Genomic DNA, 57,441 nt, shown 5'->3' on the forward strand with positions numbered 1-57,441 from the left:
TAAAGTTAGAAGATTTGCTTTTACTACATCTTTAACATAAACATAATCTCGCGTTTGTTCACCGCTGCCATTGATAATTGGTTGATCGCCAGCCAATATTTTATCAAGGAAAATACAAACTACACCTGCTTCTCCGAGCGGATTTTGTCTTGGTCCATAAATATTTGCATATCTCAGAATAGTATATTTTAATCCATGAACTTCTTTATAGAAATAAAGATATTTTTCTACGCTGAGTTTAGAAATTCCATAAGGTGAAAGTGGCTGTTGCTTGTGGTTTTCATCAGCGGGGAAGTAATCCTGTTCGCCATAAACTGCACCACCTGTAGATGCGAACATAAATTTTTTAACTCCAAATTTGATAGAGTTTTGTAGAAGATTCAAAGTACCGATGATATTGACTCCAGCATCATAAATTGGATCAGTAACAGAACGGCGAACATCGATTTGTGCTGCGTGATGATTTACGACATCAAATTTCCCTTCATCAAATATTTTTGTTAAATCATCACGAATATCTATTTCATAAAATTTTGCTCTGGGATTTATATTTTCTTTGCGACCTGTGGTTAGATTATCTATGATGGTTACATTGTGACCGTTTTCAATGAATGCATCAACAATATGAGAGGCGATGAAGCCAGCTCCGCCAGTTACCAGAATGTTCAATTTATCCTCCGTAGTTTTTATATAATTTGTGTTTAGTTATATACTTTTCAACTTTTTCAGGTACAAGATATTTAATGCTCTTATTAGAACGAATATTATTTCTAATCATTGTGCTTGAGATTTCAATATCTGGAATTTGACAGACGAAGATTTTTTTACCTCTTAGTTTTGCGGGTAATTTTTGATTAACTCCACCGCGATTTGTTACAATCAATTTTGCAAGTTGTAAAATTGTGTCTGGCTCTTTCCAGCGATGAAAATCTTTAATGTTATCTGCACCAATTACAAAATACAAATCATCAAACTTTTTCTTAAAATATTTTAAAGTATCAACGGTGTAGGATTTTCCTTTTCTTTTGATTTCAATATCTGATAATTCAAATTTTGGATTATCTTGAATTGCAAGTTTAATCATCTCAAGTCTTGATTCAGGTGGAGCAAAATCTTTGTCTGATTTAAGAGGCTGAATGTAACAGGGTACAAAAATTATTCTGTCGAGATTGAGCTCATCACAAACAGTATTTGCAAGAATCAAGTGTCCGATATGAATTGGATTGAATGAACCGCCAAGAATTGCAATTTTCTCTGTTGATTTCTGTTTCAAGTTAGTTTCCATATTTATTCAGAATAAAGTAATCCTTCCGATTCAAGTTCGAGTTGCTGTAATTTTTCTCGAAGTTGTTTTATTTCACTTTCGTAAGAACTTCTCAACTTGTCCGAAGAAATATTTCTAAGTTGATTTTTCCGAAATGCAAGAGTTGTTGCAAAATTAATGTAATCTTTCCTGAGGTCTTCTTTAATCCAACCTTTTGTATTTCTTAATTTATACTCTGAAATAATTGAGGCAAAATCTGGTTTTAATCTACCGTTTATAATCTCATCATTCATTTCATAAGCAATGATATTTTTTTCAAAAGATAGAGATAATTGTAATAAGGAGTAAATTAAAGTCAGAGATACAAGAACAAATATTAATCCAAAGATAAAAGTCCAGCTAAAAGTGGCGGTAAAATTCCAGAAAGCATGAATGAAAACTGATATTAAATAACCTGCGATCATATAAAAAATTTTTTTCTTAATCGGTTTGAATTTGCTTAAAGCAAGAAAACATCCAAATGTTGATGTGCTTATAAAATGAACAGAAACGGAAAAAATATTTCTTATAAAAGCCAGATGAATTAGATCATCAAAATTTGAAGTTGAGTAGAGGAAATAAAGAAAATTTTCAGTTAATCCGAATCCAAGTCCAATTGCACCACCGTAAACAATACCATCAGTTAAGTTATCAAATTTCCTTTTGCTTACAGTTAGAATTAAGAAAAATCCTTTTGCAGCTTCTTCAATAACTGGTGCTGTAAAAACAGTTGCTGCTAATTCTATCAAAAATTTATCGTATATAACCGCATTAAATAGCTTATTAATTTGTAAACTGAAAAATATACTGATTAAGACTGCACCAATCATTCCCCATAAAAAATGAAGCAAAAGTAATTTAATTGGTTCGCGATCGTATTTATCAAGCCGCCATAAAATTACAAGGTAGGCAACAACTGGAAGTACAGCGAAAAAAATAGATGAAATTAACATCACTAACTTTTCAACCACTTAATGATTTCTTGTAGATTGGGAATTTTACCATAACTTAAAATTGCAACTCTAAAAATTTTACCTGAAAACCAGATCACAAAATAAATTGATAGTAATAAAATTATAAGGCTTGCAATCTTTTCTAATAAACTAATCTCGAAAAGACTTACTCTCATTATCATCATTGGTGCAGTAGTCAGTGGGAAATATGAAAAATAAACTGCAAGGTTTGATGAAGGATTTTCAATAATTATTGACGATATAATTATTGGAAAAACGATCAGAATACTTAAGATACTCATTATAGATTGTAAATCCTGTTCGGTGCTTCCAATTGATCCAACACCAATAAATAAAGCTGAATATAAAATGTATCCTAAAATGAAGTAAAGAAAAACGAAACCCGCATTTTGTAGCTGAATATACTGAAGAACCATTGGTCCAAGTGCTGAGACAGCTATCAAAATCCAGATGAAAATTTGAGTTAAACCTAATGCACTGAGACCAATTATTTTACCAGCCATTAAATCCTTTGCTGAACAGGATGAGAGTAGAATTTCAATTATTCGATTTGATTTTTCTTCAACAACGCTTCTGACAAGTGAGCTTCCGACCATCAAAAGAGACATTATCAATAACCAAACAAATGCAAATGTTCCAATGTAAACTTTTTCTAAGTCAAGATTTTCTTTTCCTTCTGGTGAAACTTTTACTCTTTTAATTCCAACTGGTTGAGTAAGCTTTTCAGCAAGTTTTGAATCCAGATTATGATCATTAAACTTTACTTTTAATATTGATTGATTAATCGCTTTATCAATTCTAGTTATATCTTTAATCCCAGACATTTTTTCTGAATGATATTCTACAATAAACGAGTCGGAATTCACTTTTTCAACATATATTAATCCTTCGATGATTTTACTAAGTATAAGTTTAGAAGCGGAGTCAATTACTTCTTTTGTATTTAATCGGGGGAAATCTATTCTTTGAATTAAAAATGTGGGCTGACCATCAATAGTTTTATATTCACTCAAAGAGATCTCAAGCTCTTTTTGAATAGAAATATTTTTCTCAATCAATCCGATGACTTTAGTTTCTTTATCTTCATCAGAAGTTAGTAAAGCTGGAGCAAGTGCAATCCCGAAGATGATTAGTGGGAAGAAAAAAGTCATAAAGATGTATGTTTTGTTTTTAATCTTTTCTAAATATTCCCACTTAGCTATAACCAAAAATTTTTTCATTGTTTAGATCTCTTTAATTGTTCTTATGAATATAGAGTGAAGTGAAGGTTCTTTGAGTTCGAACGAAGTAATATTATAATTCATTAAAAGCTTTTGGATTAAGTCTTTTGTATTCAAATTGTCCTTTAAAAAAATCTCAGCATAATTTTCGTAAAGGAGAACTGATTCAAACTCGGCATAGTTTTTCAAGTTATTATCCAGATTCGTTCCTCTCAAATGAAGATTCATTCGCCCAAATTGTTTTTTAATCTCATTGAGATAGCCGTAAAGAACCTGTTTGCCTTTATTAATAAGTAAAATTTTATTACAGAGTTTTTCAGCGATATCCATTTGATGAGTTGAAAGCATTACAATTTTGCCTTCATCTAAAAATTCTTTAATTAATTCCACGACTAAATCTTGATTGATCGGATCAAGTCCTGAGAAAGGTTCATCTAAAACTAAAATTTTTGGTTCGGAAATAAAGGCGCTGATTAATTGTATCTTTTGCTGATTTCCTTTTGATAATTCATTGACCTTTCGATTGGCAGTCTCTTTCATTTCAAGTTTATTTAAATAATAATTGGCTCGTTCTTTCACAAAACTTCTTGACCTGTCTTTTAATTCGCCGAAATAGGTCAACACATCTATTACTCGACTTTTTAGATAAAGGCCTCTTTCTTCTGGTATGTAACCAATAAAATTTTTAATGTCTAAATAATTTTTCTCATTAAACAAGATCTCGCCTTTGTCAGGTTGAATTATATTGAGAAGACATCGAATTGTTGTGGTTTTGCCTGCACCGTTTGGACCTAAAAGTCCAAAAATTTCACCTTCATTAATTTCAAAACTTAGATTGTCAACTGCTACAATGCCCGAGAATTCTTTATGAAGATTTATAACCTTTAACATAATTTTTTTCTTTTATTGTTTCTGATTTTTTCAAATATAAAATTATTTGAATTTGTAAGCTTAAAGGTTTCATTAAGCATCATTATCAACTGGAGGAAGTTTTGAGAATTAATTATCATCCACGAATTAGGCGGATAATCAAGAATATCGTGCTGTCAATTACTACAATTAGTCGTTGATTTGATAAAGAAAACCAATCATTACTTTTAATAAGTCAAATAAGTTTTTATTTAATACTCTAAGAAAATAAGATCATCTTAATGGCTCGGCATTATGAAAGAATATTTTAATCGCAAATCATTAATGCTGGCAAGTAGAAATTTGAAATAAATTTCTCTTCATCAACTGCTTTTCGAATTTCTTACTTAATTTTCTTTAAATTTGAATTAGAAAAAATTTGGAAGGTAAATGTACGAAGACGAAAAAGAGAGATTAATTAGAGAGCTGATCCAGCAAGGAATTAAAGATGAAAAAGTTCTTGAAGCAATTCGGAATGTTCCCAGAGAATTATTTGTCCCTGAAGTTTTAAGACATCAAGCATATAAAAATGTTGCGCTTCCAATTGGGAAAGGGCAAACAATTTCTCAGCCGCTTACTGTTGCAATTATGACTGAAGCATTAAGAGTCAAAAAGGGAATGAAAGTTCTTGAGGTTGGAACAGGCTCGGGTTATCAAGCTGCTATTCTTGATTATCTTGGTGCAAGAGTTTTTACAATTGAGCGAGATTTTGATTTGTTTAAAGAAGCAAGGCGAAGATTTAAGGAACTCGGTCTTAATATTTCAACAATTTGTGGAGATGGGACTTTGGGTTGGAATGAATTTGCACCTTACGATGGAATTATTGTCACAGCAGCCGCACCCGATGTTCCCAAACCTCTAAAAGATCAACTTGCAATTGGTGGTAGACTTGTAATTCCAGTTGGTTCAAGAGCTACGCAGGTTCTTTACATATTAACTAAAAAAGATGTAGATGAATTTGAGATTGAAAAAATTCCTGCGTTTCAATTCGTTCCGCTTATTGGTATTGAAGGATGGAGAGACGAGTTTTAGCGATTGTTGGTCCAACTGCTTCGGGTAAAAGTAAATTGGCAATTAAGATTGCTCAAAGACTCAAGACAGAAATTATCTCAGCTGACTCCAGACAAATTTTCAAGGAACTAACAATTGGAACAGCAAAGCCAGATGAAGAAGACTTAAAAAAGATCAAGCATCATTTTATTAATCATATTTCATTAAACGAGCAATATGATGTTGGAAAATTTGTGAAGGAGGCTGAAAAAATAATCAACGAGCTGCATTCACTAAACAAGATCCCAATTGTCGTCGGAGGGTCTGGACTTTATATAAATTCACTTCTTTATGGAATATTTGAAGGACCTTCAGCCGATGAAGAAATAAGACAATCACTTGAAAAAGAACTTCGAGAAAAAGGACTTGAAAGTTTATGCCAGAAATTAATGGAATTTGATCCTGAAACTTGTGCAAAAATTGATAAGAACAATCCACGAAGAATTATAAGAGCACTCGAGGTTTATTATCTCACGGGAAAACCAATTTCTCAAATTCAAAGAGAAAAACATAAAACACCAGAATTCGAAACTTTAATTTTTGGACTAAAATGGGAAAGACAAAAATTGTATGAGAGAATTAATCGAAGAGTTGATCAGATGATCAAAGCAGGACTAATTGATGAAGTTCAAAACATTCTGAAGAAGTTCGGCGGAGATGTCAATGTAGCTCTTCAAACCGTGGGTTATAAAGAAGTGATTGAATTTCTCAATGAGGAAATTAGTTATGACGATATGATTGAATTGATTAAAAGAAATACGAGAAGATATGCGAAAAGACAATTGACCTGGTTTCGAAAAGATAAAAATATCCAATGGATTGAAATTCAATCGGAAGATGAGTTTGAAGAAATAGCTGAAAGAATAATCAATAAAATAGTTGAGGGCAAAAATGAAAGACAAAATTAGAATCGCTTCTGGGCAGGGATTTTGGGGAGATTTGCTCGAAGCTCCTTATCAGCAAGTTACAAAAGGTCCAATTGACTATCTGGTGATGGATTATCTTGCCGAAGTAACTATGTCAATTCTTCAAAAACAAAAAAAGAAAGATCCTAATCTTGGTTACGCAAGAGATATTCCTGAATTAATGAAAAGAATTTTACCAATTTGTGTTGAGAAAAATATTAAAGTAATTACCAATGGTGGCGGTGTAAATCCACTTTCCTGTGCAATTGAAGTGAAAAAAGTGGCTGAAAGTTTTGGCTTTAAAAATTTAAAGATAGGGGTTGTTCTTGGTGATGATATATTAAATCGAATTGATGAATTAATTCAATCGGGAATTGATTTAAAAAATATGGAAACAGATGAAAGCATTATAACCATTAAAGATAGAATCTTAAGTGCAAATGTTTATTTCGGAAGTCAACCAATTGTAGAAGCTCTAAAGCAAGGTGCACAAATTGTCATCACTGGAAGAACTACTGATACCGGATTAACTCTTGCTCCAATGGTATATGAATTTGGTTGGGATTATTCAAATTATGATTTAATGGCTGCTGGTACAGTTGCAGGACATATTCTTGAATGTGGAGCTCAATCTACTGGTGGAAATTTTTTAGGTGATTGGGAGTCAATAGAAAATATGGCTGAGATTGGTTTCCCAATTGCTGAAGCTTATCCCGATGGAACTGTGATAATAACAAAACATGAGAATACTGGTGGACTTGTTTCGATTGAAACAGTTGCTGAACAGCTTGTCTACGAAATTGGTGATCCACAAAATTATATTACTCCCGAGTGCATAGCCGATTTTACTTCAATCAAACTTGAACAGGTTGGAGAAGATAGAGTCAAAGTTTATGATGTAAAAGGTAAAGCTCCAACAGAATTTTATAAAGTTTCAGCTTCATATTTTGATGGATATTCGGCAGTAGGAACATTGACCTACACCTGGCCTAAAGCTCTGACAAAAGCAAAAGCAGCTGATAAGATTTTGAGAAAGAGACTTGAATTACTTGGATTAAAGTTTGATGAAATTCGAACAGAGTTTCTTGGTTACAATGCTTGCTTTGGTCCACTTGCAAAAGAAATTGATGAAGATTTAATAAATGAAGTTGTTTTTAGAATTGCGGTTCGAGGTAAAGATTATAACGCAGTTGAAAGATTTGGAAGAGAAATTGCTCCTCTAGTATTGACTGGACCACCGAGCGTTACTGGATTTGCCGGAGGACGACCAAGAGCAAGTGAGGTTGTTGCCTATTGGCCCTCACTTATTCCGAAAAATTTAGTGCAACCTGAAATTGAACTTGTGGAGGTTTAAAATGAAAATAAGATTAATTGATATTGCTCACGGAAGAAGCGGTGATAAGGGCGATTCGGCAAACATTGGAATTATTGCTTACGACGATAAAGGCTATGAGATTTTGAAGAAATACTTAACTGCTGAGGTTGTAAAAAAATATTTTGAAGGGATTTGTTTTGGTGAAGTTGAAAGGTATGAAATGCCAAATATTCGAGCTTTAAATTTTATTCTTCACAATGCACTTGGTGGAGGTGGAACGGTTTCATTAAAACACGATGCTCAGGGAAAAACTTTAGCCTCAGCACTGCTGAGAATGGAAATAGATGTAGATGATTAAATTAATCTAATAAATCGTAGATAATCTTCAATATTGCGTATTATGATTTTCTCAGAGGCTCTGATTTTGTCGAACAATAGTTTTTGTTTTTCATTTAAGTCAGAATTGTACTTAACCTCGAGTAATGTATTATTAAATTTAAAATCGATTTCTATTCCGTTCTCTAGAACATAGCAAGGCTTTTTATCTTTAATTTCGAAGTAAACTATATTTTCAAAAATTGAACCAATGTCTCTTAAACCTGTAATTGAGTTTCTTATACCAATATCAGCGGCATAAATTTTTTTTGGAGTTCTGATTCTTTCATTTAATTTACCACATCTTTCCACAGGATAGATCAAAAAAGTTTCTGTAAAATAATCGAAGTATCTTTTGACAGTCTCCGATGAAATACCTAAAACTTTTGAGATTTTTGATAAACTAAAATTTTTGCCCGTTCTTTCCATTAGAATTCTAAAGAAAGTCTTTAAGGTTTCAACATCTTTGACCCCACGATAGAATGCAATGTCTTTATATATTATTGAATCGATTAAATTATCTATGTATTCAATTTCTTCGGTTAGAACATATTCTGGTATTCCGCCAAACTTTAAATATTTTTCGAAGAATTTTTCGGCTAAGTACAATTCAGATTTTTGAAATTCTAATTTCTTGAATTGCAAAAATTCTTTGAAGTCAAGTGGATCAATTTCAACTACTGAGGCTCTTCCTGTCAATAAACCTCTTTTATCCCTTAAAACCGATGTTGATGAAGAAGAAGCAAAAATTTTAACATTTTCATTATCGTATAGATTTTTTAATTCAAGGTGGATATTATTTCGATAAGAAACTTCATCAAAGAAAAGATAAATTTTTTCGTTTCGTTTTAGTTCATTTATTTTCCTGAACTCACGAACGAGATCTATTGTGTTTAATTTCTCAAGTAAGACGGAATCAAGGGAAACATAAAAAATGTTTTTAGGATTGATCTTATATTGTAGTTCTTTGATTAGTAATTTCATTAGTGATGTTTTGCCAACTCTGCGTAATCCGGTTAAAAATGTTATAGATTTTTGATTTAATTTCTTTCTTAAAATCTCAAGAAATTTCTCTCTCGGAATTAGGTCAGGAGAATATTCCTTTTCCCACCATGGGTTAAAACTAAAAAGTTCTTCTGTGATCATTTTATAAACTTACTTTTTATAAAACTAAAAATTTTATTTGGCAACACCAAATAAAAATGCACGATTTTATTTGCTTTCACCAAATACGCTCAAATGCTTTTTGCTCTTAAAAAATTCCAGAAAAGTTTGTCAATATTCTAATTGATTTAATTCGTAAATTTGTACTTAAAATTGAGAGGATATATGTACGAAGAACAGAAAAGACTATTAGAAGAATTAAACGGACGACTCGAAGATTTACGAGGTTATCTTTGACATTGAGAAGAAAAAAGAAATCATTAAAGAATTAGAGGAAAAAACTCAACAACCTTCATTCTGGGACGATCAGCAAACCGCTCAAAAAATACTTCAGGAAATTAAAAATTACAGAGAACTCATTGAACGCTTCGAAAAGGTCGCCAAGTTAGGCAAAGATCTTAACGATTTGATTGAACTCGCAGAAACTGAAGAAGATGAAGCATTTTTATCTGATATTGAAAAAGAAGTTGATCAATACAAAAAAGAAATTGAAGAACTCGAATTCCAAAATATGTTGAGCGGTAAGGATGATGCAAAAAACGCAATCCTTACTATACATGCAGGAGCGGGCGGAACAGAAGCTCAGGATTGGGCTGAAATGCTTTTGAGAATGTACCTCCGTTGGGGCGAGAAAAATGGTTACCAAATGAATGTGATGGACATTCTTGAAGGGGATGGAGCTGGAATTAAAAGTGCAACTGTGGAAGTAGTAGGTCCTTATGCTTATGGTTATTTGAAGTCTGAAAGCGGTGTCCATAGACTTGTACGGATTTCACCTTTCGATGCGAATAAAAGAAGACACACCTCGTTTGCAGCAGTTTTTGTAATGCCTGAAATTGAAGATGATATTGAAATTGAAATTAATCCGGCGGATTTAAGAATTGATACTTTTCGTTCTGGTGGAAAAGGTGGACAGAATGTAAATAAAGTAGAAACCGCTGTTAGAATTACTCACATTCCAACTGGCATTGTTGCAGCCTGTCAGAGTGAAAGATCTCAATTGCAAAACCGAAACAATGCAATGAAATTGCTTAAAGCTAAATTATATCAGCTTGAGCTTGAAAAACTTAATCAACAAAAAAGTGAACTTGAAAAATCGAAGATGAAAATTGAGTGGGGCAGTCAGATTCGTTCATATGTTTTTCATCCATACAATCTTGTAAAAGATCATCGAACGAATTACGAAACTTCTGACACTCAGGGCGTAATGGATGGTGAAATCAATGATTTCATTAAAGCATATTTGATGCAATTTGGAAAAGAAACAAAATAGCGGAGAGAATAAATGAAATCTTACACAGAATATTTATGGTTTAATACAAAAAAGCGAAGAGAATATATTAATATCACTCGAGAGGTCGAAGAGGCAGTTTCGAAAAGTGGAGTAAAAGAAGGTATGGTGTTAGTAAGTGCAATGCACATTACCGCAGGAGTTTATGTAAACGATGCTGAAAGTGGACTTATTCAGGATATAGATGAATGGCTCGAAAAACTTGCACCATACAATCCAAATTATCGTCATCATCGGACTGGTGAAGATAATGGAGATGCTCATCTGAAGAGTTTATTAATTCATCATGAAGTAATTGTTCCAATTACAGATGGTCATCTTGATCTCGGTCCCTGGCAGCAAATCTATTACGCCGAATTTGACGGTCAGAGAAGAAAACGAGTAATCATTAAAGTAATCGGCGAATAATTGATCATTCTTGATAAATTTTTATTAATCGCGGCAAATCAATCTTTGTCATTTCAAATATTGCTGAAATAATTTTTTCTCTTTTTGTTTGATCTGATTTTAGAAACATTTCAAAAAATATTTCAGGGGCAATTTGCCAGCTTACACCATATTTATCTTTAAGCCATCCACACATTTGAATCTGACCGTTCTCAGATAATTTTTGCCAGTAATAATCAATCTCATCCTGGTTTCTGCAATTGATGAAAAAAGAAATCGCCTCATTAAAATCGAAATTATGCTGGACTTTTCCACCACTGCTCGCATTAAATAAATTTTTAGAAAGACTGAATTGAGAAAAAAGTATAGCTTTTTGATGAATATCTTCCTGATCAGGGAATGGATATTCCAATAATATTTTTGAATCTGGGAATATGGCTGTGTAAAATTTAACCGCTTCATCAACTTTCAAATATTTTGAATTCACAAATAATAAGCTCGGAACGATCTTCTGGTTTGAATTTATTTTGTTAATATCCAGCTGCCAGCACACACCAAATTTATCCTTGACAAAAGCATATTTGTCGCTCCAGAAATACTTATCTTTCGGCATCAACACACTACCACCATCAGTCAATGAATTATACAATTTTTCAAACAGCTCATCGTCATCACAATAAACATAAAAGGAGATTGCTTCACTTATTTTAAAAATCGGACCGCCATTAAGAGCGATAAATTTTTGATTCATTAATTCAAAAATCACCGTTGATATTGTTCCTTCCTCCTTTCCATGATATTCGAAACCAACTTTGGTGTATGGAACTGTAAATAGAATTCTTGATTGTGGAAAGATTGAAGTATAAAATTCAGCAGCTTCTTCAGCTTCGCTGTCAAACCATATGCAGGGATTAATTTCCATTTTTATTTTCTCCTTGAATTTATTTGTTTAAGATAAAGTTTAATATAAGTATGTGCATCCATCTTTTTCATCAATTCTTCGATTAAATCAAAAGGTATATCTTTCTCATCTGTAAAGCGAATATAACTTTTTCCTATACCAAGTTTTTTCTTTGATATTTTGGAATATTCATTTACAAACCATTGGAATAATTTGTCATCCATATATAATACCATATGATAAAGTGAAATATAATTTTTATGATCCGCCAGGCTGAGAAATGGCAAAGGCTCATTTTTATTACAATGATAGCCATCGGGAAAAATTGATTCTGGAACGACAAAACCTGGCATCCCAAAACTTAGTCTTTCTTCAAATTCTTCTGGCATATTGTTCTTAATAGTGTCCCAAAGTTTTAAGAATAGAGTTTTTCTATTCCCTGGGATTGATTGAATGTAATCATTGATAGTTTTTAATTTACTTTTCATATTTAATTCAATTTTTTTGATTTTAAGAAAATTGAAAACACTATCATCATTAAGTATATTTAAAAAAAGTTTAAAAATATATGAGTGTGAAAGTAATGTTTAGATATCTAATTACAATTCTTTTAATTTTTGCTTCTATAACTTTTCCGCAGGAATCTCAAAAACTTTCAAAAGTTTTGAAAGATGATAATTCGAAATACACCAATGTTGGAAATATTGGTCTAACAATTACGAACTTTGGAATGTATGGTCACGGATTTACTCTCTGGCCTCGACAACCTAACTGTGAATATCCAAAAGGTAGTGGTATCGAGCATATTTTTGACGGAAGTCTCTGGGTTGGTGGAGTAGTAGATGGACAAATTAGAGTTACCACTGGTTCTGTTGACGCATCATCTGTTGGTGCGCGTGGTGGAGGATTTGAATTTACAAACACTCAGGAATCAGTAATAATAGAGAGATCATCGCTTCTTACAAGTAAGTTTTATAGCCCGCAGGCTATCAGTCATCAAGATTTTATTGCGGAGTATTCTGATACTTCTACAAGATTGCTCAGTGGTGAAGTTATACCCGATCATAACCCTCTCGGAATAGCTGTTCGTCAGGAAAGTTATGCCTGGAATTTCCCGTTTGCTGACTTTTTTGTAATTATGAATTACTGGATTAAAAATGTTTCTAACAAACGAATTGAAAATGTTTATGTAGGATTATGGACAGACGCAGTTGTTCGTAATACCAACGTTACCTCACCTCGAGTCGGTTCACCCTTCTTCACGCATGGCGGAAATGGATATATTGATTCACTTCGATTAGGTTATGAATTTGATTACGATGGTGATCCTGGTTTTTCTGATAGTTATTTTGCAGTTAAGTATTTAGGTTCGATTCCTAAAATTGATACTGCTTACTTTCAATCCTGGCAATTTAGAAACACAACTGATCCAGTTTATTTTTCACCACAGGACGATATTCAACGATATCAAAAGTTATCTGAATCTTTAAGAAGAGACAGGATTGATCCACTAAGATTAACTCCGAGTAATCGTTCATTTCTTATTTCAACAGGACCTTTCAGATATTTAGAACCAGGTGATTCAATTAATGTGACATTTGCGATTGTCTGTGCAAAAAAATTCGGGTCTGATCTTCCAAAATTCGATACAGAACTTCAACGAAAAAATCTATATTCAAATGCACACTGGGCACAACTTGTTTATGATACAAAATATCGATTTCCTGAGCCACCTGTCTCACCAAAAATTAAAGTTGTTCCAGGGGATAGAAAAGTAACTTTATACTGGGATAATTCTGCGGAATTATCAGTAGATCCATTATCCGGTAAAAAAGATTTTGAAGGTTATAGAATCTATAAAAGTCAGGCTGGAATTGATCTCACTCAATCTCAAGATTTAAATCAATTGTTAATAAAAGTTGCTGAATTTGACAGTGCTGGAAATGATTATGGTTACAATACAGGTTTCAATTACATAAAACTTGACGCACCAAAATTTTTTGAAGGTGATACAACTGCATACTGGTATAAATTTGAATTTGATAATTTATTAAATGGCTGGCAGTATATTTTTTCTATTACTGCATTTGATAAGGGCGATCTTGAGAACAACATCGAGAGTTTGGAAAGCAGTATTTCCGCTTCGGCCTTGCGAGTATTTCCTGGAACTCCACCAAAATCAATTGATGAAGCTGAAATTGGAGTTTATCCGAATCCCTACTATGCAGGTGCAATCTGGGATGGACCACAGGAAAGACAGAGAAAAATCTATTTCTATAATTTACCTGAGGAATGTGAAATAACTATTTATACTCTGGCTGGTGATGTTGTAGCTGTTCTGGATCATAATCAGAAATATAATGGCAGTGATATTCGCTGGTTTGAAACATATTCAAAAGAAGGAAATCAAATTCTCTCAGGCGGTGAACATGCGTGGGATTTAGTCACAAAATATGATCAAGCGATTGCTTCTGGTCTTTACCTGTTTACTGTAAAAGACAAGAAAACGGGGAAAATAAAGACCGGTAAATTTTTAATCATTAAGTAAGGAGTTCAAAGATGAAAAGAAGTATTTTATTATTTTTAACATTGTTTTCAATCTCTTTATTTGCTCAAACTCAATATCCTTTAGTTTCTATTCGAGATATTCAATTTCAACCTCCAGATTCACTTGCAGCTGGAAAAGACAATTCACCAAAGCTTGGCGATACAGTTAGAGTTATTGGTGTCGTGATGATTGCACCACTTGATAATCCTAACACAACAAGACGGCCAATTATGTGGGCTGGTGCAAGGTGGCAAACTTACATTGCCGATACTAATTATAATGAAAACGAATGGGCAGGACTTAATGTAATTCAGCACGATACAAGTGCCGCCGGTCAATCTACTTATTTTGATTTACTCGATACCTGTATGATAGTGGAGATTACTGGAAGAGTAGAAGAGTTTGGAACAACTTATCGGCAAACACAATTAGCCGTTTTGACAACAAGACCGGTTAATGTACTTGGTCAAAAAGATTTTAGAAAAAGTCCTGTATTAGTTAATGTTTCAGACTTCGCAACAGGCACAACACCAAATCTTGTAACTGGTGAGAAATATGAAGGAATGTATGTTGAATTTAGAAATGTAATTACTTCCGATGCTAACGCAACAAACGGGACTTTTGCAATTAATGATGCGCAAGGAAATAAAATATTTATTCATGATCAATCTGGATATTTTACAAGGCGCGCTCATCAATTAAGAACCTGGGATCCACCAGTTAATGGAACTACCTTAGAATATATTCGTGGTGTGATAGGAACAGGTTCGCAAGGATATGTTTTAAGACCAATGCTTCCAGATGATTATAAAGTTGGGACTATCATTCCACCAGCTATTTCATCAATTCGAAGAGATTTAAATACTGTAGGACCCAATCAACCTGTAACAATTACTGCATCGATTTCTGATCTGGATGGAACTGTTGCACAGGCAAAAATTAAGTATCGAGTAAATGGTGGAACATTAAATGAAATTAATATGAGTTTAGTCAGTGGAACAACCTGGAGCGGAACAATTCCAGGAGTTCAAGATTCAGCGTTAGTTGACTATTTCATCTGGGCTATTGATAATGCAGGCAACTCATCTATTAACCCAGTTGACACATCAAGATCAAGATACTTTTATCTTGTCTTAAATAGACCGCTTACAATTCAAGATGTTCAATATGCACCATTTGGAAATGGTCTTGGTGGTTACTTAAACTATCGAGTTACAATTCGTGGTGTTGTTACTGCTGATACATCAGATTTACGCGGTGATGGAGGTTCAGTATCCAGAAGAGCTTATATTCAGAATGGAACTGGTCCCTGGAGCGGTATCTGGGTTGCCGGTTTAGCTGGTGATGAACTAAGAAAAGGTCAGGATGTCACAATTTCAGGATTGATAAGGGAAATCAATTCCCACACTGCTATTGACTCAGTCACTCAATTAATCGTCAATTCAAATAATAATCCAGAACCAGAGGCTCAGCTGCTTACAACTGGTGAAATTGGTGGTAAAACAAAAGGAACAATTAGCGCAGAAAAATGGGAAGGTGTATTGATAAAATTCAATAATGTTACAGTCACAAATACTAACGCTGATGGTAATCCAGGTCCTGGTGGTGGTGGAAATAATAACTTTGGCGAGATTCTAATCGACGATGGTTCCGGTAATTTAAGATTGGAGACACAGGAAGGACCACATCCATATCATAATAATTGGTCAACCACTTTACCTGCGAACAAAACTATTGCACTAAATGTTGGTGATAGATTTACTACAATTAAAGGTATTTTATTCTTCTCATTTAGTAACTATAAAATTGTCCCAAGAAAAGAAGATGATTTCATCGGATATCAAACTAGCGTCGAAGGTGAAATTTTACCAGATAAATTTATCTTGAAACAGAATTATCCAAACCCATTTAATCCATCAACAATCATTGAATACAATCTTCCTGAAAGTGCAAATGTTACACTTAAAATTTATGATTTGATGGGCAGGGAAGTTAAAACCTTAGTTAATAGTGAGTATCAGAGTAAAGGATTATACAAATATTTCTTGAATGCATATGATTTAAGCAGTGGAGTTTATTTCTATCATCTACAGACTGATAAATATTCATCTGTCAAGAAGATGGTTTTAATAAAATAAATTTAGTAATGGTCAGGCTGATTTTTTGCCTGACCATTTTTTTATTTTGAATGATTGAAGTTTGATTACTTTAGAAATAAGAGAAATCACCATATGAATAAATTTTTAATTACAATTTCATTGTTAATTTTTATAGTAATATTTATTTCCTGCTCCGAAAAGATTACAGGAAGTAAAGTCGAAAATCTTCCTCCTGATACAAAAATATTCTTGTTCCCGGATTCAACTTATGGAATTAGCAAGCAAAAAAGTAAGTTACCTGTTTACTGGTGGGGAGATGATCCAGATGGATTTGTTATAGGTTATTATATCAAGTGGGAAAATCAACCCTGGAGTTTTACTACTATAACAGATTCAATTTTTACTCTTGCCATTGCTGGAAGCGATACTTCATACACTTTTTATGTTGCATCTGTTGATAATTCTGGCAATGGGAAATATGATAATCAGGTAATTAGAAACAATGAAAATTATGGCCCAGAACCATTTACCGATTTTAATGGAAATGGTGTTTATGACAATGGTGAACCTTTCGTAGACATTGGGAATATTGATCCAACTCCAGCAGTTTTCAAATTCCCAATTAAAAATACTCCGCCTGAAATTTCCTTCCAAAAAAATTCAGAAGTTCCTGAGACAACTTTTACAGCTGCGAGTTTTGCATGGAATGCTTCTGATATTGATGGAGATGAAACCATTGAAAAAATTTATATCGCATTAAACGATACAAGTTCATTTGTCGAGATACCTGGGTTTGTTCGTTTTATCACAATTGTAGCTAATCCGCCGTTCAGTTCAAGTACAGCTGATGCAACTATCTATTTAGGTTCATCACTCAATCAGCCATATTCAATAAAGTTACCAAATTTAAGATTGGATAACTTGAATCGATTTTATCTCAAAGCAAAAGATATCGCAGGTGCTTTTAGTAAAACTATTGTAATGCCTGATACAACAAAAATCTGGTTTGTCAAAAAACCTAAAGGTGAAATTTTAGTAATTGACGATTATACAATTGCCGACAACGCTGAAAGATTTTATTTGGCAATGTTCGATAGTATTGGTCTGGGCAATAAGATTGATTACCTTGATATTAAATATGGTAAGACATCAACAACGCCAGGAATATTTTTACCAAAATTTATTAACCCAACTTTTACTGCAACACTTAAATTATTTAAATCAGTTTTCTGGTTTACAGATAATGATCCAACTCTTGAAGTTGCACAATTGACTTTGAGAAATTATTCCGAGAGCGGGGGAAAAGTTTTATTATCAATGATCTTCCCTCAAACATTTGATACTCGAAGTTTGGGTGATTTTTTACCAATCGATAGCGTTTCACCAGTTCCGATTAATTTTATCCCTGTGAATACACCAGTTAATCTTACAACCGATGGACAATTACTTGGTTATCCGCCACTTCAGAGAGATGCATCTCCATCACCAGTTGCAAGAATTCGGACTTTCTATCCAAATTCTGCGGCTTCAAAAAGTTTGTATACGCTTGGACTTTCAGGAAATCCAATAATCGGTTTTAGAGATAATGAAGGCAGGAGAATTTTTATTGGTTTACCTTTGCATCGATTAAACGGTGGTTCATCAAAAGTTAGAGCATTCTTTCAGAAAGTTTTTATAAGTGAATTTGGAGTTACGCCATGAAGAAGTTTTTAATTTTATTTGTACTTATAAATTCCATACTTTGGTCTCAAGAAAAAGCAACACTTACAGGTAAGGTGACCGATGCGAAAACAGGTGAACCGCTTCCAGGAGTTAATGTTGTAATCAAAGGAACCTATTATGGAGCTGCAACAGATATTAATGGAAATTACATTATTAGAGATTTAAATCCTGGAACATATAATATTGATGTCTCGCTGATTGGTTACAAGCTTGTTCAATTTACTGGAGTAAAAATTAATCCAGGTGAAAGAAAAGTATTAAATGTTAAGATGGAAGAAACAGTTTTAACTCTTGGCAGTGAAGTCGTTGTCATTGGTGAAAAACCTTTGATTGATGTTGAAGAAACTTCGAGCAAAAAATCAATTTCAAAAGAAGATATTGAAGTTGCTTTGGTTGAAAATGTGAAGGATGTTGTTACTCAACAAGCCGGGGTTGTTTATTCAGACAATGCTGTGCACATTCGCGGCGGTCGATCTTATGAAAATGCTTTCTTGCTAGATGGTGTTTCTATTCAGGATCCATTGGCAGGAACTGGATTTGGACTTCAACTCAGTGCATCATCAATTGAAGAGGTTGAAGTTATTACTGGTGGTTTTAATGCAGAATTCGGACAGGCAACCTCCGGTGTAATTAATGTAAGAACCCGAGAAGGCGGTAGAGATTTTCACGGAAATTTTTCCTGGAAAAAGGATAATTTTGGTTTCAACAAAAATTCGAGTTACTCTTTCAATACTGATATCATTGAAGCGAGTTTATCTGGACCTGAACCAATCACAACATATATTTTACCATCGCTGGGAGTCAAAATTCCGGGTGAGATCACATTTTATGGAAACTTTTACGGCGGTTTCAGTGATGGTATAACTCAGGGTTGGGTGAAAACAAAAGCAAAGAAATTATATTCCTCAATATTTTACGGTTCGAGGTTTGCACTACGTCAGGAAAACAGCTGGTTCTGGTTAGGAAAATTAACTTATAAAATCAGTCCAACAATAAAGTTATCTTATTCATTCAATCAATCTGTGAGTATTAATCAGAATTCTCAATCACTTCAAACAAATCTTGAGTATGTTGAGCCAAGCCCAGGCTATCAATACGAATTTCAATACAATTTAGATAATGCAAATGTTTATACTCATAATAATATCTTTCACATTTTTAGTTTAACTCATACTTTAAGTGCAAAGACATTTTATGAAGTAAAGTTCTCAAGATTTTTTACTCACCTTCGAGCTGATGCGAATGGACTTTACTGGAAAGATTATCAAGAACCAAAAGATATAACAAATCCGCCTCTTGAATATTATAATACAAATAGAGACACAATAGGAGTAATTCCAGGTGATGGTTTCTGGGATTTTGGAAATCCATTTACCTGGCATGATCACCATGTTGAAGAATATAATTTGAAATTTGATTTAACGACTCTCTTCACAGAAAAAAGTAAATTCAAAACAGGTTTCGATTTAAGTGTCCGTGAAATGCAGCTTGTAGATATTTATAAACCGTGGATTGGTGAACTTGGTTTGAATAATGATATTTATAAAGTATATCCAGCTCAAGGTGCTTTTTATGCACAGAATAACATTAATTTTAGCGGAATGATATTAAACTTTGGCCTTCGATTTGACTTCTGGTTCCCTGGAAAGTTTGTTGATGATGCTGTGAATAATCCAGATGTAATTACAATTCCAGATGAAGTTCGAAAGCGATATATGGATCATACATTTAATGTATTTGGCAGAAGAATGAAAGCTCGATTGAGCCCACGACTCGGAATCTCGCATCCGATATCTGATAATCAAACATTATTCTTTAGTTATGGACATTTCAGTAAATGGCCTCGACCGCAATTTGTCTATGCTAAGTTAACTCCAGCTGCTGCAAAATCATCATTCCAGAAGTTTGGAAATCCTGATTTGAATCCTGAAACAACTGTAGCTTACGAACTTGGAATTCGAAATCAATTTTCTCTTGATGATGTGTTTACATTGACAGCATATTATAAAGATATTTTTGATTATGTTTCAACCAGGACTGCTCGAATTCAAAATCCAAGACTCGGTTCAAGTAATTTTATTACTTATGTGAATCAAGATTACGCTCGTTCACGTGGAATTGAAGTAGAATATCGAAAAAGAATTGGCAGATGGTTCAATGGTTCTATCAATGCTTCTTATTCAATTGCAACAGGTAAAAGTTCAAGTGCCGATGAAGGTGTGCTTGTCTTAAGAGGTGATCTCGATGAATCAATTAAAGAAGATTATATGATCTGGGATAGACCAATTCAGGCATCATTGAATTTAAATTTCTATGTCGAAAAGAATAAACCACTATTCGGCTTTGGACGCGGCGTTCTGGATGATTATAATCTTTATATTAGAGTCTTCTATCAATCCGGCAAAAGATATACTCCTTATTATTTTACCGGACAATATCTTGAAGATGGCAGACCTGTTTATACAATTGATAGAAAAAACCGAAATGGAGCAATAGGAAAGAATTGGTTCTGGGTTGATATGAATTTTGAAAAGTTCGTAACTATTTCAAACTGGAAATTCTCAATTCGCATCGAAGTGAATAATGTTTTCGACTTTAAGAATTCAGCAATAATAAATCCTGTAACAGGCAGAGCCTATGAGTATGGTGATCCAACTCCGCTTAGCTGGAATGATCCATTGTATCCAAGTTATCAAGCACCGCTTGATCCTTATCCATACAATCCAGCTCGATATCTAACTCGCAGAAATGTAAAAGCAGGTATTACTTTGAGGTTTTAATTATGAAATTTGAAATGAAATCTAAATTAATCTTAACTATATCTTTATCAATTTTATTCTTCCAATCGATAGAAACTAAAGCTCAACTTCTCCCAGTTCTTGGTGGGCAAAGAGCTGGAATTTCAACAATGCAATTTCTAAAAATTGGAGTTGGTGGTCGAGCAATAGGAATGGGGGAATCTTTTATCGCTGTTGCAAATGATGCTTCAGCTCTTTATTGGAATCCTGCTGGAATAGTTCAATTTTATGATCATCAAGTTATGTTTTCTCACACTGAATGGGTTGCAGATATTAAACACGAATTTGCAGGTTATGTCCATCATTTGTCCGATGTTGATGCAGTCGGAATTTCTTTTACATCATTGCATATGGATGATATGAAAGTCACAACCGAGCTTATGCCTTTTGGAACAGGTGAATATTTTTCCTTTGGTGATATTGCTATTGGGTTGAGTTATGCTCATAAATTTACTGAACAATTTAGTTTTGGCTTTACTATCAAATATGCACGAGAAACTTTAGATAAATTATATATGGATGGTTTCTTAGTTGATCTTGGAACTTACTATTGGACTGGATTAGGCACATCGAGATTTTCTGTTTCGGTTACAAACTTTGGTGGAAATATGGCCCCTAGAGGAGAAGTAACTTTGTTGAATGGTAAAAAGATCACCGAATTTCAATCTTTTTCTCCACCGACTATGTTTAGAATTGGTTTTGCTGTTGAGCCCGTTTATAATGAAACTCATAAACTGACTACTTCAATTCAAATAAATCATCCAAATGATAATTCAGAAAATCTCGCTCTTGGGTTGGAATATTCCTGGCAGAATTTATTTTTCCTTCGTGGTGGATACAAACTTAATGTAGATGAACAAAGATTTGCATTTGGTGCCGGTGTGAAGGCTCCAATATCTTTTGCTAATCTCTCTTTTGATTATGCTTATAACAGCTTCACACGACTTGGCAGTACTCACAGATTCTCAATAATCTTAGGAATATGAAAATGAGGAAACTTTATCTTATTATTCTTCTATCGTCTATTTTAATCGGATGTGGTGAAAAATTAGATTTAACAGAATTCACAAACACTGGTAGAATTGGTACTTTCTCAACCGATACGGCTTATGTTCCAATAAACCCACCCTGGACAGGTTTTAATAATCCTTCCGATGTTATGGTTGGCAGAGAGCCTTTTATTTATGTCGCTGATACTGACAACGATCGAGTAGTGGTATTAAATCTTGCAGGGCAAATGATTGGTTCAATTGAAATTAAAAAGCCAGTTGCTCTTGCTCAAGATTATAGATTGAATTTATTTATTTGCGCAGAGTTTGATACTTTGATAAATGGAGTTCAAAAAACTTTTGGTGCTCTTTACAAAGCTGATTTGTTTGCTTATCAACATAATTTCAGTCAGGTTCGATTAGAAAGATTACTTCCAAAATCTTCTCTCGATTTTTCAAAGGAACAAAGAAGATACACAGGTGTTGCTGTATTTTATGATAACTCATATCTAGTTACGAGAACAGGTCCTGATAATTCAAGTTTTATTGATCCGGATAATGCGATTTTGGAATTTGTTCAGGTTAAAAATCCTGATGGATCGGTAAAAGATTCACTAATCGGAAGGTTACCAAACTTTGAAGCAACTGGAAGTGGTTTAATGTCAATTAATGAACTATCTGGCATAACTGCTTTTAATCGTAAAAACTACGAGATTGTAACAACTCAAACCGGAAATACAAATTTTAAAGTACAGTGGTTAAGATTTATTGTGACAAATGAATATGCTGGTTATGTAAGTAAATTCGATCCGGAAGATCCCCGAGTTGATATTCTCAAAATTGGAAAATTTGGAAAACCAGAAGATGTAACTGTTGATAATTCAAACAATGTCTATGTAATTGATAGTGAGAAGGATAGTTTGTTCAAATTCAATCAATATGGGACGGAGATGCATTCATTTGGCGGAAGTAATCTATTTAAAAACCCAAAAGGTGTTGCTTTCTTCGATAGGACTCTTTACATCTGTGATAGTGGTAACAATAGAATTCTAAGATTTATACTCTCCACTGATATCAGATAAACTATTCATTAAAAAATTTCAGGAATCAAAAAGTGAAAAGAATAACTCTTTTAATCGCATTATTTATTTTTAATTCATTGTTTGCGCAGATTACTATTACACCCATTTCTCAATTAAGATTTAATAATGCCAGTGGAGTTCCAGTTGATTCAGGTAATATTTTTACTGTAACTGGCATTGTAACTGTTGCAAATGAATTTAATAGTCCTTCATACATTCAGGATAATACTGCAGGTATTGCCGTTTATGCACGTGGAACTGGATTGTTTTCTGCCAGTGTTAAACCTGGAGATTCAGTGATTGTAACTGGAAAATTGACGCACTATAGAGGATTAACTCAATTTGATCCTGTCATTTCTTTTCAGAGGGTTGATTCAAATAAAGTAGTAGAGCCACTGGTTCTTACAATCAACGATATTAAATCGCAAGATTGGAATGGTTATGAAGCTTACGAAGGCATGTTGATTAGAATAAACAATGTGACAGTTTCAGCTTCAGGTACCTGGACTGGAAATACTAATTACACAATTACTGACTCAACTGGTTCAATGCAATTGAGAATTGTTAGTGGGACAAATCTAGTCGGTCAAACAATTCCCACAGGAAAGTTTGATGTAATTGGTGCACTTGGTGCTTATAAAACTTCACCACCATACGATGCAACTTCTTATCAATTACTCCCAAGAAATGTTTATGATATAATTACAGATTTAAAACCATTTATTCTCCAACCAATTGTTGTATCCAATGTCACTTCAACATCATTTAAAGTTTATTTTGAAACCATGCACGATGGAAACACTGAAGTTAGATATGGTTTTACTCAGAATCTTGAGATTGGCTCTTTTATCGATAACAATTTGACAAAATATCATCAGATTGTTATTTCGGGGTTACAGCCTAATACTCGTTATTACTTCAGAGTTTATTCCACAAATCAGTATGGAACAAGTGAAGGTCCACTTGATTTTGTAGTCACAGCTTCTGATAGTCAATCTACCGGTAAAATTAATGTGTATTTTAATTCAACTGTCGATCAAACTGTAGCTATACCTGGTAATGAAGCTCGAGGAAATGTAAATCTCACTGAAAAATTAATTGAGAGAATAAATGCTGCTGAATACTCCATCGATATGTGTGTTTATAGTTTTTATAATCAACCTTCAATTGTCAATGCATTAATTGCAGCGAAAAACAGAGGTGTAAAGGTTCGAATTGTTTATGATAAACGAACAACTCAAAACTCTATGCAGGCTTTAATTAATGCTGGATTCTTGATCAGCAAAAGGCCAAGTATTGATGGAATAATGCACAATAAATTTTTTGTATTCGATGGTAGAGATGCAAATCCTGCAAATGATTGGGTCTGGACTGGAAGCTGGAACCTATCGGCTGATGAAAGCTCGTGGCTTAACAATGTAATCGAAATCAATGACTATGCTTTAGCCCAGGCTTATACTAAAGAATTTGAGGAAATGTGGGGAAGCAATACTGATGTTCCAAATTCATCTAACGCTAAATTTGGACCATATAAAACTGATAATACTCCTCATAATTTCACAATCAATGGAAAAGAGTTTCAACTTTATTTCAGTCCAACTGATCAAACTACATTAAAAATAAGAAACACTCTTGCAACTGCTGACTCATCAATTTACTTTGCTCTTTTAACTTTTACCAGATCGGATATTGCAAATACAATCGTTTCGCGAGTTCAATCAGGTGTTAAGTTAAGAGGAATTATCGATAATGTTAATGACAGCGGTTCACAATACAGTTTCTTAAGAAATTATGGAGAATTATTCGATTACAATTTAACTGGAACTCTTCATCACAAGTATGCAATAGTAGATGCTTCTTGGGTTGATTTAAATCCTTATGTTATCACAGGTTCCCATAACTGGTCAAATTCTGCCGAGCAAGACAACGATGAAAATACATTAATAATTAAAGATGTCTTCATTGCAAATCAGTATATGCAAGAATTTAAAAGAAGATATAATGATTTGGGAGGAACTGGTACTTTTACTATTCCAGTAATTAGTGAAGTAAAGGAAAAATACATTCCTTATAAAGTTGAACTTCAACAAAACTTTCCAAATCCTTTTAATCCAGTTACAACTATTGCATTTACTTTGAGTGAAAGAATGCCTGTTAGACTTGTTTTGTATAATTCTCTTGGCCAAGAAGTTAAAGAAATTTTTAATAGCATAGCTGATGCAGGGAAGACAGTAATTGATTTTAGAGCTGATGGATTACCTTCTGGTGTTTATTATTACACTTTGTATGCACAAAATCAAAGTATATCGAGAAAAATGGTTTTGATGAAGTAATTTTAAATTTGATGGTTATTAAATGTTTGTTCTACTATATACATTTTTTTAATTTTGAATTTAATTTTGGTCAATTAACACACATAAAATGAGGAAACTAAATGAATAAAGGTAAAATCGTTCAAATTATTGGTCCTGTTGTTGATATTGATTTTTCAGGCGGACAATTACCTGCGATCTTAAATGCAATCAGAATTCCAAGAGTTACCGTTGAGGGTAAAGAAGAAGAATTAATCTGCGAAGTCCAGCAACACTTAGGTGAAGATAGAGTGAGAACAGTTGCAATGGACTCAACCGATGGTCTTGTTAGGGGAATGGAAGCTTATGATACAGGAAGACCAATCGAAGTTCCTGTTGGTCCAGAAGTTTTAGGAAGATTATTGAATGTGATTGGTGAACCAATCGATGGACTTGGTCCCATACCTGCACAGAAAAAATACCCAATTCATCGTGAGCCAGTTGATTTTAAGGAATTGAGCACCAAGCGAGAAATGTTTGAAACTGGTATTAAAGTCATTGATCTTCTTGAACCATATTCAAAAGGTGGAAAGACTGGCTTATTTGGTGGTGCTGGAGTTGGTAAGACCGTAGTCATTATGGAGTTAATACACAACATTGCAAAATATCATGGTGGATATTCGGTTTTTGCGGGTGTTGGTGAGAGAACAAGAGAGGGTAATGATCTCTGGCTTGAAATGAAAGAATCAGGAGTTCTTAGTAAAACTGCATTAGTTTTTGGTCAGATGAACGAACCACCAGGAGCACGCCAGAGAGTTGGGCTAACTGGATTAACAATCGCCGAATATTTCCGTGATGAAGAAGGAAAAGATGTTCTTCTCTTTATTGATAATATTTTCAGATTCATTCAAGCTGGAAGTGAAGTAAGTGCCTTGCTCGGTCGAATGCCCTCAGCGGTAGGTTACCAGCCCACTCTTGGAACTGAAATGGGTGAATTGCAGGAAAGGATTGTTTCTACTAAAAGAGGTTCAATCACTTCAGTTCAAGCAATATATGTTCCGGCTGATGACTTAACTGATCCTGCTCCAGCTTCAGCATTCTCGCACCTTGATGCAACTACAGTTTTGAGCCGTCAAATTGCAGAGCTTGGTATTTATCCTGCAGTCGATCCGCTTGAATCAACTTCAAGAATTCTTGAACCGTCTGTTGTTGGTGAAGAACATTACTATGTTGCGAAAAAAGTAAAAGAAATTCTTCAGACTTATAAGGATTTGCAGGATATTATCAACATTCTCGGTATTGACGAACTTTCAGATGAAGATAAGATTATAGTTCAGAGAGCGCGAAAGATCCAAAAATTCTTATCTCAGCCTTTCCATGTTGCTGAACAATTTACAGGCAGACAGGGTCGTTATGTAAAGTTAGAAGACACAATTAAAGGTTTCAAAGGAATTATAGAAGGTGAATATGACGACTTACCCGAAGCTGCATTTTATATGGTTGGAACGATTGAAGAAGCTATAGAACAAGCTAAGAGGTTACAAAGTGAATGATAAACTTCTCTATCTTGAGATAGTTACACCATCAAGAATAATTTTTTCAGGTTATGTGAAGTCTGTGACTGTACCTGGTGAATTGGGAAGCTTTCAAATATTATATAATCACGCTCCAATAATTAGTAACCTTTCAATTGGTGAATTAAAAGTAGTTAATGATAAAGAAGAAAAAGAATATTATGCTGCAAATGGCGGTTTTGTAATGGTTATGAAGAATAGAGTAACTGTGATCAGTGATTCAATTCAAAAAGCACAGGAAATTGATGTTAATAAAGCAAAAGACGAATTGATTAAGACAAAAAATGAATTAGAGGCAAAGCGTAAATCAGGAAATGTTGAGGAATTAGAAAAGAAAATTGCTCAATTAAAAAATCAAATTAAAGTGAGTGAGCGAATTTCCTGATTTAGAAATTATAACTTTTGTAAATCCCGAAAAGACAAAAAATCTTTTCGGGATTTTTTTATTCAGTCAATTTTGAAATATCTTTTTCCCGTCCAAATAAAATTAAAATATCGCCTTCCTCAATTACAGTTCCTGGACCTGGCACACCAATTATTCGTTCTCTTATTTCTTCCTGCTTTGTGGTTTTGTTCATTACTTTTGTGATTTTTTTAATTGTAATAAGATTTACATTGTACTTTGTTCTGATATCGAGCTCTTGAAGAGTTTTCCCCACAAATAAAGAAGGAGCGGGTATATAAGCAATTGTGTAGTCTCCGCCTAATTTTATCCACTCAAGCACATCTTCATACATTAAAGAGCTTGCTAATTTATCTGCAACTTCTTCTTCGGGTGAAATTATATGATGAACTCCAACCTTTTCAAGAATAATTTTATGGATTGGTGTAGTTGCACGAGCAATAATTTTTTTAACTCCTAAATTGATCAGATTCATAACCGTCAGCAGAGTATTCTCAAATTCCTGACCTATTGAAATTACAACTGCATCCATATCTTGAATACCCTGAGCTTTCAGAGCTTTTTCATCTGTTGCATCCAGTCTTACTGCTACTGCAACAGTGTCTTTAATTTCTTCAACTTTCTCAAAATCATTATCTATAGCCAGAACTTCTGCACCTTTTTCCGATAAATGTTTTGCAAGGTTCTGACCAAAATCTCCAAGTCCGATTATTGCAATTTTCTTTGCCACTTTTTGTTCTCCTTAAACTGTTGATATATATTCTGATGGATAGTCATATTTAGGTTGAGCTACTTCTTTTGAGAAAGAAGTTAAAAATGTTATAGGTCCAACGCGGCCGATGTACATCAAAATTACTATAATAAATTTCCCTATTTCACTGAGATATGGCGTAATTCCTCTCGATAAACCTACTGTTCCAAATGCAGAGAATTGTTCAAATATTATATCTACAAGACTAAATTTTTCCGTGATTGATAATATTACAGTTGTTAGAAAAATAAACGAAAGCGAGAAAGCGATTTTAATGAAAACACGATGAATAATTTCATCAGGAATTTGTCTCTTATAAATTTCAATTTTTTTCTTTCCGCGAACAAAATCATAAATAGCCATAAAACTAATGAAAGCAGTTGTAGTTTTAATTCCGCCTCCAGTACCTCCTGGAGATGCACCGATAAACATAAGTAAAATATAAACCAAAGAAGTTGAGATTAATAATTCATTAATGGGTATAGTATTAAAACCTGCTGTTCTGGTTGTAATTGATTGAAAGATCGAAGCTAAAATTTTTTGATCTTCACTTAAATTTTTTAAAGAGTTTCCATATTCCAAAACGTAAGTAATGATCGCTCCTGAGAAAATAAGAAAGAGTGTAGTTAAAAGAATTATTTTACTTTGCGTTGAAAGATATTTTACTTTAGCTTTTTTTCTTTTGAAAGGTATCGTGGTTAATTCAAAAAGATTTGATAATGTTCCAAAACCAAGTCCGCCAAGGACAATAAGCATTCCAATAGTTCCAACAGATAAGTAATTATATCTTAATCCTTCGTACATTAAATTTTCAGAAAAGGTTGAAAATCCTGCATTACAGAAAGCAGAAATTGAATGAAATACTGAGTGGAAAATTTTTTCACTTAAAGGCATTTGCAATTTGCTCATGCTATGAAAGAATAAAATTGCGCCTATAGCTTCAATGATAAATGTAGTTAAAATTATCTGAATTAATGTGTATTTAATTTTACCTAACTTTTCTTCCTCAATCAGGTCACCAATTAAAACTCTTTCTTTGATGCCAAGTCCGCCAGCAAAAAATAGTGCAAAAAAAGTTGTTAGAGTCATTACACCAAGACCACCGATCTGAATTAATCCAAGAATAACAATCTGTCCAAAACGTGTAAAGTAAGTTGCAGTGTCGACTACAATTAAACCAGTTACGCAAACTGCACTTGTAGAAGTAAAGAGGGCATCAATAAAAGAAATTTTTCCATCAACGGTAGCTTTGGGCAGTAATAAGAGGCCTGTTCCAAATAAAATTAAAAGAAGAAAGCTTATCAGAAAAAGTTTGGCGGGTTGGATTTTATATTCCGCAATAATATGGCTTAAACGAACTCCTTTAATTATCAAGCTGATGATTATATAAATCTGAATTACAATGATGTAAAATAAATTTAAATCAAAGACATGAAATGTTCGAGCCATTCTTGAAAAAATGTATGGGAAAAAGATGAATAAGATTGTATGAATAATTATTAATGTCATTATAAAAATGTCAAACCATCGGGATCTCAAATACTCCTTTCGGTCTTCAGCGTAATAAATTCTGCCAGATTGATAAAAAATAAAAAGCAGAAATACTAGAATATTTACGGCATTTAAAAAATTGTTTAAGTTATCTGAGATGTAAAATCCATATTGAAGAATAAAAGTAGAAAAAGCGAGCAGAGCAATAAATAAAAGAAATCTGCCAGAATATTTTTCAAAAAATGATCTCATATTTTTAAGCTCTTATTTAGTGTCAAGAATAATTGGTAATCCATCTTTGCCTGCGCCAATGATAACAATTTTAGAATTGGGAGATTGTGCTAGTTTTTCAGTTGCCTCAATTCCTTTCCATCTTAAAAGTGGTTCGCTTATTCCTCGAGTTACTATATCCTGAAAATCTGCAATTCCCTTAGCTTCAATTCTTTTTCTTTGTGCTTCCTGTTCTTCTTTTTGCAAGATAAATTGCATTCGTTGACTTTCCTGCTCAGCTTGTAATTTTGCTTCAATTGCTTTCGATAGTCCTTCGGGAAGAATAACTTTTCTCAAAGGTGTTGATTCAATTGTAATCCCTCTATCACTCACGCTTTTTGATAATTCTGCCTTAATTAACTGTGCAAGCTGTTCTCTTTCTGATGTGTATAGAGCTTTTGCCTCATAACTTGCTGTCACTCCTCGACAAACTGATCTGAAATTTGGAATTAGAATTATTTGGGCATAGTTTTCACCAATTGTTTTGTAGACTAAAGAAGCTTTATCAGGATTTAAATGAAACAAAACAGAAATCTCCAATCCCACAGTCAATCCTTCTTTTGATGGAACATCCATATCTTCTTTGATTTCTTGGGTCTTAACTGAGAACTTAACAACTTTAGCAAGTGGATTTACAAAGTTAATTCCTGATTTTAATGTATTATCCGATACAACTCCGAAGAAATCAACAACACCAACATGACCTGCTGGAATAACCGTAAAACATTGACCAAGACTGAGCAAGCCAAAAACCACTATTCCGATTGGTGAAAATTTTTTAAATGGATTGTCGATTAATTTTTTTGATCTAAAATAAATTACAATTGATAGAATAAAAAGGGAAAACCATATCAAAAAAACCATAAAACCTCCTTTGATTGATAAACCTAATTAAAAAATTTAATGGGAAGAATTTGATGTGTTCAGTAATAAGATTCATAGTTGCACAAAATTAATCAAAAAAAGAGAATGAAAATCAAGCATCTAACATTGATTTTATTTTAGTAATCGTAAGGGGTGCCGAGCCTTCGTAATGATTGTTTACATTGATGTAGGTATCAATTTTTCTTTTTTCTAGATCTTGTAAAATCTCTACGATATGTCGCAATTCCTCATCTTTTGGATAGATAATCTTATTCCAATTTCCTCCGCTTTTTTCTTCAATATCTTCACGATTTGGTCCATGGAGCCGAATTACCACTTTGTCTTGAATATATTGACCATATTTATCATAAATTTCCCAGATTGGAGGCATATAATAACCTTGTAAAAAAACATTAAAAATTTTCATCTCGTTGAGAAATTCAAAATAAATTTCATTTAGATAATTGGGATTTCGTAATTCGATGGCAAGTGGAATTTTAGTATCTATCGATTGAAAAAATTTTTTGAGATGGGCAAGAAAATCAATTTGAGATTTCATTTTTTGTTTATTTAAATACTCAAATTGGAACATCAGCATTCCAACTTTCGGCAATAGTTCTGAAATAGAATTAAGAAATTCATTAAACAATTCAATCGAGAGAAAAAATTTATTAGAAATTAATTCAGCTTTTTTATCTCTATTATAATGATGAGTGAGTGTAATGCTGTTTGGGATCTTAATTGTAAATCTGAATTTTTCTGGTGTTGATTGTGCATATTCTATTACATCTTTCCGAGCTGGTAATTTAATCTTATCACCAAATAGTGACCAGAACCATTGATCTATTTCAACTGTATCAAAATGTTTCGAATATTCTTCAAGAAAATTAAACTTCCCTTTATCAGTATAAATAATGCCTTTCCAAGACTCATATTTCCAGCTGCAAGTACCAAAGTGTAGATATTTAAATTTTTTCATTTTCTAAAAAATCCTTTTTTCTAAGATAATTATATTTGAAAAAATGGAGACTGTAAAAATGAAGAAATTTGTTTTACTGTTTCTGCTTTCATTTGTATGGCTTAATGCACAACAGAAATTGCAGCCAGTTGGAAGTGATGTTCATAATTTTGGTACGATTACAAAAGGTTCAATTGTAAAACATACTTTTCAACTTAAGAATGTGTCCAAAAGAACAATTACAATAGAAAGAGTTCAATCATCATGCGGTTGCACTGCTGTGTTAATTTCAAATAAAGTTTTAAAACCAAATCAAATTGCAAAGATCACAGCTGAATTTAATACTGAGGGTTTTACTGGATATCAGGAAAAATACATCTATGTTTATGAGAAAGATAATCCCAACCCAATTTATACTTTGAAATTACAAGCCAATATCTTTGTAGAGTTAGAAGTAGTTCCAATGTATATGGTTTTTGATAATGCAATTGTAGGAGTCGACAAACAAAGTTTTGTTCAAATCATTAATCGTTCAAATAAAAAAGTAAAAATTTTAAAAGTAGAAAACCCTTATGATAATCTTCAGCTTAAAATTGATAAGTATGAATTAGCACCGGGAGATTTTACAACAATACAGGGAACATTCACACCAAAAGTTTCGGGTTTAATTAGAGGTTCGTTCACAATTCATACAGATGCAAAACAGAAAAAAGTGGAAATTAAATTTTACAGCAATGTAAAAGACAGACTTTAATTTAAATTGATCTGGTCAGAGGTTAAGGGGGAAGAAATTAGATGTTGCAACATTTAATGTTATAACATATATTGCCCGCCGTAAATTAATTAAAATCAATAACAAAAAATGAGGAGAACTCAAATGAAATACTTAGCTAATCTTTTTGTATTTATTCTATTTATTAATGTAATTTATGCCCAGAGCAAAAATGAGAGTGTCTGGGTAGTTGATAAAGCACATTCCAAAATCGGTTTCTCAGTAACTCACTTACTCATTTCAGAAGTTGAGGGACACTTCAAAGATTTCGATTTAAAAGTGGTATCAACCAAAGATGACTTTGTGGATGCCAAAATTGAATTTACCGCAAAAACAGCAAGTATTTTTACTGACAACGAAAAAAGAGATGAACACTTAAAATCTGATGATTTCTTTAATTCAGAGAAATATCCCGAAATGAAATTCGTCAGTAAATCCTTTAAGAAGGTTGGAAAAAACAAATATAAACTGACTGGTGACTTGACCATCCGTGATGTTACTAAACCAATTACTCTTGATGTTGTCTACAACGGAACAGTTAAAGATCCCTGGGGAAATACTAAGAGTGGTTTTAATGTAACAGGTCAATTAAATCGTTTTGATTACGGATTAAAGTGGAATGCACTAACTGAATTGGGTGGTGCTGTTGTTGATAAAATTGTCAAACTTAGAATTCATGTTGAATTGAACAAACAATCATAAATGAAACTCGAAGACGAAATAAAACAAAGTTCATTCAGGAATGAGTATCATAAGCTGGCTGTGAATATTATTTACACTCACAGCTGGCTTATGAATAAAATTTATGAATTACTGGATGAATATGATTTAACACCTCAGCAATTTAATCTTTTAAGAATTTTACGTGGACAGTATCCACAGCCAGCCAGCATTTCACTCTTAAAAGAAAGAATGCTTGATAAAATGTCAGATGCTTCTCGATTAGTGGAAAGATTAATTTCTAAGGGACTTGTCGAGCGAAATATTTGCCCCGAAGATCGTCGAAAAGCTGAAGTTAAAATTACAAAGAAAGGATTAAAGCTTTTAGAAAAAATAGACGCAGCAAATGATGAAATGGATAATTATTTAAAAAATCTTTCTGCACAGGAAGCGAAGCAATTAAACTACTTACTCGATAAATTACGCGGTTAGTTATTTTGCTAATCGTGATCTAATTTTTATTTTTGCACATAAATTTTTCATTCTTTGTTCTTTATTTAATTGAATAATTGCTGGAGAGGTGGCCGAGTGGCTGAAGGCAGCGGTTTGCTAAACCGCCGTACTGGGTAAACCGGTACCGCGGGTTCGAATCCCGCCCTCTCCGCAAAATTTGTTATAATAAAATTCTATTAATTCTTTTTGATTTCTGAATAAAAATTAATATGTCAGATTTATTCTTTCGGGGAATTTTAAAAGGGGTAAATTTTTTATGAAATCTAAAATCATTTGAGAGTATTTTTATATAATCTTTTCATGTGTAAAAATATTTCAAATGTTTATAGATCAATTTTTAATTTGAACAAATTAAGTTCATTTTTATTTCAAACTTGCCTTAATTTAGTGCATAAATTTATAGAAATCTGTGAATTATCATTTGATTAATATGAATGTTAATTCATTATTAAAGTTGAAAACTATAGAAAAGGAACATTATTTATTGAATTTCAGTGGATCTCTTATAATCTCTTTTTGAGATTTGTTCAAACATAGCTATTTCCTATACATAAAAAGATCAATGGTAGCTAAATTATATCTTATAGATTTTTATTTTTGAAAGTAAACTTTATATATAAGATATTCATTGATAAAATCAAATTTAATTTACAAGTAATTTAAAGAAACTCGATGGTCAGATAAGCAATGCAAAGCATAATAAGCAATAATTAGGGGATTAATTTTTGCATAAATAAATCTTGTTAGATAATCTTAAGGAGATTAAAGAAAATTGGTTAAGGAGAATGGACACTGCATTTTTTGATTTACAAATAAAAAGAAAAAACTGGGTTCAAAGTTCAGAGGAGAATAAATTTGATTTTGATAGCATTTTAACAGGATTATATACTGATCCTTCTCATTTTATTTATGAATTGCTACAAAACGCTGAAGATGAGGGGGCAGAAGAAGTTAGATTTAAATTATTTGAAGACAGATTGGATTTTTACCATAATGGACAAGAATTTGATATTGCTGACATCGAAGGAATCACAGGTATTGGAATTTCGAAAAAGAAAGAAGATCTAATAGCAATAGGGAAATTTGGTGTTGGTTTTAAGTCTGTTTTTGCAATAACTCGAAATCCAGAAATATATTCAGGCGATTATAACTTTAGAATTGAAAATTTCGTTGTCCCCGAGCCTATAAATAGAGATAATGTAATTTTAGAATCAAACGAGACCCTTATTAGGTTGCCGTTTAATCATAACCGTCGCAACCGAGAGGAAATTTTTAATCTTATATCTAATAGACTTCAAGAATTAGACCCAAAGACTATACTCTTTTTAAAGAATATCAAAGAAATTCAATGGGAAACACCGTTTTCAAATGGGGAATATTCAAAAGAAAGGAACAATATTCAAGGTAAACCAAATGTAAATAGAGTAAAATTAAAATCATCAAGAGTTACTGAGGAATATTTAGTAATTGAAAAGATAATGAAAATAGAGGATAAAGAACTGCGAGTTGAAATAGCATTTAAATTAGGTATAGACCAGAATGGCAACGAGATGATAACTCCAGAACCGAACTCAAAATTAGTTGTATTTTTCCCCACCGAGAAAGTAACCTTCCTGAATTTTTTAATTCAAGGACCTTTCAAAACAACCCCTAACAGAGAAAATATACCTTTAAGCGATGAACAAAATAAAAAAATACTTGAAGAAATTGTAAATCTTGTGGCGGAAAGTTTAAATATCATGAAGGAATTAGGTTACTTAAATACAGATTTTTTAAAAATTTTACCCCTCAAATCATACATTGCAAAACAGGAGCAAATATATTCGGAAATATATAATAAAGTAAAAGAAAAGTTACTAAGCGAGGAATTATTACCTACATCAGATGGCAGATATACCAAAGCGACTGACGCTTTATTAGCACGTGGTAAAGAGCTAACTGAATTTCTAAACAACGAGGACATCAGGTTACTGTTTTCTAAACAACATTGGTTAGACTCCAATATAACCCAAGATAGAACACCTGAACTTAGAGAATATCTGATTAAAGAACTTACAGTGCAGGAGGTTGATTTTGAAAGTTTTGCAAGAAAAATAACTGCTGAATTTCTGCAGACAAAAACTGATGAGTGGTTGATTGATTTTTACAGGCGACTGTTAGATCAGCAAGCATTATGGAGCGATAGAGTATATTCAAAGGGTGTTTTGAGAACTAAACCTATAATGAGATTAGAAAATGGCGAACATATAGCTCCCTTTGATAGTAATGGCAAAGTGCAAGTGTATTTACCAACAGAAACTAAATCTAAGTATAAAACCGTTAAACGCATTTTTATCGAAAATGAAGAATCTTTGAAATTTTTAAAAGAGCTCGGATTAACAAAACCAGACATTTTTGCTGAAATCAGAGAATTTATACTTCCAAAATATAGAAAAGAAAATCCTATAAAAGACGAATCATATTTTGAGGATTTTGAAAAACTACTGAAAGGATATGAAATTATTGCATCAAATAAGAAAGAAGAATTTGTTAGGGAATTATCAAATGCAAATTTTGTCTATGCTGATAAAAATGATGAAACAAAAAATAGCTGTTTATTAAAAGCCACTCAAATTTATTTCCCAGATCAAGATTTAAAGACCTATTTTGAAGGTTATCCGTCAGTATATTTTGTTTCAGAAGAGCTTTTTAAAGAGTTTGAAGTGGAAAGAGTTAGAAAGTTTTTGAAAGAATTGGGTGTTGAGGATAAACCGAGGCGACTTGAAATAGATGTCAATTTGTCTTGGGAAGAAAAGAGTAGATTAAGGGGTAATAGCGGTTGTCGCTATGATATTCATCAAAAGGATTATGAATATGAAGGGTTAGGTAATTTTATAAATTCCATTACTCCAGAAAAATCATACTTACTATGGAAATTATTACTAAAAAGTATTGAAAGTTTAAACAGTAGGTTAGCACAGGGATTTTTTGAAGGTGAATATAGATGGTTTTATTATTCGCAACATAGCAGGAGCTTTGAGGCAAAATTTTTAAAGACACTAAAACAACAAGCATGGTTGGTTGATAAAAATAATAATTTCAAAAAACCATCTGAAATTACTTTTTCGGAGCTATCGGATGGTTACATAAAAAACGGTTCAAATATAGATATTTTAATTAAAGCACTTGAATTCAGGCCTGAAATTTTTGAGCAACTTCCAGAAGATTATAGAAAAAAATTAGAGATTGTAAAAGACATTCCCATAGAAGAACTCGAAAAATTAATTTCTGAAAGAAAAGAGAAACCATTGGAGCAGGAAAAAGAAGAATGGAAACCTGAATTCGAACCAGAACAAATTACTCCTACAATAGAAGAAATAGAGCCAGATAAAATTGAAACCGCTAATTTATCAAGTCAAACAGAAGACGATAAAACAGGAATAGATAAAACAACAATAGAAGTGGAAATTGAGAAAAAAGAAAAAATTGAAAAAGAAGAGGAAATATCCATTGATAAAAAAACTATTGGAAAATGGGGCGAAAAATTCGTTTATTACGCACTTAGAGGAAGGTATGAAGAAAAAGGAAAAGTTATTGAAGCAGGTTCCGGATTTAAAGTAGTAAATGATGATGACGAAGAACTTGTTGAAATTATATGGTTAAATAAGGAAAAAGATGTTGGTAAGGGTTATGATTTTGTCGTAAAAGAATCGGGAACCGAGATTGAATATATTGAAGTTAAAACTAAAACAAAAGAAAATGAAGAACTTATTGAAGTTACGGGAACACAATGGGAGTGGGCAAGGCAACTATTTGAAAAAGGTGAAGGAGAAAAATATTCATTTTATGTAGTATATAAAGCAGGCACTCGCGAAGCTAATATCAAAATATTAAAAAATCCAGTTAAACTTTGGAAAGAAGGAAAGTTATATGCACATCCAGTTAAAGTTAAGCTATGAGGAGAGACAATAAGTAGAGATCTGGACATATTTCCTATGTCAATTTACATTAGGATTTTTTGATTATTATTAATTCAGAAGTGAACCATTGAGTTAACTCTATTATGCTTTTCATTAATTTTGACAAACTTTATAACTAAATAGAGGTAAATTATGAAAGGAATAATTTTAGCTGGAGGTTCTGGATCCAGACTTTATCCAATCACAAAAGTTTATTCAAAGCAGCTTGCAATGATTTATGATAAACCTCTTATTTATTACCCACTTTCAGTTTTGATGCTTGCACGAATTAGAGATATTTTAATAATCTCAGATGAAAATACAATCCCACTTTACAAGAAACTTTTTAATGACGGTTCGCAGATTGGACTGAATTTTCATTATGCAGTTCAAAAAGCACCGAATGGAATTGCCGAGGCTTTTATCATTGGTGAAGAATTCATTGGAAAAGATCAGGTAACTTTAATTTTGGGTGACAATATCTTTTATGGAAAACTTGATTTCTTTTATAGAGCAATTCAACAAAAGAGTGGAGCAACTGTTTTTGGATATCAGGTAAGCGATCCTGAAAGATATGGAGTAATTGAATTTGATGAGAATGGTAAAGCTATTTCAATTGAAGAAAAACCAAAGCAGCCAAAATCGAATTATGCAGTTCCAGGTTTATATGTTTATGATAACAAGGTAATTGAAATCTCAAAAAATCTTAAACCATCCTGGCGCGGAGAACTCGAAATAACAGATGTTAATTTAGAATACTTGAAACGTGGTGAATTAAAAGTAGAGAAAATCGGTCGAGGAGTTGCCTGGCTCGATACAGGAACACCAGAAGCACTTTTAAAAGCATCTAACTTTTTCGGTGTAATTGAAGATCGTCAGGGGTTGAAGGTCGCTTGTATTGAGGAAATTGCGTTTACAAAAGGTTTTATCACTAAAGAACAATTCCGCGATTTAATTAATCAAATTCCAAAATCAATGTATCGTGATTATCTTGAAAAAGTTTTAAGAGAGGCTGACGAAAATGAAAATTCATAAAACAGATTTTCCAGGACTTTTAGTTATTGAACCAGATGTTTTTGGTGATCAACGAGGATATTTTTTTGAGTCTTATAACAAATTGAAATTCGAATCTCATGATTTAAACTTAAATTTCGTTCAGGACAACTTTTCAAAATCGGTTAAAGGCACAATTAGAGGATTGCATTTTCAAATTGAACCTTATGCTCAGGGAAAATTTTGTCAGGTTATAAAAGGGGAAGTACTTGATGTTGCTGTCGATCTAAGAAAGAATTCGCCCACTTTTGGTAAACATTTTTCATTAAAACTTTCGGAAGAAAACCATCTCCAATTGTGGATACCAGTTGGATTTGCTCATGGATTTTCTGTTTTATCAGACGACGCAATTTTTCATTACAAGTGCACGAATTTTTACAATAAAGATTCAGAAAGGATCTTGAGATATAACGACCCTGATTTAGCAATCAATTGGGAAGTTGAAAATCCAATTGTGTCTGAGAAGGATATGAATGGTCAGCTTTTTTCGGAATTACCAGTTTACTTTGAATTCGGAGTTAAAAATGGTTTATGATATAATAATTGTTGGAGCTGGTATTGTTGGTCTGGCAACAGCATTTCAAATTCTTAATAAAAGACCCGAATTAAAATTATTAATTCTCGAAAAAGAAAATGATGTTGCAAAACATCAAACTGGAAATAACAGTGGTGTGATCCATTCAGGAATTTACTATAAACCTGGAAGTTTGAAAGCTAAGAATTGCATAAATGGTTATAAATTACTTCTTGAATTTTGTGAACAGGAAAATATTAAATATGAAATCTGTGGTAAGGTAATTGTCGCAACTGAAGAATGGGAATTACCTATCTTAAATAATTTATTTGAACGCGGAAAATTAAATGGACTTGATAAGATTAAAAAAATTTCCAGAGATGAATTAAAAGAAATTGAGCCTTACGCGAATGGACTTGAAGCAATTTTTGTCCCATATACAGGTATAATTGATTTCAAAGAAGTTTGCAATAAGCTGAAAGAAAAAATTGAAAATCTCGGAGGAAAAATATTTTTTAATGAAAGTGTTCAGAGTATTCATAAAAATCAAAACTCTCTAGAAGTTTTGACGCAGAATGGAACATATCAAACAAATTTGCTCGTTACCTGTGCTGGGTTATTCTCAGATCGATTGGCAAGATTAACGCAAAAAAATCTTCCGTTAAGAATTATTCCGTTTAGAGGTGAGTACTATAAAATTAAAGATGAAAGAAAATATTTAGTAAAGAATTTAATTTATCCAGTTCCAAATCCAGATTTTCCATTCCTTGGTGTTCATTTTACTCGAATGATTGATGGGAAAGTTGAAGCCGGACCAAATGCAGTGCTTGCTTTTAAGAGAGAAGGATATAAGAAAAATGACATTAACCTGAAAGATTTATATGAAACTTTAAGCTGGAGAGGTTTTCAGAAAGTAATGAGAAAATATTGGAAAATTGGTGCAGGTGAATTTTATCGCTCATTTTCAAAGTCTGCATCTACAAAAGCGTTACAAAGATTACTCCCAGAAATTCAGGAAGAAGATTTACTTCCCGGTGGTTCGGGTGTTAGAGCCCAAGCTTGTGATGACAAAGGGAATTTAATTGATGATTTTTATTTTGTCGAAGAAGAAAAAATAATCCATGTTTGTAATGCACCAAGTCCAGCTGCAACAGCATCTCTTTCAATAGGAAATTATATTGCTGAGAAAGTTTTTCAGAGGCTGAGTTAGAAGAAATCTTGTTTTTTAAAATTCTATTTAAGATTTTTGCATCGGAAATTTTGAAATAATGATTGGGGCCCGTAGCTCAGTTGGTTAGAGCAGCTGACTCATAATCAGCGGGTCGGAGGTTCAAGTCCTTCCGGGCCCACAATGAACCCTCGAAATTTTACAATCGAGGGTTTTTTATTTTAAAACAAAATTTCAAAACTTTAACTGATCAAAGAATTTGTTAGTAGTCTTATAATGATGAAAAAAATCGTTTTTTATCAAACCTGACTAACTTCACTACGAAGAATTTAATATCTCGAACCAAAAATTTTTGATATGATTTTTTAAGTTCTGAAATTTTAGTAATTAATGAAAAATCATTTTAATAATTGTGAATTCAATATTAATTACTTCTTAACATTCCAATTAAATCGCCTTTATAAATTTTTTGGTAATCACCGAATCTCTTCTCGATAAGAGAATGAAAGTTTTTAAGCGGGAATGGTTCGATTAAATTCAGCAATACATCTATTCCACCTAAAGCGGCTCGATCGGGACCACATATTTTTCTTAGAGGAAGTTTATACATTTTCTTTGTCTGAACTGGTAAATCTAAACTTTCATCATAAATGATTATTGTTCCATCATTTACTTTTTCAAATATGTTTTGAGATTTCAGTTCTTTTAGTCCATCAATTGAAACGACAATAATTGCAAAAGGTGAATCGACACCTGTGTAATATATTTCATCTGGAGAGAGAATAACTTCTGATAGAGAGAAACCGCTGCCTTGAGTTACTGGATTATCATTCTTCTGAGTTGTAAATAATCCAGATTGCGCAGCAGCCTGACAAAGCATTGCTGCAGATGACTGAACCTTTTCTCCAGCACTTCCTGAGATTATAATTCCAATTTGATCAACTCCAAATTTTGAATTAAAGTCAATTGTATTTTGATCTGGTGAAATGAAATTTGTAAATAAATTAAAATCACTTTCACTCTTGAAAAACTTTTCGATGTATGAGACTGAAAATTCTTTTCGCTCCTTTTTATTTTCAATTACTCCGAGCTGATGTTCGTGGTTTTCAGCAATCTTTATTAGGTCAGTACCTTTCAATTTATTTTTTTCGACAGCATATTCAGTGCATAATTCTAAAACTTCAACTAAAGAAAATCCATTGTAACTTATTGCCTCAGCTAATGTATCGACTAAATCTTTATCAGTTGAGATTTTTCTTGCAACATACTGAGCCTTAGATGAAACAGCCACTTTGCACAAATCGAGTGGGGGAATAATATTTCCGAGTGGAGAGGTTTGAGTAATAAAATCAATCGGACTGAAAGCGGACTGTTGACCGCCGGTCATTCCAAAAAGGAAATTGTCAGCAACAATTACAGTCACATCAGTATTCAACAAGGCAGCATTGACGATGTGAAGTAATCCAATCATTGCACCACCGTCACCGATCAAAACGATGGTTTTCAATTTTTTGCTTGCTAAAACTTTGTCTGCGAGAGCAATTCCAGTTGCAAAAGCTGTCGATCTTCCATGAGTTGTGTGAACGGTATGAACTTTATCAAATAAGTAATCAGCAAGTCCTATGCAGCCAATGTCTGTAACAAGACAGATATCCTCTGGATTTAATTTTAATTTGAGCAAAGCTTCATCAAGTTTCCTTAAAATGTGACTATGCCCACAGCCTTTACAGAAAGGCATCTGTGCACCTTTTGTCATATAAGTGCATTCGATATTTATATCAATATTTGAGAGTAATTTTTCCATTATATTTTCTCCATAATTTCTTGAGGTGTGATCATACTCCCGATTTTGTTTACGCCAATTACTTCTTTCCCATCAAATAAATGCTTAATCAACAAACGATATTGTCCATTCAAATTTTCTTCGGCTATAATTACTTTTTTATACTTCTCAGAAACATTTTTTAAAAGTTTCTCGGGTATTGGGAATAAGCTATGAAGAATTAAGACTGAAACTTTTTTATTTGAATTTCTCAATCGTCTTAAAACTTCAAGTGAAGTCCTTCCTGTGATTCCAAAACTTATGATTAAAGTTTCTGCACCTTTCTCTTCATAAAATTTATATTCTATCAATTCATCTCGGTGAGCTTGAATTTTTTCTTCAAGATGTTTCAATACGCTGATAGTTTCAGGATCGTTTTTCTTTAATTCACCTTCTTTATTGTGAGCAGAACCAGTTGCAGTTACTTTGATCTTCCCACCGACAGGAGCAAATAGAGGAATATCACCTAAACTTTCAAAGTCATACATCTTCCAGTTTTTACTCTTAAGATCTTCCGGGTTGATTGTGCTTCTATTTTCAATTACCAAATTCTCTAATCCCGTGTAATCGACCGTCTCGGTTGTCATTCCTATTTCTTTGTCAGAAAGAAGAACAACAGGAGTTCGTAATTTTTCCGACCAGTTAAATGCCTTAACTGTTAATTCAAAACATTCTTTTGGATTAGTTGGATATAAAACAGGAATTGTGTATCCACCGCTTGTGATAAATTGAGTAAATAGGATATCTCCCTGGGCACCCTGGGTTGCTCCTCCTGTTGCTGGTCCAAGTCTCTGAACTACTGCAATTACAATTGGCGTTTCGGTGATTAAGGCATATTGAACTGTTTCGATCATTAAAGACCAACCAGGACCAGATGTAGCTGTCATCGATTTGAAGCCTCTCATTGAAGCACCAACGCAATAAGCAATTGCAGAGATTTCATCGGGAGAAGGGATCGCAAGTCCACCAACCTGCGGAAGCATATCAATCATACCTTTATAAATTCCAGAGGCTGGGGTTATTGGATAACCAGCGAAAAATTTACATCCAGCATAAATTGCCCCTTCAGCGATCATCTGGTTGCCATTACGGAGTTTTATTTTCTTCTTTGTTTCTATCATTTCATCCTCAGTTTTATTTACAAAATTAGAAAAATGCTGTAGATTTTTTGGCTGAGGTTTTGATTGAAACTTTAAGTTCACATTGAAAAACTCTGTTAACATTAATTTAATCTTAAAATCAACTTCTTTATATTTGTAATAAAATTTTTTGGAAAAGTGAAAGTGAAACGATTGATTGAAACGAAGAACGAGAAAAAAACTCACTTATGCATTGGATTAGATATATATCCTGAATTATTACCCTCCTACATTACTTTCAAAAAAGATTTTGTTGAATATTTTATCGAAGGAGTAATTGAGTCCACTTACGAAATCGTTGATGCTTACAAATTTAATATGGCATTTTTTGAATCGATGGGAAGTTATGGACTAAGGGTTTTAGAAAACATTCTTCCAAAAATTCCACGACAGATTATCAAAATATGTGATGCAAAAAGAGGGGACATTGGCTCTTCCTCTCGAATGTATGCAAAGGGAATTTATGAACATTTTAGATTCGATGCAGTGACGCTTAATCCATTTTTAGGTTATGACTCTCTCGAGCCTTTTTTCAGATATATTAATAAAACTAATTATATCCTTACATTGACTTCAAATCCTGGTGCAAAAGAATTTCAGAAATTAAAATTGAGCAATGGTAAAGTTGTTTTTCAGGAGATTTTAACAAAAGTAAAGACCTGGAATTCAAAGCATAAAAATATTGGAATTGTTTTTGGTGCAACACAAAAGTCTGAGTTCAAATTTCTGGATAAAAATTTTGTGGATATTCCATTATTAATCCCTGGTGTTGGACATCAGGGCGGAGATTTGAATTCTGTTATTTCACATCTAAAGAAAAATGGTTTTCAGAACTTCCTCATAAATTCAAGCCGAGATATTCTCTACTCAAATCTTAATGGTGATTTTAGAAAATGCATTTTTAATAATGCTAATCAACTGAAACAACAAATAAATGAACTATTCTACTCGTGAATAACCTTAATAAAATTAAAGAAAAATTCTTATATCAAATCTGGCAGAACAAGAAATTCACCAACGGAAAACTTTATACAATTAATAACGACGAGCTGGAAATTTTAGATGTTGGAGAACGCAACGAAGGTGAAGATGGACCTGACTTTAAAAATGCGCGGATAATGATTGGTGGAATAAAGTATGTTGGTGATATCGAGATTGATACAAACATCAGTGATTGGGCAAGACACGAGCATAACAAAAATGAAAAGTATAACAGCGTAATACTTCATGTGTTTTTTAATCGAGATAACAAAGATTTTCATCCTATCTCTCACTCTGGAAGAATAATCCCCGCTCTTAATTTAAGTCAATTTATCGATGAAGATTTGCGAAAAGTTATTCGTGAAGCAATTTCACTTGAAAAAGATCATCGTTTAAAAGGAATTCCGTGTCAGCATAAAGAACTTCAAACTACTGTTGATAAAAAACTAACTTTCTTAAGAGAACTTGGACTAAGACGATTTGAAAAGAAGTGCAATAAACTTTATCAACGATTGAAAGAAATTTATTTAGAAGATCAGCTTCGTTCATCGACTAAAGAACCTAGTATTCATTACACTCCAAATGAGGATTTCTATAATAAAGAATTTAAAGCATCAGATTTCAGGAATGAAAAATTATGGATGCAGCTTTTTTATGAATATGTTTTTGAAGCTTTAGGTTATTCTAAGAACAAAGATATTTTCAGACGACTCGCTCTCGAAATTGATCTTGATTTTGTAATAAACAATATTCCTAAAGAAAATTTCATCGAAGAAGCTGAGAAAGTTTATTTTTATGTTTCTGGTATGACCCCTAAAATTAGCGAAGTAGAGGATGAAGAGGTTAAGAATTATGTAAAAAAAGTAAATGAAACATGGAAAAAATATCAGCCTCAATATCGAGGTTCAATCCTTGAGGGGAGCAAATGGCATTTCTTCCAGTTGAAGCCTCAGAACTTTCCAACGGTAAGGTTAGCCGGTGGTGTTAGAATTTTATATGAATTGCTTTATAACAACCTTCTCGGCAGAATAATGTCAGCATTTGAGAAAATAGATAATTCAGCTCAAATGCTTAAAGCACTAAAGTCTCTTGTTATTGTAGAAGCAGACGGTTTCTGGAAAAATTATTTTCATTTCAATAAAAGAGCTGAGGTTCCGTTCAGACATTTTGTTGGAATGTCTCGCTCAGAGGAAATAGTTGTAAATGTGATTTTACCATTTATTAAAGTACTTTCAGATGTTTTTGGAAAAAAGAAAGATGCTGCGAAGGTTCTGGCTGTTTATAAGACTATGATGCAAAAGACAGATAATCAAATTGCAATTGATCTTGCCAATGCACTTCAACTTCCAACAATTGTTCATCAAAGTATTTTTTATCAAGGATTAATTGAGTTGTTTAGAGAGTATTGCAGCAAAAAGAAGTGCAAACAATGTGAACTCGGAATTACACCAGGTAGTTAATCACCATTAGAAATTAATTGCCTTCGCCCGTTAGTTTTTTCAACTCATCACGAATCTTAGCTGCTTTCTCATATTCTTCTTTTTCAATTGCCTCTTTTAACTGTGCTTTGAGTTGGGCAATTCGATTTTCTTTACTTCTTGAGAATGAAGAACTCTCAGGAGATCTTGGTCGATGTCTTTCTGTAAAATCTTCGCGCTCGTCTTCTTCCTCATCAATTTCGTCTCTTAATCGGAAGGAACTTTCTTCTTCAGGTTCAACTTCAAAAGCAGCCTCTCGCATCACAGTTTCGCTTGCATAAATTGGGCAGCGAAATCTTACTGATAGAGCAATTGCATCGCTTGGTCTGGCATCAATCTCCTGTGTCATTGAAGATACATCTAATATTAATTTCGCATAAAATGTATTATCTCTCAATTCGTCAATTATAATCTCGACTAATGTTGCACCAAGTGATTCAATAAGATTTTTAGTAAGGTCATGTGTTAGCGGTCTTGGTGGTTTTATCCCTTCTAACTCCATCGCAATTGCTTGAGCTTCGAATGCACCAATAATTATTGGCAGATTTCTATTACCATTGACTTCTTTTAAAATCAATGCATAAGCACCACTACCAGTTGGTGTTTGATGAAGTCCTGCTATTTCAACTCTAACTTTATCCATTTTTAACTAACATATTTTTTGAGCTCTTCCTTTAATACTGGTAAAATTTCTAAAACATCGCCAACAATACCATAATCAGCAACCTGGAAGATCGGAGCATCTTTATCTTTATTGATTGCAACAATACATTTTGCCGAAGACATTCCAGCCAGATGCTGAATAGCTCCAGAGATACCACAAGCAATATACAATTTTGGAGAGACAGTTTTTCCTGTCTGACCAACCTGTTCAGAATGAGGTCTCCAGCCAGCATCTACAACAGCTCTTGATGCACCGACAGCACCGCCAAGAAGTTGTGCAATTTCTTCGAGTAAATAGAAGTTTTCTGGTCCTTTCATTCCTCTTCCACCTGAAATAATTATGTCGGCTTCGGCAACATCTAATTTACCTTCAGCTTTCACATATTCTGTTGCAATACATCTCAAATCCAGAGCATCATCAGGAATTTCTTTTACATCAGTATTTAAATTCACTTTATATCCATCTTCGGTTAAGGATACAGTGTTTGGTCGAATTGTTAAAACTTTAACTTCTGAATTTAATGAAAAGTTCATAATTGCCTTGCCAGCATAAATCGGTCTTTCAAGGACAAGATTTCCGTCTTTAATTTCTATCGATGTACAGTCGGCACCATAACCAGCTTTTAATTTAGCTGCTACGATTGGTGCAAGGTCTTTTCCCATTGCTGTATGAGAGAATAAGAGCAAATTAAAATTATTTTCTCTAACGAAATCGCTGATAAGTTTTGCATAAGCAGTCGAAGAATAATTTGAAAGTTTAGAATTCTTAAAGTGAATTACTTTCTCAAGTCCGTGTTCAGATGCGATATCTAAATTTGAAATTTGATCACCTAAAACAACTCCAACTACTTCACCTTGAACTTCTTTCGAAAGTTTAAATCCTTTTCTTGCAGCTTCTAAGGATTGTTTTTTTATTTCTCCATTTCGTTGTTCAAGAAAAACTAAAATTTTATTAGACATTTTTTTCTCCCTTAAATTACTTTTGCTTCTTCTCTTAAAAGTTTAACAAGTTCAGGAACAGCGGATGCGTCTGTCCCAAGTATTTTAGATTTCCTCTTTGAATCGGGTAGTCTCAATTCATTCACAACTAATCTATTCTGTGATGCATCAAAAGTTTTTTCTTCAATTGGTTTGGACTTTGCAGCCATTATTCCTTTGAGAGATGCATATCTTGGTTCATTTAATCCTTTTTGAGTTGTAATTACAACAGGTAATGATGATTCAACCTTTTCAATTCCTCCTTCGACTTCTCTTTCGGCTTTCACCTTACCATTTTCAATTTCAAGTTTAACTACTGTTGATATTGATGGGAAGTTTAAAAGTTCAGCTAACATTTGTCCAACTGCCGAACTGTCATAATCAACTGATTGTTTACCACAAAAAACAATATCAGGATTTAATTTAGAAATTTCAGATGCGAGTGCTTCAGCAACTGTGAGTGAGTCTACATTTAATTCCCCTTTGATAAGAATTCCTTTATCAGCACCCATTGCGAGAGCTTTACGAATAGATTCTTTTGCTGAGTCATTTCCATAAGTTACAATTACTACTTCACCTCCAAATTTTTCTTTTGTTCGAAGTGCTTCTTCTACCGCAAATTCATCATAAGGGTTGATGATAAAAGAAACACCAGTTGGATCGATGGTTTTTCTATCCTGAGAGATTTTAATTTTTGTTGCTGTGTCGGGGACATGGCTTAATGCAACAACAATTTTCATAAATTCTTCCTTTATTTTTGTGAGTAAATTACTAATGAAAAAATAAAATAACAATTGACTAATAATTTGACTATAATTAAATTTTTTATATGGAAACACCTCAAGTAATTGAAGAAATCAAAACGACAGACGGAACAGATGTAGGATTACCAGCAAAAGTAATCTTATTCAATGATGACTTCCACACTTTCGATGAAGTAATTGCCCAATTGATTAAAGCAATTGGTTGTTCGTATGAAAAAGCAGAAGCTTTGACATGGGAAGTCCATACTAAAGGGAAGGCTGTAGTTTACTCAGGTGAACTTTCAGAATGTTTAAGAGTAAGTTCGGTTTTAGAAGAGATTGCTTTACATACACAAATTGAAACATAAAAATTTAGTCACACCATTTATATTTGCAATACATATTTTGATTTTTGAAAAGGAGAGGTGCTAGAGTGGTTGAATAGGCCGGTCTCGAAAACCGGTGTCCTGCGTAAGTGGGACCGTGGGTTCGAATCCCACCCTCTCCGCAACTTATTAATTAGGGGCAGTGATTAATCAATATTTTGTAGATCTAAAAACTTTAAGCGGTGTGCTTATAAATTAACAAATAATACGCTGTTTAATATTCGATTATCTAATAAACACAAATTAATCTCAATGTGAGTAGAAGTTAGTCATGTGTTTATTTATATGCTTTGAGCCTAGAAAAAAAAGATCAATAAAAGGAAGTCATTAGTTTTCATTAACGATTAAATTTTATACTGAGATCTTAATACATTGAACAGGTTTTACAATTTCGGGACATTAAAATTTATTACCTTTGGCTCTTTACTTTTAATAAAAATTTCCATAGAATTTCATTAAGAATTATGCAAAATCAAAAACAAATAGAGCGGGCGTAAACATGAAATATATAAAACTACTTCTTCCATTCATTTTGGCATTCCTATTTATTCAATGTTCTTCAACAAAACCTGAAGAAGAAACAACAACTACTACTACAACCACTCAGGTTTCGACTGAAAGCAAGTCAAACATTATTATTTTTCGTGATGATTCAAATCAAATTTTAAAGTCAACATTGAAAGATAACAAAGTAGATCTTGTTTCAACTTCAGTCTGTCCAAAAGTTTTTAATGGATGCTGTCTTAGCAATGGAGTTTCAAGTTATCATAATGGAATTTATTCAGAATTTTATAACACAGCTAAATCACTTGGAAGAGATTTATATTGTGAGCTCTGGCTGCATTACAAGTCTGATGAAGGTCAGGTTTTAGCTTTCCCAGTTGAATATCAAAATAATAGAAATATGCTAAAAGTGAATGGAGTTTATTTTGAATGCGTTCAGGATGAAAATCATTTCTGGGTTCCAAATTTTAATTATTTCCATACAGGCTGGCCAAGTGAAACATTTGATTATGTGATGGATTTTGCACCAAGTAAATTTATCCGATTTAAGCAGCAGTTTTGCAAGACACTTGGAATTCCCGATTCAAAATCAAAATCAGGTAAAATTTTCCCACTTGAAATTTCAGAAAATCCAGATCTAAAAATTTATTCTGAACTTCCATTTGATGATCTCGTAGTTGAATATAAAGATATAACAGCAGGAATAGATAATTTCGTGGATTACTATTACTTTGATCGACTTGATTATTTAAGAGATAGAATTGCAAATGTAACTTTTTTAATTCGTGATAATGAAACTCTCTATCCAGTTGAAGATGCAATTGTTACAATTACACCGCTCGAACCAACAGGGGAATCAAAAGAAGTTTTTGAAAGATTTACTGATTTCACATTAAGGGCACCTAATTTTGATTATGGTTTTTATGGTTTCAAAAGTTGTGCTGATGAAAAAGTCCTTGATAAATTTTCTATGCAAACAAAACTATTCAATTATTTTACAGAGTATAAATTAAATCCTTGGGCGGTTTTAAGCGATGAGTTCAAAGCAAAGACTGACAAAAATGGCGAGATATATTGGACAACGAATTACCTTTATGAACAAAATGTTGATTTATACAATGAACTAATTAAGACACCATTATTCAAAAAAGAAATTACCAATAAAGCACACTATTTCGTAATGGAAAGAAATAAAAATTATCAGATAAAAATTATTCATCCGAGATATCAATATTTTGAAAGAACTTTCAGCATTTCGGGAGATAGTCAGGTTATTGTAGATTTAGCTCAAGTTACAACAAAACTTGAAAATGTTGGCGGAAGAGGTAACAAAGAAAATATTTATATCAGACCGTTAGTAAAATAGATTCGAAAAAGTTTTATTTTATTGAAAAGGTTTGCTCGTTAATTCGGGCAAACCTTTTTTGTTTTAAATGGTTTTGTATAAAGTCCTTAGGAGTTAAAGTATGATTAGACCGAGTTTTAATCGGGGAAACAATGACATAAGAAAATCACAACCTTGCGAGGGTTGGATGTTGTAAATAAGAGTTTTTGAAAGAGATTTTTAAAAAGAACTCTAGGCTAATAAAAAATTTATTTTCCCATTGAACCCCTTCAGGGTTCAGTGTTATTTTTTCCTTCTTTACCCCCAATACGATTGGGTGTTATTCATATTGGCCCCTTATGGGGTTATAAGTTTTCTATATTAATTCCTTCTCTCAAATCAATTGGGTTTAATCGAATTGGACCTATGGGGTTCTGTTATTTCTTTTTTTGATCTTGTCTTTATCCAATTCAATTGTGGGTTATTCATATTTATCTCAGATTTTATGTTTTTTTAATTGTCAATCTCCCCAGTAGAATTATATGTAGGTGTAATGAAACCTTCCAGGTTTCTATTAAATTTTTATTTTCAAAATTTAATATTATTTGTTTCCCTGCTCTTCAAATTATTTCTCAACTAAATTGGTTGAACGTATTGATTGACAATCATAAGAGCCTGTCCAAAAAGTAAGTTTTTCAGATCAAAAATGTTGAAGAAATTACATTTGAAACTCTAAAAATATGAGGAGAAAAAAATACACCTTTAAGAGGCTGTTTCAAAATTTGCTAATCTCTTTAGATTATATGCAATACAAACTAAATTAAATTCCTTTTTAACCTTTTCAATTCCTCGTCTCAAAAACTTTCTAAATCCCATAGCATCTTTTATAATACCAAATACACTCTCTACTTCATAATTCCGCCGTTTTCTTAACCTCTTTCCCTCTTCTGAAGTTAATTTATTAAAAGCTTCTTCTTTATATCTTTCAAATTTTGTGTTTAACCTTATCTCTTTATAATTATTATTTGATTTTATGCACTCCCATCTGAAACTGCAACTTATACAACTATTACACCTATATACACGATACTTCTTTTTATGTCCATCTTCAACTTTACTCTCTTCATCTCTTATATATCTTAATTCTTTTCCCTCGGGACATATAAACACATCCAAAGCTTTATCATATTTGAAATTGTCTCTAACAAATCCCTTAATTGGTCTTTTATTCCCTTTCTCTTCTTTATTAAATGTATTATACTTCAAATACCCCTCTATACCTTCTTTTTCTAAAAATTCATAATTCTGTTCTGAACCAAATCCACTATCTCCTACCACTCTCTCAGGCTTCAATCCTCTCTTAAGTAACTCTTCCATATGTTCCTTAAATCCCTTTGCCTCTGATAACCTTCTACATACTGTTCCATTTATTATAAATTGATTCTCTGTCCCTATCATTACCATATAGGCCGGTTCAACTCCCTTTGTCTTTAAGCTCGTAAATGTCGCATCCAAATCTGTCTTTGAACAACTATTTCGATCTTTTAACACTCTGAGATATTCATCATATATCTTCTTCTTCTCTACAAACTTATTAATCTCTCTATTCAAACTTTTTATCTGTCTCCTTCGCTTGGCTCTATCTCTATCTAATCTTTTATTAACCTCCTTTTGACTATCTATCCCTTTGACTATCTTACCTATTAATTTATTTAATCTCTCTATACTCTCTTGTTCTTCTTCTGATGTTAAATCCTTTGACCACTCTCCAAGTTCTTCTAAATCTCTATCACCATAAATTGAGTTCTCCTCTTCGATTAGTTTTATCATCTCTTCCATTCTATCCTTTATCTTTAATTCTATCCTCTCCCTATATCGTTCAATATTCTTCCTCCATACATAACTATGCTTATTTGCATTTGCCTTAATGATCGAACCATCTACAAAATATTCCTTCATATCAATGTATTTACGCTTAATTAAATATATTATTACCTCCGTAAATATCTCTGTAAGAACTTCCCCAGTTAATCGATTTAATATAAAATAACTTATTGTCCTGAAATCAGGTTTATTATTAGCTGCTAACCACATAAAACAAATATTCTCTCTTAGTGCTTTAGCTATTTGTCGAACTGAATATATCTTACTTACAAATGAATATATTACAACTTTTAACATCATCCTCGGATCGTATGCACTGGCTCCTCCTCCTTTGTATGTCGCCTCCAAAACCTTGATGTTCATATTTTCAACTATCCGATTGATTACTCTCACTATGTGTTTTGGAGGAATTAACTCATCAAGTGATGGCGGTAACAACTTCAGCTGTGCCTGGTTATATTCCTTAAATACCTGTCGACCACCTTTCTTCTTCTTCCTTTTTCTCATTTCTGAAATTCCTTCTTCTCCAAATAGAGAATCCATCATAATTCTTCACCTAAATTTTTCTTTTTTCCCTTTTTATAAATATTTCTTTTTGCATACTTATTATAAGTTCATTTTTCGTGCCAACTTTTTGGACAGGCTCGAAATTATTATAGATGTGGTGTTCCGAAGAAATCATTCTAAACTCCGAAGGAGTGACATTAAATAATGATGATAATTCTAGCGTCATAAAATTTTTTTCTGTAATTAGATTTTTGATAATGTCATCCCTTCAGGATTTGAAAATTGAAGCTTGTTTAATTGATCCTATAATAATTTCATCCCTTTGGGATTTCATGTGTTTTTTCTTACTCATCGATTAACAACCTCTAATTGTAATGAAACCTTTTAGGTTTCTATTCAATTTTCATTTTCAAAATTTAATATTTTTCGTTTCCCTGCTCTTCAAAATATTTCTCAACTAAATTGGTTGAACGTATCGATTGACAATCATAAACCACGAAGTGGTGAAATTATTATAGATGTGGTGTTCTTACGAAATCATTCTAAACTCCGAAGGAGTGACATTGAATAATTTCTTTGATCATTATAATTAAAATATTTATTCTAAAAACTTTTAATGAATATATGTTTCAATAATATTATCCATTCGAGAATTCGAATTAAAGCCCGATTGATTATTTCTAAATTATTAATTCCATCGCCTTGTAATTATGCAAATATGAATAGATGAGATACATTTATTTCAAATCTCTTTCTTTTTTGTTTTTGGAATTTATTATTTCTCGTTACCATTTTAATCTTATAATTCTTTCTGTATTAAAAAATTCTTGGTTCCATTTTATCTCATTAATCACCAAACCCTTGTGGCTTTGAAATTTCTCAAGACTAATTTTTTAGATAATACTGTTTCTCTTCCCCAGATTTGTTAATCGGTTTGGAATTTTGTCTATAAATTGGCGAGAATTTCTAATGATATTTGAATTCAAATTATAAATTCAGAGAAATGAATTTATTATGGTACAAATTTTCTAATATGTTCAAATAAAATTCTTAACTTAAAATTAATATTTAACCCTTGACAATCAAACTTTATAATAAGAAATTTGCAGTGATTATGAGAGAGAGAATTTTTAATCAATTCATTCAACTCCACAAGAGAAGCCTCTCCAAAATTACAATTCACAAATCAATCCATAACAAAATAAAGGTGATGTTATGATAAAACATCTAACCAAATTCATTTTTGTTTTTCTCTTAATCTCATCAACAACAATTTTTGCCCAGGGTATCACAACTGCTGGTATCACTGGAGTTGTTACTGATAAAAATGGGGATCCTTTGCCTGGTGCAAATGTAACAGCAGTTCATGTTCCATCAGGGACAATGTATGGGACTTCTACGCGAGCAAACGGAAGGTTTAATATAACGGGTATGAGAGTTGGCGGTCCTTACACGATCACTGCATCTTTCATTGGTTATAATAAACAAATTTTAGAGAATGTTTACTTAGAGTTAGGACAGAACCTAAACCTAACTTTTGTTCTTACCGAAACTCAAATTGAACTTAAAGATATTACTGTGGAGGCTGAGAGAAGTACCATTATACGTTCTGATAAAACTGGTACAGCTACAACAATTCAAAGAGAAAATATTGAAATCCTTCCAACCATTTCAAGAAGATTGGAAGATCTTGTTCGATTGACCCCACAGGCAACAGGTAATGCTCGTATCGGTGGTGTTGATAATAGATTAAACAACATCACTGTTGATGGTTCTTACTTTAACAATTCATTCGGACTTGCTGGATTGCCTGGTGATAGAACAGGCGTAGCTCCAATTTCTATTGAAGCTATTGAACAAATTCAAGTAAATATTTCTCCATTTGATGTTCGTCAGGGAAATTTTGTTGGTGCGAATATCAATACTGTTACAAAGAGTGGAACTAATAGATATTCAGGTTCAGTTTACTACAACTACAGAAACAATGATTTCGTAGGTACAAAAGCAGGCGATGCAACCTTTAATCCCGGAACATTTAGATTTAATCAATTTGGATTGACTTTAAGTGGTCCAATAATAAAGAATAAATTCTTCTTCTTTGTAAACTTTGAAACAGATAACTTAATTCAACCCGGAACAACTTATCGTGCTAATCTTGGCGGGGAGCCTGTTGGTGGTAATGTTACAAGAGTATTAAAGAGTCATTTGGACTCACTCAGTCAATTCCTGAAACAGAATTTCGGTTATGAAACCGGTCCATATGAAGGTTATGATCACGAAACTCCATCAACAAGATTCTTGTTGAGATTGGATTACAACCTCAATCCAAAGAATAAATTAAGCTTGCGTTATACTCATCTCGATTCATTTACCGATGTATTACTTTCAAATTCAAGCTCACTTGGATTTGGAAACAGAAGGTCAAATTTAACTGGATTAAACTTCCAGAATTCAAACTATCAAATAATGGAGAACATTCGTTCAATCATTGCTGAATGGAACAGTATAATTTCAGATAAGATGAGCAACAACTTGATTGTTGGTTACACATATAATGATGAAAGTCGTAAATCAAGAGGATCAATGTTCCCATTTGTTGATATTTTAGAAGGCGGGCAGGTTTACACATCATTTGGATTTGAACCATTTACACCAAACAATGAATTAAGATATTGGAGCTTCCAGATTCAAAATAATCTGAACCTGTTCCTGGAAAATCATACATTAACTTTTGGATTTAGTTTAGAAAGATATCAATCAGAAAATGTTTTCTTCCCAGGTTCACAAAGTGTTTATGTATATAACTCACTCGCAGATTTTTATACAGATGCACTTGATTACTTAGCAAATCCAAATAGAACAGTTTCACCAGTCACTTTAAGAAGATTTCAGGTAAGATGGTCTAACATCCCTGGTCAGGTAAAACCAATTCAACCTTTGAAAGTATGGTATGGTGGTGTTTATGTTCAGGATCAGTGGGAAGTGTTCAGAAATTTGAATGTGATCTCTGGAATTCGTTTTGATGTTCCATTCTTTGAAAAGACTGGATATCATAACCCTGAAGTTGATTCAATGGTATTTAGAGATGAGAATGGTTTCCCTGTTCAATATAGAACTGACAAAATGCCAGATCCAAAAATTCTTGTTTCACCAAGAGTTGGATTTAACTGGGATGTATTTGGTGATAAGACAACACAACTCAGAGGTGGAACTGGTATCTTTACAGGCAGACCAGCTTATGTGTGGATTTCAAACCAGATTGGAAACAATGGTATTTTAACTGGTTTTGAAAGATTGGATAATACAAAAAACCGTCCATTCCATCCAGATATTAATCATTATAAACCAGCGGTTGTGACTGGTGCACCAGCTTCGAACTATGAATTAGCTCTAACAGATCCAAACTTCAAGTTCCCACAAATGTGGAGAACCAATATTGGTGTCGATAGAAAATTAATTTATGATGTAGTTGGAACACTTGAATTCTTATACAGCAAAGATGTTAATGGTATTTATTATATAAATGCAAATCTCAAAGCTCCAAATGGACAATTTGTTGGTCCAGATAACAGACCAAGATGGATTGGTTCAAATAAGATTTATTCAAAAGTTGATAATGCAATCGTCTTAAAAAATCAGAATGTTGGTTATTACTGGAATATTGCAGCAACACTTGAAAAACCATGGTCAAATAACTGGTATGCAAAAGTTGGTTATATGTATGGAGTGGCAAAGAATACAGTAGATCCAGGTTCGATAGCATTTGGAAGCTGGAATAATAATCAACATGCAGGAAATCCAAATGATCCAGGTTTAGGTTATTCAGTAAACTCACCAGGTAATAGATTATTCGGTGCTGTTTCATATAAACTTGAATATTTTAACTTTGGTGCGACTACATTAACATTATTCTTTGATTACTTCACTCCTGGAAATGGCAGCTATACATTCTCTGGTGATTTAAATGGTGATGGTGGAACAAGTAATGACTTAATTTATATTCCAAAAGATAAATCTGAAATGAACTTTGAACAATATACAGATCCCGTTAGCGGGAAAGTTATTACTTCAGAGCATCAGGCTGATTTGTGGGAAGCCATTATTTTAAATGACCCATATTTGAGCAAGAATCGTGGTAAATATGCAGAGAGAGGTGCAGCTTTCCTGCCGATGGTTTTCAGAGCTGATTTAAGTCTTGTTCAAGAATTCAGTCAGAAGTTCCTGGGATATAAGAACAGTCTGCAATTTAGAATTGATATCTTAAACTTCACCAATCTTTTGAATAAAAACTGGGGAGTTGGACAGACATTCACTACAACTCAGCCATTAATTGCAAGAGGTGCTGATGCTAATGGTAAAGTATTATATAGATTAGCAAGTATTGGTGGTGAATTGATTAAGACAACTTTTAGAAAAACTGCAAATATTGATGATGTTTGGAGAATTCAGTTAGGAATTAGATATTTGTTCAACTAATGGTCTAATTTCAAATTAAACTTCCAAACTACTTGCAGGGCTGTCCGAAAGGGCAGCCTTTTTTGTTTTAAATGTGAAATTGATGAAACAGATTTTGAAGGATTTGCATCGATTCGGAAAAATTTCTGTTAAAATCTCTGTTTCAAATGTTAAAGAGTTTTATGTCACACTGAGCTTTGAGACTGTGTCGCAATTGGTTAAAAAAAATAATAAGTCTTTTTAATTCTATAAAATTTCGTTTTACAAATCTTTTAGCACATAAAATTTCCATTCTCTAACACAAACTTTTATTTTAACTTTAATC

45 protein-coding genes and 3 tRNA genes (1 of these 48 running past the window's edge) are annotated in these 57,441 nt (G+C 32.9%); 30 read left to right on the forward strand and 18 right to left on the reverse strand.

Features of this window, described 5'->3' with window-relative positions; genetic code table 11:
- The 5 genes in view from HPY57_10885 to HPY57_10905 are tightly spaced (at most 3 nt apart) and all read right to left on the reverse strand, a layout consistent with a single transcriptional unit that may run on beyond the window.
- A protein-coding gene (locus tag HPY57_10885; GenBank protein NPV12284.1) for an NAD-dependent epimerase/dehydratase family protein crosses the window boundary here: on the reverse strand, positions 1 to 669 show its 5' portion. Its footprint begins 252 nt before the window's first position; the window shows 669 of its 921 coding nt (coding positions 1-669); the start codon lies at positions 667 to 669; its stop codon lies beyond the left edge, outside the window.
- Between the two features lies 1 nt (position 670).
- Entirely contained in the window at positions 671 to 1,285 is a 615-nt protein-coding gene (locus HPY57_10890) for a nicotinate-nucleotide adenylyltransferase (protein ID NPV12285.1), read from the reverse strand.
- 2 nt (positions 1,286 to 1,287) lie between these two features.
- Positions 1,288 to 2,274, reverse strand: a complete 987-nt coding sequence (locus tag HPY57_10895; GenBank protein ID NPV12286.1) for a PrsW family intramembrane metalloprotease — start codon at positions 2,272 to 2,274, stop codon at positions 1,288 to 1,290.
- Positions 2,259 to 3,497 (reverse strand): ABC transporter permease, encoded by a 1,239-nt coding sequence (locus HPY57_10900; protein NPV12287.1) that lies wholly within the window; start codon positions 3,495 to 3,497, stop codon positions 2,259 to 2,261. The genes HPY57_10895 and HPY57_10900 overlap by 16 nt, the downstream gene beginning before the upstream one ends.
- A 3-nt stretch (positions 3,498 to 3,500) precedes the next feature.
- Positions 3,501 to 4,388: an ATP-binding cassette domain-containing protein gene (locus HPY57_10905; protein NPV12288.1), complete on the reverse strand. Its 888-nt coding sequence runs from the start codon at positions 4,386 to 4,388 to the stop codon at positions 3,501 to 3,503.
- Between the two features lie 408 nt (positions 4,389 to 4,796).
- Between HPY57_10905 and HPY57_10910 the strand changes: the two genes are divergently transcribed.
- Genes HPY57_10910 through HPY57_10925 form a run of 4 tightly spaced genes read left to right on the forward strand, consistent with a single transcriptional unit; the run spans position 4,797 to position 8,034 of the window.
- A complete protein-coding gene (locus HPY57_10910; GenBank protein ID NPV12289.1) occupies positions 4,797 to 5,438 on the forward strand; it encodes a protein-L-isoaspartate(D-aspartate) O-methyltransferase in 642 nt (213 codons plus the stop codon).
- On the forward strand, positions 5,420 to 6,364 hold the full coding sequence (gene miaA, locus HPY57_10915; GenBank protein ID NPV12290.1) for a tRNA (adenosine(37)-N6)-dimethylallyltransferase MiaA: 945 nt from the start codon (positions 5,420 to 5,422) through the stop codon (positions 6,362 to 6,364). The genes HPY57_10910 and miaA overlap by 19 nt, the downstream gene beginning before the upstream one ends.
- Entirely contained in the window at positions 6,348 to 7,715 is a 1,368-nt protein-coding gene (locus tag HPY57_10920; GenBank protein ID NPV12291.1) for a DUF1446 domain-containing protein, read from the forward strand. Before miaA ends, HPY57_10920 begins: the two co-directional genes overlap by 17 nt.
- Position 7,716: 1 nt before the next feature.
- On the forward strand, positions 7,717 to 8,034 hold the full coding sequence (locus HPY57_10925) for a hypothetical protein (GenBank protein NPV12292.1): 318 nt from the start codon (positions 7,717 to 7,719) through the stop codon (positions 8,032 to 8,034).
- Here the strand turns inward: HPY57_10925 and HPY57_10930 are convergent.
- Entirely contained in the window at positions 8,031 to 9,197 is a 1,167-nt protein-coding gene (locus tag HPY57_10930; protein ID NPV12293.1) for an ATP-binding protein, read from the reverse strand. The genes HPY57_10925 and HPY57_10930 overlap by 4 nt on opposite strands.
- Positions 9,198 to 9,380: 183 nt before the next feature.
- On the opposite strand from HPY57_10930, the gene HPY57_10935 reads away from it, so the two are divergent.
- A protein-coding gene (locus HPY57_10935) for a peptide chain release factor 2 (GenBank protein NPV12294.1) occupies positions 9,381 to 10,488 on the forward strand; the annotation gives its coding sequence in 2 pieces (ribosomal slippage) (positions 9,381 to 9,449 and positions 9,451 to 10,488; 1,107 coding nt in all).
- A gap of 12 nt (positions 10,489 to 10,500) precedes the next feature.
- Positions 10,501 to 10,914, forward strand: a complete 414-nt coding sequence (locus HPY57_10940; GenBank protein NPV12295.1) for a YjbQ family protein — start codon at positions 10,501 to 10,503, stop codon at positions 10,912 to 10,914.
- Between the two features lie 4 nt (positions 10,915 to 10,918).
- On the opposite strand, the gene HPY57_10945 is transcribed toward HPY57_10940, so the two are convergent.
- Both HPY57_10945 and HPY57_10950 read right to left on the reverse strand, forming a co-directional pair.
- On the reverse strand, positions 10,919 to 11,815 hold the full coding sequence (locus tag HPY57_10945; protein NPV12296.1) for a VOC family protein: 897 nt from the start codon (positions 11,813 to 11,815) through the stop codon (positions 10,919 to 10,921).
- 2 nt (positions 11,816 to 11,817) lie between these two features.
- Entirely contained in the window at positions 11,818 to 12,282 is a 465-nt protein-coding gene (locus HPY57_10950) for a DUF1801 domain-containing protein (protein ID NPV12297.1), read from the reverse strand.
- Between the two features lie 80 nt (positions 12,283 to 12,362).
- Here HPY57_10950 and HPY57_10955 point away from each other — a divergent pair, with 80 nt between their 5' ends.
- From HPY57_10955 to atpC, 9 genes are all read left to right on the forward strand, one after another.
- A complete protein-coding gene (locus HPY57_10955) occupies positions 12,363 to 14,342 on the forward strand; it encodes a hypothetical protein (protein NPV12298.1) in 1,980 nt (659 codons plus the stop codon).
- Between the two features lie 11 nt (positions 14,343 to 14,353).
- Positions 14,354 to 16,480 (forward strand): T9SS type A sorting domain-containing protein, encoded by a 2,127-nt coding sequence (locus HPY57_10960; GenBank protein NPV12299.1) that lies wholly within the window; start codon positions 14,354 to 14,356, stop codon positions 16,478 to 16,480.
- Between the two features lie 93 nt (positions 16,481 to 16,573).
- Positions 16,574 to 18,142 (forward strand): hypothetical protein, encoded by a 1,569-nt coding sequence (locus HPY57_10965; GenBank protein ID NPV12300.1) that lies wholly within the window; start codon positions 16,574 to 16,576, stop codon positions 18,140 to 18,142.
- A complete protein-coding gene (locus HPY57_10970; protein NPV12301.1) occupies positions 18,139 to 20,943 on the forward strand; it encodes a TonB-dependent receptor in 2,805 nt (934 codons plus the stop codon). The genes HPY57_10965 and HPY57_10970 overlap by 4 nt, the downstream gene beginning before the upstream one ends.
- A gap of 14 nt (positions 20,944 to 20,957) precedes the next feature.
- Entirely contained in the window at positions 20,958 to 21,947 is a 990-nt protein-coding gene (locus tag HPY57_10975) for a PorV/PorQ family protein (protein NPV12302.1), read from the forward strand.
- Positions 21,948 to 21,949: 2 nt separating this feature from the next.
- Complete coding sequence (locus tag HPY57_10980) at positions 21,950 to 23,032, forward strand: hypothetical protein (protein ID NPV12303.1); 1,083 nt, start codon at positions 21,950 to 21,952, stop codon at positions 23,030 to 23,032.
- Between the two features lie 32 nt (positions 23,033 to 23,064).
- Positions 23,065 to 25,365, forward strand: a complete 2,301-nt coding sequence (locus tag HPY57_10985; GenBank protein ID NPV12304.1) for a T9SS type A sorting domain-containing protein — start codon at positions 23,065 to 23,067, stop codon at positions 25,363 to 25,365.
- A gap of 101 nt (positions 25,366 to 25,466) precedes the next feature.
- Positions 25,467 to 26,876: a F0F1 ATP synthase subunit beta gene (atpD, locus tag HPY57_10990; GenBank protein ID NPV12305.1), complete on the forward strand. Its 1,410-nt coding sequence runs from the start codon at positions 25,467 to 25,469 to the stop codon at positions 26,874 to 26,876.
- A complete protein-coding gene (gene atpC / locus HPY57_10995; GenBank protein NPV12306.1) occupies positions 26,869 to 27,282 on the forward strand; it encodes an ATP synthase F1 subunit epsilon in 414 nt (137 codons plus the stop codon). Before atpD ends, atpC begins: the two co-directional genes overlap by 8 nt.
- A gap of 58 nt (positions 27,283 to 27,340) precedes the next feature.
- Here the strand turns inward: atpC and HPY57_11000 are convergent, their stop codons facing one another.
- The 4 genes from HPY57_11000 to HPY57_11015 form a co-directional block, all read right to left on the reverse strand.
- The gene (locus HPY57_11000; protein NPV12307.1) at positions 27,341 to 28,030 is read right to left on the reverse strand and encodes a TrkA family potassium uptake protein; all 690 of its coding nucleotides are present in this window, start codon (positions 28,028 to 28,030) and stop codon (positions 27,341 to 27,343) included.
- Between the two features lie 12 nt (positions 28,031 to 28,042).
- Positions 28,043 to 29,794, reverse strand: a complete 1,752-nt coding sequence (locus HPY57_11005) for an ATPase (GenBank protein NPV12308.1) — start codon at positions 29,792 to 29,794, stop codon at positions 28,043 to 28,045.
- A 12-nt stretch (positions 29,795 to 29,806) separates the two neighbouring features.
- A complete protein-coding gene (locus tag HPY57_11010; GenBank protein NPV12309.1) occupies positions 29,807 to 30,676 on the reverse strand; it encodes a prohibitin family protein in 870 nt (289 codons plus the stop codon).
- A 112-nt stretch (positions 30,677 to 30,788) separates the two neighbouring features.
- Positions 30,789 to 31,655, reverse strand: coding sequence for a DUF72 domain-containing protein (locus HPY57_11015; GenBank protein ID NPV12310.1), 867 nt, complete (start codon positions 31,653 to 31,655; stop codon positions 30,789 to 30,791).
- A gap of 58 nt (positions 31,656 to 31,713) precedes the next feature.
- Here HPY57_11015 and HPY57_11020 point away from each other — a divergent pair, with 58 nt between their 5' ends.
- The 9 genes from HPY57_11020 (at position 31,714) to HPY57_11060 (ending at position 40,433) form a co-directional block, all read left to right on the forward strand.
- Positions 31,714 to 32,388, forward strand: coding sequence for a DUF1573 domain-containing protein (locus HPY57_11020; GenBank protein NPV12311.1), 675 nt, complete (start codon positions 31,714 to 31,716; stop codon positions 32,386 to 32,388).
- Positions 32,389 to 32,496: 108 nt separating this feature from the next.
- Positions 32,497 to 33,108, forward strand: coding sequence for a YceI family protein (locus tag HPY57_11025; protein ID NPV12312.1), 612 nt, complete (start codon positions 32,497 to 32,499; stop codon positions 33,106 to 33,108).
- Entirely contained in the window at positions 33,109 to 33,558 is a 450-nt protein-coding gene (locus HPY57_11030; GenBank protein NPV12313.1) for a MarR family transcriptional regulator, read from the forward strand. It begins immediately after the preceding gene.
- Between the two features lie 82 nt (positions 33,559 to 33,640).
- Positions 33,641 to 33,730, forward strand: a tRNA-Ser gene (locus HPY57_11035).
- A gap of 634 nt (positions 33,731 to 34,364) precedes the next feature.
- Entirely contained in the window at positions 34,365 to 37,517 is a 3,153-nt protein-coding gene (locus HPY57_11040) for a DUF3883 domain-containing protein (GenBank protein ID NPV12314.1), read from the forward strand.
- A gap of 153 nt (positions 37,518 to 37,670) precedes the next feature.
- On the forward strand, positions 37,671 to 38,552 hold the full coding sequence (rfbA, locus tag HPY57_11045) for a glucose-1-phosphate thymidylyltransferase RfbA (GenBank protein ID NPV12315.1): 882 nt from the start codon (positions 37,671 to 37,673) through the stop codon (positions 38,550 to 38,552).
- Positions 38,539 to 39,105, forward strand: a complete 567-nt coding sequence (rfbC, locus tag HPY57_11050; protein NPV12316.1) for a dTDP-4-dehydrorhamnose 3,5-epimerase — start codon at positions 38,539 to 38,541, stop codon at positions 39,103 to 39,105. The genes rfbA and rfbC overlap by 14 nt, the downstream gene beginning before the upstream one ends.
- Entirely contained in the window at positions 39,095 to 40,294 is a 1,200-nt protein-coding gene (lhgO, locus tag HPY57_11055; protein ID NPV12317.1) for an L-2-hydroxyglutarate oxidase, read from the forward strand. The genes rfbC and lhgO overlap by 11 nt, the downstream gene beginning before the upstream one ends.
- Positions 40,295 to 40,359: 65 nt before the next feature.
- Positions 40,360 to 40,433: transfer RNA gene (locus tag HPY57_11060), tRNA-Ile, on the forward strand.
- 243 nt (positions 40,434 to 40,676) lie between these two features.
- Here HPY57_11060 and HPY57_11065 read toward each other — a convergent pair.
- Positions 40,677 to 42,056, reverse strand: a complete 1,380-nt coding sequence (locus HPY57_11065) for a hypothetical protein (protein NPV12318.1) — start codon at positions 42,054 to 42,056, stop codon at positions 40,677 to 40,679.
- The gene (locus HPY57_11070; GenBank protein NPV12319.1) at positions 42,056 to 43,195 is read right to left on the reverse strand and encodes a pyruvate flavodoxin/ferredoxin oxidoreductase; all 1,140 of its coding nucleotides are present in this window, start codon (positions 43,193 to 43,195) and stop codon (positions 42,056 to 42,058) included. The genes HPY57_11065 and HPY57_11070 overlap by 1 nt, the downstream gene beginning before the upstream one ends.
- A gap of 162 nt (positions 43,196 to 43,357) precedes the next feature.
- Between HPY57_11070 and pyrF the strand changes: the two genes are divergently transcribed.
- Positions 43,358 to 44,167, forward strand: a complete 810-nt coding sequence (pyrF, locus tag HPY57_11075; GenBank protein ID NPV12320.1) for an orotidine-5'-phosphate decarboxylase — start codon at positions 43,358 to 43,360, stop codon at positions 44,165 to 44,167.
- Positions 44,164 to 45,654 (forward strand): DUF2851 family protein, encoded by a 1,491-nt coding sequence (locus HPY57_11080; protein NPV12321.1) that lies wholly within the window; start codon positions 44,164 to 44,166, stop codon positions 45,652 to 45,654. The genes pyrF and HPY57_11080 overlap by 4 nt, the downstream gene beginning before the upstream one ends.
- A 13-nt stretch (positions 45,655 to 45,667) precedes the next feature.
- On the opposite strand, the gene HPY57_11085 is transcribed toward HPY57_11080, so the two are convergent.
- From HPY57_11085 to HPY57_11095, 3 genes are read right to left on the reverse strand one after another with little or no spacing between them, the layout of a single operon-like run.
- Positions 45,668 to 46,315, reverse strand: coding sequence for a bifunctional nuclease family protein (locus HPY57_11085; GenBank protein ID NPV12322.1), 648 nt, complete (start codon positions 46,313 to 46,315; stop codon positions 45,668 to 45,670).
- Between the two features lie 2 nt (positions 46,316 to 46,317).
- Positions 46,318 to 47,295, reverse strand: a complete 978-nt coding sequence (locus HPY57_11090; protein NPV12323.1) for an electron transfer flavoprotein subunit alpha/FixB family protein — start codon at positions 47,293 to 47,295, stop codon at positions 46,318 to 46,320.
- Between the two features lie 11 nt (positions 47,296 to 47,306).
- The gene (locus HPY57_11095) at positions 47,307 to 48,053 is read right to left on the reverse strand and encodes an electron transfer flavoprotein subunit beta/FixA family protein (GenBank protein ID NPV12324.1); all 747 of its coding nucleotides are present in this window, start codon (positions 48,051 to 48,053) and stop codon (positions 47,307 to 47,309) included.
- Between the two features lie 89 nt (positions 48,054 to 48,142).
- Here HPY57_11095 and HPY57_11100 point away from each other — a divergent pair, with 89 nt between their 5' ends.
- The 3 genes from HPY57_11100 to HPY57_11110 all read left to right on the forward strand — a co-directional run bounded on the left by HPY57_11100 (position 48,143) and on the right by HPY57_11110 (position 50,312).
- Positions 48,143 to 48,424, forward strand: coding sequence for an ATP-dependent Clp protease adaptor ClpS (locus HPY57_11100; protein NPV12325.1), 282 nt, complete (start codon positions 48,143 to 48,145; stop codon positions 48,422 to 48,424).
- A 51-nt stretch (positions 48,425 to 48,475) separates the two neighbouring features.
- Positions 48,476 to 48,564, forward strand: a tRNA-Ser gene (locus tag HPY57_11105).
- A 377-nt stretch (positions 48,565 to 48,941) separates the two neighbouring features.
- Entirely contained in the window at positions 48,942 to 50,312 is a 1,371-nt protein-coding gene (locus HPY57_11110) for a hypothetical protein (GenBank protein NPV12326.1), read from the forward strand.
- 720 nt (positions 50,313 to 51,032) lie between these two features.
- On the opposite strand, the gene HPY57_11115 is transcribed toward HPY57_11110, so the two are convergent.
- Complete coding sequence (locus HPY57_11115; GenBank protein ID NPV12327.1) at positions 51,033 to 52,700, reverse strand: IS1182 family transposase; 1,668 nt, start codon at positions 52,698 to 52,700, stop codon at positions 51,033 to 51,035.
- Positions 52,701 to 53,879: 1,179 nt separating this feature from the next.
- Between HPY57_11115 and HPY57_11120 the strand changes: the two genes are divergently transcribed.
- Positions 53,880 to 57,137 (forward strand): TonB-dependent receptor, encoded by a 3,258-nt coding sequence (locus HPY57_11120; protein ID NPV12328.1) that lies wholly within the window; start codon positions 53,880 to 53,882, stop codon positions 57,135 to 57,137.
- The last annotated feature ends 304 nt before the right edge of the window (positions 57,138 to 57,441 follow it).

It is taken from the genome of Ignavibacteria bacterium (assembly GCA_013177855.1).
GTDB lineage: Bacteria > Bacteroidota > Ignavibacteria > Ch128b > Ch128b > Ch128b.

Coding starts and splice junctions, on each gene's coding strand:
- HPY57_10890 (NPV12285.1), bottom strand. CDS start 1,285: ATGGAAACTAACTTGAAACAGAAATCAACAGAGAAAATTGCAATTCTT.
- HPY57_10900 (NPV12287.1), bottom strand. CDS start 3,497: ATGAAAAAATTTTTGGTTATAGCTAAGTGGGAATATTTAGAAAAGATT.
- HPY57_10905 (NPV12288.1), bottom strand. CDS start 4,388: ATGTTAAAGGTTATAAATCTTCATAAAGAATTCTCGGGCATTGTAGCA.
- HPY57_10910 (NPV12289.1), top strand. CDS start 4,797: ATGTACGAAGACGAAAAAGAGAGATTAATTAGAGAGCTGATCCAGCAA.
- miaA (NPV12290.1), top strand. CDS start 5,420: ATGGAGAGACGAGTTTTAGCGATTGTTGGTCCAACTGCTTCGGGTAAA.
- HPY57_10920 (NPV12291.1), top strand. CDS start 6,348: ATGAAAGACAAAATTAGAATCGCTTCTGGGCAGGGATTTTGGGGAGAT.
- HPY57_10925 (NPV12292.1), top strand. CDS start 7,717: ATGAAAATAAGATTAATTGATATTGCTCACGGAAGAAGCGGTGATAAG.
- HPY57_10930 (NPV12293.1), bottom strand. CDS start 9,197: ATGATCACAGAAGAACTTTTTAGTTTTAACCCATGGTGGGAAAAGGAA.
- HPY57_10940 (NPV12295.1), top strand. CDS start 10,501: ATGAAATCTTACACAGAATATTTATGGTTTAATACAAAAAAGCGAAGA.
- HPY57_10945 (NPV12296.1), bottom strand. CDS start 11,815: ATGGAAATTAATCCCTGCATATGGTTTGACAGCGAAGCTGAAGAAGCT.
- HPY57_10950 (NPV12297.1), bottom strand. CDS start 12,282: ATGAAAAGTAAATTAAAAACTATCAATGATTACATTCAATCAATCCCA.
- HPY57_10955 (NPV12298.1), top strand. CDS start 12,363: ATGAGTGTGAAAGTAATGTTTAGATATCTAATTACAATTCTTTTAATT.
- HPY57_10960 (NPV12299.1), top strand. CDS start 14,354: ATGAAAAGAAGTATTTTATTATTTTTAACATTGTTTTCAATCTCTTTA.
- HPY57_10965 (NPV12300.1), top strand. CDS start 16,574: ATGAATAAATTTTTAATTACAATTTCATTGTTAATTTTTATAGTAATA.
- HPY57_10970 (NPV12301.1), top strand. CDS start 18,139: ATGAAGAAGTTTTTAATTTTATTTGTACTTATAAATTCCATACTTTGG.
- HPY57_10975 (NPV12302.1), top strand. CDS start 20,958: ATGAAATCTAAATTAATCTTAACTATATCTTTATCAATTTTATTCTTC.
- HPY57_10980 (NPV12303.1), top strand. CDS start 21,950: ATGAGGAAACTTTATCTTATTATTCTTCTATCGTCTATTTTAATCGGA.
- atpD (NPV12305.1), top strand. CDS start 25,467: ATGAATAAAGGTAAAATCGTTCAAATTATTGGTCCTGTTGTTGATATT.
- HPY57_11005 (NPV12308.1), bottom strand. CDS start 29,794: ATGAGATCATTTTTTGAAAAATATTCTGGCAGATTTCTTTTATTTATT.
- HPY57_11010 (NPV12309.1), bottom strand. CDS start 30,676: ATGGTTTTTTTGATATGGTTTTCCCTTTTTATTCTATCAATTGTAATT.
- HPY57_11015 (NPV12310.1), bottom strand. CDS start 31,655: ATGAAAAAATTTAAATATCTACACTTTGGTACTTGCAGCTGGAAATAT.
- HPY57_11020 (NPV12311.1), top strand. CDS start 31,714: ATGAAGAAATTTGTTTTACTGTTTCTGCTTTCATTTGTATGGCTTAAT.
- HPY57_11025 (NPV12312.1), top strand. CDS start 32,497: ATGAGGAGAACTCAAATGAAATACTTAGCTAATCTTTTTGTATTTATT.
- HPY57_11030 (NPV12313.1), top strand. CDS start 33,109: ATGAAACTCGAAGACGAAATAAAACAAAGTTCATTCAGGAATGAGTAT.
- HPY57_11040 (NPV12314.1), top strand. CDS start 34,365: ATGGACACTGCATTTTTTGATTTACAAATAAAAAGAAAAAACTGGGTT.
- rfbA (NPV12315.1), top strand. CDS start 37,671: ATGAAAGGAATAATTTTAGCTGGAGGTTCTGGATCCAGACTTTATCCA.
- rfbC (NPV12316.1), top strand. CDS start 38,539: ATGAAAATTCATAAAACAGATTTTCCAGGACTTTTAGTTATTGAACCA.
- lhgO (NPV12317.1), top strand. CDS start 39,095: ATGGTTTATGATATAATAATTGTTGGAGCTGGTATTGTTGGTCTGGCA.
- HPY57_11065 (NPV12318.1), bottom strand. CDS start 42,056: ATGGAAAAATTACTCTCAAATATTGATATAAATATCGAATGCACTTAT.
- HPY57_11070 (NPV12319.1), bottom strand. CDS start 43,195: ATGATAGAAACAAAGAAGAAAATAAAACTCCGTAATGGCAACCAGATG.
- HPY57_11085 (NPV12322.1), bottom strand. CDS start 46,315: ATGGATAAAGTTAGAGTTGAAATAGCAGGACTTCATCAAACACCAACT.
- HPY57_11090 (NPV12323.1), bottom strand. CDS start 47,295: ATGTCTAATAAAATTTTAGTTTTTCTTGAACAACGAAATGGAGAAATA.
- HPY57_11095 (NPV12324.1), bottom strand. CDS start 48,053: ATGAAAATTGTTGTTGCATTAAGCCATGTCCCCGACACAGCAACAAAA.
- HPY57_11100 (NPV12325.1), top strand. CDS start 48,143: ATGGAAACACCTCAAGTAATTGAAGAAATCAAAACGACAGACGGAACA.
- HPY57_11110 (NPV12326.1), top strand. CDS start 48,942: ATGAAATATATAAAACTACTTCTTCCATTCATTTTGGCATTCCTATTT.
- HPY57_11115 (NPV12327.1), bottom strand. CDS start 52,700: ATGATGGATTCTCTATTTGGAGAAGAAGGAATTTCAGAAATGAGAAAA.